Origin of the sequence: Sphingobacterium sp. UBA5670 (assembly GCF_002420705.1) — a bacterium.
In the GTDB taxonomy this organism is placed as follows: Bacteria; Bacteroidota; Bacteroidia; order Sphingobacteriales; family Sphingobacteriaceae; genus Sphingobacterium.
This window is the reverse complement of record NZ_DIIM01000023.1, coordinates 28,349-74,005: the sequence shown is the minus strand read 5'-3', so window position 1 is coordinate 74,005 and position 45,657 is coordinate 28,349. Positions and strand designations below refer to the sequence as shown.

Annotated in this window: 43 protein-coding genes and 2 pseudogenes; 27 read left to right on the top strand and 18 right to left on the bottom strand. The window is 37.3% G+C overall.

What is annotated here, in order from left to right:
* A partial coding sequence (locus B3C94_RS21250) for a helix-turn-helix domain-containing protein (protein WP_293907525.1) occupies positions 1-469 on the top strand: 469 nt, incomplete at its 5' end.
* Between the two features lie 168 nt (positions 470-637).
* Here the strand turns inward: B3C94_RS21250 and B3C94_RS21245 are convergent.
* From B3C94_RS21245 to B3C94_RS21235, 3 genes are all read right to left on the bottom strand, one after another.
* Positions 638-1,417 (bottom strand): toxin-antitoxin system YwqK family antitoxin, encoded by a 780-nt coding sequence (locus B3C94_RS21245; protein WP_293907523.1) that lies wholly within the window; start codon positions 1,415-1,417, stop codon positions 638-640.
* Between the two features lie 316 nt (positions 1,418-1,733).
* The gene (locus B3C94_RS21240) at positions 1,734-2,264 is read right to left on the bottom strand and encodes a DUF4468 domain-containing protein (protein WP_293907521.1); all 531 of its coding nucleotides are present in this window, start codon (positions 2,262-2,264) and stop codon (positions 1,734-1,736) included.
* Between the two features lie 320 nt (positions 2,265-2,584).
* Positions 2,585-3,271, bottom strand: coding sequence for a 2'-5' RNA ligase family protein (locus B3C94_RS21235; protein ID WP_293907519.1), 687 nt, complete (start codon positions 3,269-3,271; stop codon positions 2,585-2,587).
* Positions 3,272-3,529: 258 nt separating this feature from the next.
* On the opposite strand from B3C94_RS21235, the gene B3C94_RS21230 reads away from it, so the two are divergent.
* Together B3C94_RS21230 and B3C94_RS21225 are read left to right on the top strand one after the other, a co-directional pair.
* Positions 3,530-4,339 carry a helix-turn-helix domain-containing protein gene (locus B3C94_RS21230; protein ID WP_293907517.1) on the top strand — a complete coding sequence of 270 codons (810 nt, stop codon included), beginning with the start codon at positions 3,530-3,532 and terminating at the stop codon, positions 4,337-4,339.
* A 103-nt stretch (positions 4,340-4,442) separates the two neighbouring features.
* A pseudogene (locus tag B3C94_RS21225) lies at positions 4,443-5,150 on the top strand (SDR family NAD(P)-dependent oxidoreductase); the annotation flags it as partial.
* A 198-nt stretch (positions 5,151-5,348) separates the two neighbouring features.
* Here B3C94_RS21225 and B3C94_RS21220 read toward each other — a convergent pair.
* The 4 genes and pseudogenes from B3C94_RS21220 to B3C94_RS21210 form a co-directional block, all read right to left on the bottom strand.
* Positions 5,349-5,894 (bottom strand): putative glycolipid-binding domain-containing protein, encoded by a 546-nt coding sequence (locus B3C94_RS21220; RefSeq protein WP_293907515.1) that lies wholly within the window; start codon positions 5,892-5,894, stop codon positions 5,349-5,351.
* Between the two features lie 316 nt (positions 5,895-6,210).
* On the bottom strand, positions 6,211-6,498 hold the full coding sequence (locus tag B3C94_RS21215) for a hypothetical protein (protein ID WP_293907513.1): 288 nt from the start codon (positions 6,496-6,498) through the stop codon (positions 6,211-6,213).
* A 75-nt stretch (positions 6,499-6,573) separates the two neighbouring features.
* Positions 6,574-6,879 (bottom strand): annotated as a pseudogene (locus B3C94_RS23565) (helix-turn-helix domain-containing protein).
* Positions 6,876-7,355 carry an AraC family ligand binding domain-containing protein gene (locus B3C94_RS21210; protein ID WP_349679149.1) on the bottom strand — a complete coding sequence of 160 codons (480 nt, stop codon included), beginning with the start codon at positions 7,353-7,355 and terminating at the stop codon, positions 6,876-6,878. Before B3C94_RS21210 ends, B3C94_RS23565 begins: the two are co-directional and overlap by 4 nt.
* Positions 7,356-7,630: 275 nt before the next feature.
* Here B3C94_RS21210 and B3C94_RS21205 point away from each other — a divergent pair, with 275 nt between their 5' ends.
* From B3C94_RS21205 to B3C94_RS21190, 4 genes are all read left to right on the top strand, one after another.
* Complete coding sequence (locus B3C94_RS21205) at positions 7,631-8,227, top strand: Crp/Fnr family transcriptional regulator (protein ID WP_293907511.1); 597 nt, start codon at positions 7,631-7,633, stop codon at positions 8,225-8,227.
* A gap of 177 nt (positions 8,228-8,404) precedes the next feature.
* Positions 8,405-8,998 (top strand): hypothetical protein, encoded by a 594-nt coding sequence (locus tag B3C94_RS21200; RefSeq protein ID WP_293907509.1) that lies wholly within the window; start codon positions 8,405-8,407, stop codon positions 8,996-8,998.
* A gap of 119 nt (positions 8,999-9,117) precedes the next feature.
* The gene (locus tag B3C94_RS21195; protein WP_293907507.1) at positions 9,118-9,483 is read left to right on the top strand and encodes a hypothetical protein; all 366 of its coding nucleotides are present in this window, start codon (positions 9,118-9,120) and stop codon (positions 9,481-9,483) included.
* 586 nt (positions 9,484-10,069) lie between these two features.
* Positions 10,070-11,287: a transglutaminase-like domain-containing protein gene (locus B3C94_RS21190; RefSeq protein ID WP_293907505.1), complete on the top strand. Its 1,218-nt coding sequence runs from the start codon at positions 10,070-10,072 to the stop codon at positions 11,285-11,287.
* Between the two features lie 245 nt (positions 11,288-11,532).
* On the opposite strand, the gene B3C94_RS21185 is transcribed toward B3C94_RS21190, so the two are convergent.
* The 3 genes from B3C94_RS21185 to B3C94_RS21175 all read right to left on the bottom strand — a co-directional run bounded on the left by B3C94_RS21185 (position 11,533) and on the right by B3C94_RS21175 (position 14,269).
* Positions 11,533-12,675, bottom strand: coding sequence for a hypothetical protein (locus tag B3C94_RS21185; RefSeq protein WP_293907503.1), 1,143 nt, complete (start codon positions 12,673-12,675; stop codon positions 11,533-11,535).
* A 99-nt stretch (positions 12,676-12,774) separates the two neighbouring features.
* Positions 12,775-13,212: a toxin-antitoxin system YwqK family antitoxin gene (locus B3C94_RS21180; protein ID WP_293907501.1), complete on the bottom strand. Its 438-nt coding sequence runs from the start codon at positions 13,210-13,212 to the stop codon at positions 12,775-12,777.
* A gap of 376 nt (positions 13,213-13,588) precedes the next feature.
* On the bottom strand, positions 13,589-14,269 hold the full coding sequence (locus tag B3C94_RS21175) for a DUF421 domain-containing protein (RefSeq protein WP_293907499.1): 681 nt from the start codon (positions 14,267-14,269) through the stop codon (positions 13,589-13,591).
* Between the two features lie 450 nt (positions 14,270-14,719).
* On the opposite strand from B3C94_RS21175, the gene B3C94_RS21170 reads away from it, so the two are divergent.
* The 3 genes from B3C94_RS21170 to rsgA all read left to right on the top strand — a co-directional run bounded on the left by B3C94_RS21170 (position 14,720) and on the right by rsgA (position 17,815).
* Entirely contained in the window at positions 14,720-15,181 is a 462-nt protein-coding gene (locus B3C94_RS21170) for a VOC family protein (RefSeq protein ID WP_293907497.1), read from the top strand.
* A gap of 796 nt (positions 15,182-15,977) precedes the next feature.
* On the top strand, positions 15,978-16,760 hold the full coding sequence (locus tag B3C94_RS21165) for a class I SAM-dependent methyltransferase (protein WP_293907495.1): 783 nt from the start codon (positions 15,978-15,980) through the stop codon (positions 16,758-16,760).
* Positions 16,757-17,815: a ribosome small subunit-dependent GTPase A gene (rsgA, locus tag B3C94_RS21160; RefSeq protein WP_293907493.1), complete on the top strand. Its 1,059-nt coding sequence runs from the start codon at positions 16,757-16,759 to the stop codon at positions 17,813-17,815. Before B3C94_RS21165 ends, rsgA begins: the two co-directional genes overlap by 4 nt.
* A gap of 348 nt (positions 17,816-18,163) precedes the next feature.
* On the opposite strand, the gene B3C94_RS21155 is transcribed toward rsgA, so the two are convergent.
* The 5 genes from B3C94_RS21155 to B3C94_RS21135 all read right to left on the bottom strand — a co-directional run bounded on the left by B3C94_RS21155 (position 18,164) and on the right by B3C94_RS21135 (position 21,701).
* Positions 18,164-18,589: a DinB family protein gene (locus B3C94_RS21155; protein WP_293907491.1), complete on the bottom strand. Its 426-nt coding sequence runs from the start codon at positions 18,587-18,589 to the stop codon at positions 18,164-18,166.
* Between the two features lie 8 nt (positions 18,590-18,597).
* Complete coding sequence (locus B3C94_RS21150) at positions 18,598-18,972, bottom strand: DUF4406 domain-containing protein (RefSeq protein WP_293907489.1); 375 nt, start codon at positions 18,970-18,972, stop codon at positions 18,598-18,600.
* Between the two features lie 60 nt (positions 18,973-19,032).
* Positions 19,033-19,620 (bottom strand): Crp/Fnr family transcriptional regulator, encoded by a 588-nt coding sequence (locus B3C94_RS21145; protein ID WP_293907487.1) that lies wholly within the window; start codon positions 19,618-19,620, stop codon positions 19,033-19,035.
* Between the two features lie 213 nt (positions 19,621-19,833).
* Complete coding sequence (locus B3C94_RS21140) at positions 19,834-20,751, bottom strand: helix-turn-helix domain-containing protein (protein WP_293907485.1); 918 nt, start codon at positions 20,749-20,751, stop codon at positions 19,834-19,836.
* 47 nt (positions 20,752-20,798) lie between these two features.
* Complete coding sequence (locus tag B3C94_RS21135) at positions 20,799-21,701, bottom strand: SDR family oxidoreductase (RefSeq protein WP_293907483.1); 903 nt, start codon at positions 21,699-21,701, stop codon at positions 20,799-20,801.
* A gap of 297 nt (positions 21,702-21,998) precedes the next feature.
* On the opposite strand from B3C94_RS21135, the gene B3C94_RS21130 reads away from it, so the two are divergent.
* The 3 genes from B3C94_RS21130 to B3C94_RS21120 all read left to right on the top strand — a co-directional run bounded on the left by B3C94_RS21130 (position 21,999) and on the right by B3C94_RS21120 (position 27,219).
* The gene (locus B3C94_RS21130) at positions 21,999-22,970 is read left to right on the top strand and encodes an aldo/keto reductase (protein WP_293907481.1); all 972 of its coding nucleotides are present in this window, start codon (positions 21,999-22,001) and stop codon (positions 22,968-22,970) included.
* On the top strand, positions 22,971-23,777 hold the full coding sequence (locus B3C94_RS21125) for a helix-turn-helix domain-containing protein (protein WP_293907479.1): 807 nt from the start codon (positions 22,971-22,973) through the stop codon (positions 23,775-23,777).
* A 478-nt stretch (positions 23,778-24,255) separates the two neighbouring features.
* Positions 24,256-27,219, top strand: coding sequence for a response regulator (locus B3C94_RS21120; RefSeq protein WP_293907477.1), 2,964 nt, complete (start codon positions 24,256-24,258; stop codon positions 27,217-27,219).
* A 144-nt stretch (positions 27,220-27,363) separates the two neighbouring features.
* Here B3C94_RS21120 and B3C94_RS21115 read toward each other — a convergent pair whose 3' ends face one another.
* Positions 27,364-29,058, bottom strand: a complete 1,695-nt coding sequence (locus tag B3C94_RS21115) for a hypothetical protein (protein ID WP_293907475.1) — start codon at positions 29,056-29,058, stop codon at positions 27,364-27,366.
* 528 nt (positions 29,059-29,586) lie between these two features.
* Here B3C94_RS21115 and B3C94_RS21110 point away from each other — a divergent pair.
* The 9 genes from B3C94_RS21110 (at position 29,587) to B3C94_RS21070 (ending at position 39,438) form a co-directional block, all read left to right on the top strand.
* Positions 29,587-30,459, top strand: a complete 873-nt coding sequence (locus tag B3C94_RS21110; protein ID WP_293907473.1) for a hypothetical protein — start codon at positions 29,587-29,589, stop codon at positions 30,457-30,459.
* Between the two features lie 52 nt (positions 30,460-30,511).
* Positions 30,512-32,890, top strand: a complete 2,379-nt coding sequence (locus B3C94_RS21105) for a hypothetical protein (protein ID WP_293907471.1) — start codon at positions 30,512-30,514, stop codon at positions 32,888-32,890.
* 590 nt (positions 32,891-33,480) lie between these two features.
* Entirely contained in the window at positions 33,481-34,317 is an 837-nt protein-coding gene (locus B3C94_RS21100; RefSeq protein WP_293907469.1) for a DUF3347 domain-containing protein, read from the top strand.
* A 177-nt stretch (positions 34,318-34,494) separates the two neighbouring features.
* Complete coding sequence (locus B3C94_RS21095; RefSeq protein WP_293907467.1) at positions 34,495-35,427, top strand: TIGR01777 family oxidoreductase; 933 nt, start codon at positions 34,495-34,497, stop codon at positions 35,425-35,427.
* A 58-nt stretch (positions 35,428-35,485) separates the two neighbouring features.
* Entirely contained in the window at positions 35,486-36,346 is an 861-nt protein-coding gene (locus B3C94_RS21090; RefSeq protein ID WP_293907465.1) for a fumarylacetoacetate hydrolase family protein, read from the top strand.
* 201 nt (positions 36,347-36,547) lie between these two features.
* Positions 36,548-37,567 (top strand): methionine ABC transporter ATP-binding protein, encoded by a 1,020-nt coding sequence (locus B3C94_RS21085; RefSeq protein ID WP_293907463.1) that lies wholly within the window; start codon positions 36,548-36,550, stop codon positions 37,565-37,567.
* Positions 37,560-38,213 (top strand): methionine ABC transporter permease MetI, encoded by a 654-nt coding sequence (gene metI, locus B3C94_RS21080; RefSeq protein WP_293907461.1) that lies wholly within the window; start codon positions 37,560-37,562, stop codon positions 38,211-38,213. Before B3C94_RS21085 ends, metI begins: the two co-directional genes overlap by 8 nt.
* Before the next feature lie 15 nt (positions 38,214-38,228).
* Positions 38,229-39,041: a methionine ABC transporter substrate-binding lipoprotein MetQ gene (metQ, locus tag B3C94_RS21075; RefSeq protein ID WP_293907459.1), complete on the top strand. Its 813-nt coding sequence runs from the start codon at positions 38,229-38,231 to the stop codon at positions 39,039-39,041.
* A gap of 16 nt (positions 39,042-39,057) precedes the next feature.
* Positions 39,058-39,438: a YchJ family protein gene (locus B3C94_RS21070; RefSeq protein WP_293907457.1), complete on the top strand. Its 381-nt coding sequence runs from the start codon at positions 39,058-39,060 to the stop codon at positions 39,436-39,438.
* A 238-nt stretch (positions 39,439-39,676) separates the two neighbouring features.
* On the opposite strand, the gene B3C94_RS21065 is transcribed toward B3C94_RS21070, so the two are convergent.
* Both B3C94_RS21065 and B3C94_RS21060 read right to left on the bottom strand, forming a co-directional pair.
* On the bottom strand, positions 39,677-41,113 hold the full coding sequence (locus B3C94_RS21065) for a dicarboxylate/amino acid:cation symporter (RefSeq protein ID WP_293907455.1): 1,437 nt from the start codon (positions 41,111-41,113) through the stop codon (positions 39,677-39,679).
* A 175-nt stretch (positions 41,114-41,288) separates the two neighbouring features.
* On the bottom strand, positions 41,289-41,639 hold the full coding sequence (locus B3C94_RS21060; RefSeq protein ID WP_293907453.1) for a 4Fe-4S dicluster domain-containing protein: 351 nt from the start codon (positions 41,637-41,639) through the stop codon (positions 41,289-41,291).
* A 156-nt stretch (positions 41,640-41,795) separates the two neighbouring features.
* Between B3C94_RS21060 and B3C94_RS21055 the strand changes: the two genes are divergently transcribed.
* The 5 genes from B3C94_RS21055 to dnaJ all read left to right on the top strand — a co-directional run bounded on the left by B3C94_RS21055 (position 41,796) and on the right by dnaJ (position 45,622).
* Complete coding sequence (locus B3C94_RS21055) at positions 41,796-42,809, top strand: acyl-CoA reductase (RefSeq protein ID WP_293907451.1); 1,014 nt, start codon at positions 41,796-41,798, stop codon at positions 42,807-42,809.
* Positions 42,810-42,864: 55 nt separating this feature from the next.
* Complete coding sequence (locus B3C94_RS21050; protein ID WP_046672891.1) at positions 42,865-43,068, top strand: hypothetical protein; 204 nt, start codon at positions 42,865-42,867, stop codon at positions 43,066-43,068.
* 5 nt (positions 43,069-43,073) lie between these two features.
* Positions 43,074-43,754, top strand: coding sequence for a cell division ATP-binding protein FtsE (locus tag B3C94_RS21045; protein ID WP_293907448.1), 681 nt, complete (start codon positions 43,074-43,076; stop codon positions 43,752-43,754).
* Positions 43,755-43,905: 151 nt separating this feature from the next.
* On the top strand, positions 43,906-44,457 hold the full coding sequence (locus B3C94_RS21040) for a nucleotide exchange factor GrpE (RefSeq protein ID WP_293907446.1): 552 nt from the start codon (positions 43,906-43,908) through the stop codon (positions 44,455-44,457).
* Positions 44,458-44,467: 10 nt separating this feature from the next.
* The gene (gene dnaJ / locus B3C94_RS21035; RefSeq protein ID WP_293907444.1) at positions 44,468-45,622 is read left to right on the top strand and encodes a molecular chaperone DnaJ; all 1,155 of its coding nucleotides are present in this window, start codon (positions 44,468-44,470) and stop codon (positions 45,620-45,622) included.
* The last annotated feature ends 35 nt before the right edge of the window (positions 45,623-45,657 follow it).

Genomic DNA, 45,657 nt, shown 5'->3' with positions numbered 1-45,657 from the left:
ACTTCTGGCAGAAATGCTCTCCTTTAGCGAGAAATGGCAAGGTGACTATTTTAAAGGTTCATGGGAATTTGAATTTTTACTAACGCTTAAAGGCGTATTATCAAAGGAAAATCTCAAAAAATTCTCCATTCAACTTCCTACAACAGACGATCAAAGGCTCAATGTTCTTATTGATAATTTTAGATATAGGTTAAATGAAGATCTAAACTTAAATACTGTTGCCCGCCAATCGGGAATGAGCGTGAGAAGCCTGACCAGATTATTTCAAACTAAACTGCACATCACTTTTGTTCAATACTTAAAAATGCTTCGCATTATCAGGGCGATGGAATTGATTAAAGATACAGATTTGAATATGACAGAGATAGCCTATGAAATTGGGTATTCGAATATATCGGCATTTAGTAACAATTTTCATCAACTGACCAATATGAGACCAACCCAATTTAAAGAAATGTCAGGGGGATAATGTTTTCATATTATTTGACTCCACTTCTTCGGTTTGGATTCAGAATGTCTTTAAATAACCTTCCAAAATAGGATAAATTATACAAGGCGTCCAGCCCTCCGGTGCAAGCACAAGTTTTTCCACGGTCTTATTTGAAGTAAATTTTGCTGTACCATTCGACTGCGCGTTCTAGTATTTTTCTATTTTTATTAAATGACCTTTTTCATCATAAAACTTCCAATCCCCCGTTTCCTTTCCATCCGTATAGATTTCGGTTTTTATCAACGTTCCCTGTTCATTATAAAATTTCCATTCACCATTATATCTTTTGTAATTATTATAGATCTCTAAATGTTCCAATTTGCCATTTTGGTAATAATAATTCCATTCGCCAATTTTCATTCCTGCTTCATAACTGCCAATGCTTTCCAATTGTCCATTTTCGTAATACTCTTTCCATTCGCCAGTTTGACGCCCGTCTTCGTCATATTGTGCTATTCCTCTACTGGTTCCGTCTTTATGATACAATTTCCATGAACCAATACTACTTCCATTTTTAATAACTCCTAGCGAGGACAACTGACCATTATCAAAATAATAGTGCCAAGAACCTGTTTTTTCGCCATTTTCATAATTCCCATTATTTGCCAATTGTCCATTCTCATGATATTCTTTCCATTCTCCAGTCATTTTTCCATTTTCATTGAAAGATACACTACCCCTTAATTTTCCATTTTTCCAATACCACTTGCTTTCACCAATTTTCTTTCCACTTTTATATGTGCTGACCGTTGACAACTTGCCATTGTCAAAATAGATGTGTGCTTCGCCAGTCAACTGCCCATTTTTATCTAAATAATATATTTCCTTAACCTGACCGTTGTCAAAAAGCGTTTTATGCTCCGTGGATTGTCCTTTACAATAAAAAAAAATGTGTAAAATAACGAGTAGAAATAATAGTTTTTTCATAAGTGCGCTCATAATTTTATATAAAAATACTGCCGGCTATCTGATGAAGCAAGGATAGTTTATTATTCGTGAAGCGATATTTATTATCCGCAATAATATTACTACTATGCGCGAAACGATGTCTGTGCGGTATGCCTAGCGGTGCTTTCCATCGGGACGATCTGGATATCCCCCAACGTGTAAATCGGATAAGAACAATTCATTCTGTAGAGCGTTTGGGTTTTTATTCATTTAAAGCCTATCTTAGCACTATCCTGAATCTGCAGGTATGGGTATGTTTTGAGTATAATTACAAAATCATTTTGACAGATAAGATTTACCAATTTTCGATGTTGGCGGATTTATCAAGAATGGATTTGATCAGATCATTAAAATATGTGTTTACGTACTGATGATTTTTCTCTCCTTTAGGTTCACTATTGCCCTTGAAATAAAATTTTTTCACGTTCATTTTATTCCAAGTACCGTTGTAATTCATAATTTGAGCACTAAAAGTTGGACTATTGATTCGTATCTTTCCATCTTTAAACAAAAACGTTAAGGTATAATCCACATCATAATAAGCCTTCGAGAAACCAGAGGTTTTAAGTCCCTTATTTTTGTAACCTGCTAAAGTAATAGCTTGCCCAGGAATCAAAGTCAAGCCATCTTTGGGATTGGAATACAAACTATTTATCGACTTAAGTACATTATCGTATAGCTCCTGCTGTTTGGCTCCTGGAACTTCCACAACAGCATAATCCTGGTTTTCTTCAGATATGAAACCGGTTGGCCCAAGGGTAAAATACTGGGAGAACGCTGAGTTTGCGAACAAAAGCATAAATATCGCGGTTACTATAATTTTCATATTTAATTATTTTAAGCACAGTTAAATAAATCAATAAATTTTTCAATTGAAGTGATTATTGCTATCACGACTTGGTTGCAATTTACACCTTTCTGTAGTGAAACACAAGATCATGGTTGATGGTTTGAAATTTCTGCAAACAAGCACTATATCATCCGACAGGATCGCGAAGTAGATCTTTTTTTACTGCTAGGATATTCTATATATTTTAGAAACAGTTCATTTTTCGGATATGATATAACTGAATCCATATCTTTTATTGCTTTGCCGATAAAATGATCTTTCAAGTGGCAGAATTTGACCGAACTCATTGTCATCATTTATAAATGAAAGCTATGAAGTGTTTTGACAATGTTGCTAGTTTGATACCAATCGTTGTATACCAATTCAAGGGACTGTACTTTCATTTCGCCAAATCCAGCTGTCCTGTAATCTCGTAAGAGATTTCCAAACTTGTACGGACAATGTAATTCCTTTCTAAAACGTACGGAAGTCATATGCGCAGTAGTCAGTCTGTACCTCGAATCTATGCTCTGTTGCAAATCTGTGGACTGGAAATTATTCCTTATGCGGTTGCGTAACATATCAAGCCCATCGCCTAACGGAAAACCTTGGATCATCACAGCCTCTCGGGAGGCTGTGACGCCTTTAAATTGCAGTCTGAATTCAGGTATCTTTTTAAGGCTTTGAAAAATAATCTGCTCATAATCAAACACACGTACCTGACTCAGGTCAAAACCTTCGTAACACGAAATGATTGAAAGTGCCGTCACATGTAAATCTGAGATGGGTTGGTAATACTGCTCTCCTTCAATATTCAACATTTCTTCCTGAAATGTCCTCACCCGAGCTTTGACCTCATCACTTGGTCTTATCAATAAGGTCAGACCACGACGTCTGTCTCTATCATTATTTATCTGCCGATCTATTTCTATCTCTCCCTTACTAATCTGTCTAATGGACCGATCGAACAAATTATCATAAAGCTTTGCGAGTTCTATAGACATTTTACCTAAACTACTGTTAACTAATTACGATTTCATGTAAAAGTACTGATATTTTTAGCGTTAAAATATTGTTATTCCATTTTTTAACAATAATGCTGCACTTTTCGATAAGACCGTCAAATGTATCTAATTGGATCGGTGACCTTCTCAGCCAAATAAATTGAGCTTTTTTGACTAGCAACAATCTAATTTGGGATGTAATTTTGTAGTATAAAATTGAATTACTGAAAGCTGAAAACATAAAGTAAAACTGGATCGATGAATAAAATAATAGAAACCGAAAATATATCTTCACCTATTTTCAGATATAATAAGTACGATAATATCCTCGAAGGTGAAACATTTGTTACCGATCATATTTTTGCCCTTTTGATTTCAGGAAATCAGGATGTGTGGATCGGCGGTAAAAAGTGGAGTTTTAAAGCTGGTGATTTTCGCTTTTTCAGGAGAAATCAGCTGACTAAGTACATGAAGTCTTCTTCTTCTGAAGGATTTAAATCAATAATAATACAGATTGATCAGCGGACACTCAAAAATATGAGCAGCGAATACCGGTTAATAGCGGATGGCCCCTATCTCGGAGGCGAAGCTCAACTGCTCATGCAGAGCTCCTATCTAACAAGCTATTTTGGCTCTCTCCTTCCCTATCTAGATAGTCAAGAAGCGTATGATAGCTATATTCTATCCCTAAAAGAAAGAGAGCTGTTATTTCTAGTTCTAAAGACCAATCCAAAGCTTAAAAATGTACTTTTTGATTTTAGTGAGCCAGGAAAAATAGATATTGAGGCATTCATGAACAGTCATTACAGGTATAATATCGGTCTCGACCGATTTGCCTTTATGACGGGCAGAAGTCTTTCGGGCTTTAAAAGAGATTTTGGAAAATGTTTTGGGACATCACCCGGAAAATGGCTGCTCAAAAAAAGGTTGACCGAGGCCAATTACCTGCTCCAAAACCAGCATGTCAGACCATCGGACATCTATCTTGATCTTGGTTTTCAGGATCTTTCGCATTTTTCAAAATCGTACAAAAACGAATTCGGGATTTCACCCACATCGGCAACATAAAAAAATAAAATTTAATGGATTTAAAATTAAAAGGAAAACGAGCACTTGTCACCGGATCAACATCCGGATTGGGTGAGTCGATCGTGAAGATGTTGCAGCAGAAGGGGCTGAGGTTATCTTACATGGCAGAAATATTGAGCGCGCCAAATGCGTAGCTGACTATATCAACCTCAATAACGGCAAAGCAACTATTGCCATCGGTGACCTGACTTCCGATGAAGGAGCAGATGCAGTGATAAAGGAGGCTCTTAAAAACGGTAAAATCGACATTCTCGTCAATAATGCGGGATTCTATAAACATACTTCCTGGACAGGAACTAGCGCTGAGGACTGGCTGGAGGTTTACAATGCAAATGTAGTATCTTATGTAAGAATGATCCAGCGTGTTCTACCTCAGATGAAAGAGCTTGGCTGGGGAAGGCCCATACACATCGGTGGTGGATTGGGTATACAACCGATCAGGGAGCAGCCCTATTATAATGCAACGCTGGCAGCACGTCATAACTTGTCGGTATCCTTAGCGAGAGAGCTAAAAGAAACGGGTATCACCTCCAACGTAGTTTCTCCCGGAGCAATTATGAATGAAAGCGTGGAAGAGTGGTTAAATAGCGCGGCGAAGCAAAAAAGCTGGGGTTCTAGCTTCGATGAGATAGAAAAAAATGCAGTAAAGGATACTGTTCCCAATGATGCCGGAAGGTTCGGCCGTCCGGAAGAGATTGCTGCCGCAGTTTGTTATCTGGCAAGTCCTTACGCAGATTATGTTAGCGGGGCACTGCTCAGGGTTGATGGAGGTACAGTAAAGGGTATATAAATACTGAGCAGAAATCTAATAGAAAATCTTATCGATCTTGATAAGATTTTCTATTAGGAGGAAATACTTATACTTCATATGAGCTGGATTTTGGTCCTGATAAACATCAGTTTTCAGCAAAGATCAAACAGTTCAAAGACTGAATTATAGCCAAGATTGTCTATATTTTGCATCAAAATTGGTGTTAAAACTGTATGGCTATGCCACTAGCTCAAAAAACCCCGGATAGGTCTTTACCATGCCATTTCGGTCGATCAGTATCGATGATGTAAAGCCTGTTTCCATGTTTTGGTAATGGTAGCATTCTTTTGATAGTTTCGTATATTTCTGTTTAGCGGGTTTGATTTCGTCATTCAAAACATCGATGTAAATGACTTCGATCAGCTGTGTTTGGTCAACATGAAGCTCAAGTCCCTTTATCGGCAAGGTATTTGTCAATGGCGTAACGGCAATATCAATATATTTGAAACCTTCAAAAGCGGGTACGATCTGTCCGTTGATCAGCCAGTCTGATCCGGTCTTTTTCCCATCCATCTGTTTCCGCTTTCCTTCCATCTCGCAGCTTACCTCAAACTCCTGAACATTCCAATGATTGTCGGTACTGATCAGATAGTTGATGATATAGGTACTATTTGCGTGATTACCTACTACTTCAGAAGTTATTTTGAAACCGTTCTCTACAGTATCAACTTTGCAATGCTCCCAGGATTTGTTGATCAACCCTCTCCATAATAACGTTTTCATATATGCCAAAATTATTCAAACCTGCCATCTTTAAACAGATCAGCTCTTTGTTGTGATGCTCATGTAACAGCATCCCGCACATAAAAGTTTCAATTATTTGTATTTTTTCAATTTACATGAAGGGATATGAATCCAAGGTATATGAAGTTTTAACCAATATTGACCGCTACAATAAAACACCTGCCCTTCCTTCTAAAACTTCCACTGCAATGGTCTCATCATCGACAATAAAGAGCTTCAATTTGACAACCTTGCTTTGCAAGCTGAATCCGCAAATTCTTTCTTAAAACCTATCATTAGGAAAATTTAAGAATATTTAGGAAACTTCATAAATCTTCACATTGGGATTACCAATTATGTAAGGCTTTAAAGATGTAATAAAATCGGAAGTACAGAATTTACTCAAAAAGTAACACTGCGCATCTTCCCTACTTTTAAAACCCTGAAGGATTCGCAAATCATCAATATGGATCAATAGTTCATCGGATAATGCGCCGTTAACTGTTTTCAAAAATGGTTCTTTGTATAAATTGTAAACTGCCGTTACTCCTGCTCTATCTAATCCTTGAATTGTAAGTATTATATCTAAATATACTTTTGCCATAACTTTTTCGTTTTTAACAAAGTACCTTAAAAGGGATGTTTTAAACAATGTCCATACAGAAAACAAATGGTATTTTTAGGAAACAGACTTCTTAAATTCCGAAGGAGATAAACTTGTGTATTTTTTAAAGTATTTGACAAAATATGAAGGATCCTCAAAACCTAATCGATAGCCAACCTATTTCACGTTTAGTTCTGAATATAACAAAAGGCGCTGTGCTTCCAAGATAATCCGCTCATGAAGCATTTGCGAAGGCGTCTTGTTAATTTGATTTTGGGTCAAATCAGACAAGCTCCTAGAAGACAAATGTAGAAGCTTTGCGTATTCCGCTACACTAAAGCTCTTTTTATAATTTGCATCAATCAAATTGATGAACCTCATAAATACCATTCTCTTCTCATCAAATATTGTGGCTCCGATACTTTTTCAAAATGTTTTTTTCTACGCTGTACCTGGATAAGGAAGGATTTCAAATAATTTCTTAATATTATCTCTTTTCCAAATAATTCCTCACTTTCCAATTCTCCTTTCATTTGTAAGACATACTGATCTAAAAGAGTATCAATTCCTGCCCCTATACAACATGATGGCTGCTGAAATGGGTTATTAAACAAACTGCAGTTCAACATAAAATCCAAAGGCCTTTCATCCTGGATTAAAAAAAGATGGTTAAAGTGCAATAAAACACCTTCATAGTGTTCTTGATCATCAAAATAATGTACCTGATTAGGAGCAATGAAAAACATAGCATTGTCCAAGACATCATAAGTCTTAAAGTCTACATAATGTTTCCCATTTCCCGTTTTAAACCAAATTTTTTGAAAAAAACTATGGATATGAGGTTTAATAGATGGCATCGGTTGTCGATGACAACACGAGCCGCTATTCGAATTGGTCGTGGTATACTAAATTAATAGGTTTACAGATATAAACTTCTAAAATATTACAAACTGTAAGGTAAGGTATAAGATTTAAAGAATGGGATAAAGGAAAACTTTACAGCGGATTTCTTTGTTCAAGACCTGCAAATAAACTGAATCTTTTACGAAAGAAGAAAAATCAATTTTAGCTATTTAAAATATACGTTATATTTATTTGAAAGTAATATCATCATGTAACCCCGCTAAAACAAATGACAGAAACAGAAAAATATCTTGCTGACTTTAAAGCAGCTGTTACAAGCGTGTATCCTATTTCGGATAAGGCATTTAATTTGTTGGCTGAACCTGTCTACATTAAGAAGTTTAACAAAAATGAAGTTTTACTAAAGGAAGGGCGTGTCGCCAATGATATTTTCTTTGTTTGTAAAGGTGCATTAAACTCTTATTTTATTGATGAAAAAGGAGCTATCTGGAATAAATGGATTTATTTGGAGAGGGATTTTGCGAGCACAAGATTTTCGGCTATCATAAAAACGCCCAACGATTTTAAACTGCAAGCTATTGAAAACACTACTGTGGTATGTATACCTTATCATCAAACAAGAGCAGCTATTAATCAAAATGATGAACTAAAAAACCTTTACATTGCCTATTTGGAGAAAAAATGGATAGTCATTAATGAAGAAAGAGAAATTTCTTTACTGACCGAAAGTGCCACCACAAGATATCTAAAATTGCTGGAAGCACATCCGGGAATTGACATGAGAATTCCACTACAATATATTGCTTCGCACCTGAGCATTACCCCAACACAGCTGAGCAGAATACGTAAAGGGCTGACCAAATAAAAAAATCATTACGCTCAACCTATGTAGAGCGCATTCTCGAAATCACGCTTTATTTTTGCTTATTATCAAACAATAATAAAGCATACGATTAAAAAATCTCTTTGCAATAGAACACATAGTACTATTAATTGAAGAGTTGAATAAGAGAACTTTATAATTAAAAATCGAAATTAAATTATGCAAACAATTTCCAAAGCACTAAAAATATTACTAACCGCACTTATTCTTTCCAATATTGTACTGATGGCTTGTGTGGTTTACTTTTTGAACTACAAGCACAGCTTAACTGCGGAAAGAATAGATATCAAAGACAGGTCGGGGAAAAATCGTGTCGTTATTGCAAACACAGATAACATTCCGCAACCTATTATCAATGGGAAGACGTATAAAAGAGCTTACGCTCCCGCAGGTCTGATTTTCTTTGATAAAAATGGCGACGAAAGAGGTGGTTTGGCAATTACTGATAATGAAGAGACTAACCTGAATGCACTGGCATTTGATTATCAGAATGCCGATGCAATTGGTATCTTGGCACAAGATAATAAACACGACAATTATTTCAGGGCTGGTCTATTGATTAATGATAAAGATCTATCCCGTAAGCCGGGGCATAATATTAACCGGATAAACCTACTAACCGAGAATGGGAATGCTTCTTTGGTGATGAAAGATAAGAATGAAATACCAAGAATTATTTTAAAGGTGGACAGTCTAGGTAACCCTTCTATCGAAATGTTTGACGATAATGGAAAAATGAAATGGAATCAATAAGCTATAATCTCACCAATTGCATGAGCTAAAAAATTACTGACACATTAGTCTTTATCAAATTTTATGAGTTACTTAGTATGTCATAAATTAGCACTATAGTTTAGTAAATAATTTCGATTATGTATAAATTACTTTTCATCATTTTTCTTACAGTCTCTTGTCTTAATAGTAGTTCAGCACATTACCCTATTAACTCTCTAACTAAAATACAAAACACTTATTCTTATGCGTATATACGGGTGGAAGGAAAATTCCTTTCAAAAAAACTAAAAGTTAAAGTTGACCTAGGAGATTCAGATGAACAGATCGCGGAAGGTGAAAAGCTTTCAGAAATATTGACCAATAAAAAATCCTATGCTGCGATACTTAACTATATGTCGAAGATTGGATATGAATTAATAAATTCATTCGATTTAACTGATAACTATAATGGATCTGGAGGCACCTCTGGCATTATTTACGTTATGAAGAAAGCTGAGGAATAATCGCTATGGTTCATGAACCAGTATATTATATTTAAAAATTGTCTCAGTTATTAATAAATAGACCTTAAATGAATTGGTCATATGTTTTTAAACATTGGGGAAACACTTTGCTGCTGGGTGCCATTCTTTTTATTATAAGCTTCAATCTAAAGCGACTAAGATTTTTAAAGTCTGCTTTACTGATCTCCTGTTCAATGTCATCTGAATTAACAAAATAGCCAGTATTAAACTGGCTATTGATTTGTTTATAAAGTTGATTTACCTTACCCTACGGATACGGTTTAGAATATGAAGAAGGAGTTCTAGATTGCCTCCGCGGGGAATTCCGTATTTTATTCTGGGAAATCTGAAGTTGAAACTTGGCAGACAGCCCTTTCTCCTTGCATATATTCCAGGTCATAATGGGAATCATGCACAAAAACGGATTGAAAAGGGATTTCGCTCTCAGGTGTAATATTTCATATCTCATAACTGTCTTAAAGAAAAATCTATCGTAAACAATCGTATGATAGAGTTTTCAGATTCAAATAAGACAACTGAAATTACTAGAGAAATAAAATTATTTACTTTTAAACCATAACCTCCAATGAAACTATTATTTAACCTTATTTTGTTGATATTCCTGACGTCAAATGTATTTGCTCAAACAAATTCGGCGACATGGAATAAGTTCCTTACAGACATTAATCAATTAGAAAAGGAGTATAAAACCTTTTATTCAGCAAAGGATTATCAAAAAGCCGCAACGGTGTTAAATACCATTACGGCCAAAATGGACAGCTTGCAGTTATCTGAAAATGAAAAGCAGGAATTTCAAACTACCATCAAGGAGATCAATGCCAATGTATCCTACAGCCTTGCTTGCCTACAATCATTACTTAATAAAAAAAAGCAGGCTGTTACAAGTTTTGAAAAGGCCATTTTCTGGGGATACACCGACTATCGTAACGCACTAAATGACACTGATTTAGATAATATCCGTAAGGAAAATAAATTTGAAAAAGCATTAAAACAACTGAAGCAATATGATAAATTAACTCTGTTGCAGCAGTCAGGAGGATATGTTTCAGAAAGCAATGCCGATTTACCTGTATTTAACTACCAGTCAGCAAGTAATCATAATTTGGCAGCGGTGAAAAATTTTTTCAAACTGGACTCAATAGCTGGTAATGGCGATGAAATTTCTAAAATCCGTAATATATTGTTTTTTGTTTCAAATAATATTAAATATGACGGCAGCAATTGGGCATTATGCGAATTTGACGCGATTGATTTTTACAACTATCACAAGGCGACAGGAAAAGGTATCAACTGTCGGCATAAAGCGATGACGCTAAATGAAATGTATCTCGCAATGGGATTTAAATCGCGTTTTGTTACATGCATGCCAAAAGACGATAAAGATACTGACTGCCATGTGATCAATAGTGTTTATTCGGAAACTTTAAAAAAATGGCTGTGGATGGATCCTTCCCATGGTACATTTGTTATGGACGAAAAGAACAATTTACTGAGCATCGAAGAAGTCAGGGAGCATTTAAAAAACAATCAGTTTCTTAAGCTGAATGATGAGTCCAAAGTAAGTAAACTTTGGTACCTGGATTATTATATGGCAAAAAATTTATATTGGATTCAATGCACGAATAAAAGTGAGTTTAACACAGAGAGCAGATATAGACCTGCCCCCCCTGATCTACAGTACATTTCTTTAATTCCAGGCGGATTCGACAAAAGCAGTAATAAATATTTAAAAAACAACGTTATTACACATGATCCTGCTTACTTTTGGAAATCCCCCCAATAAATACAGCACATTAAAAATAGTAGATTTCCAAACTATCAAATTTCAAATTAGTAGGTGAAACAATAGCAATCAAATCCTCGAAATAAACTTTACTTCATTTTACCACGATTTCTTGGAACAATCTGATATACAGAAATAATCTATTGATGGTACTGTCAGATCTAATCTCAATTTTTATCGTTAAGATAATGGAAATATAAATAAAAATGGAGTTTACAAAATTATTTATGCTGATCTATGCAAAGCTATCTCATAAACATTCCAGAGAGCAACATGTTCTCGTTAAAATTCAGGGTTACTGTATAAGATGACGTTTTGATTTCAATATAATTGGCAAAATCCACCGGATGATAAGTTATTTTAAGCTTATCTAACAACTTTAACACTTCCTCAAATTGTAAGCCTGGTTTTAAGTTATTTTCAAATGAGATGTTGACCTTTCTAAGGTCGTTGATGGCGTAACCATTGATGATGTTTTCCTTTTGGTTATCCGGATAACTTTTGCTTACAGCAAAATAAAGGTTGACATCATGATAGGTATTTTGATAATAGATCTCGTTGGTTGTTCCGGTAGTTCCATCAATTTCTGTCATTCGTTCAAAAAAACGACTATTTGTAGGAGATTTCGTAAATTCCTCTTCAGTTGTTCTTCCAACAATTAAATTGTTTATATTCCAGTTTTTATCAATATTCAGTGTGGGTTTATCTTTAACATCTTCTGGTTTGGTCGCATTTTTTAGCAATTCCGCCATATATTTTTCATTATTGCATCCGCCAAAATCAATTAAACCATTCATAATATCCCAATAACACGTTTTAGACAGGTTTGTGTTGTTCAGAATGATTAACCTATTATAGTCAGGTGCATATAAAATAAATTTGTTCTGTGACTTTATATTCCAGTACAAACCATTGTCGGTATTTGGATTTTTTGTCCCTTTACCATATTTTTCCACTAGTTTCTTTAAAATACTGGCTTTTAGCTCTTGCGTTTTGAGCTCAACTCTTACGCCATATATTTTACTATCAGCATCGTATCTTTTTAAAGATTCTTCTAAGTCACTGGCGGTTTCGGTTTGTTTGAGATCAATATGTCCGCCGCCAAGGCGTGTAATACTATCTGTTTTCAGTATTTCCGAATTGATTTGAAAAATAATCCGCTGCCCTGCTAAATCAATTCCATCGAAACTATACCTTTGTGATTTTTCAACCTCCAGCAGCAGACTGAAGGGATACTCTACAGTCTCCACACCAATTAATAATCGATCATCAAAGTTACTGATTTCTTCAATCGGCTCATTTAACTTCAAGCCTGCTAAATCTATTTTTTCTTGACTTCTGCAAGAAATAAAAAAAGGTAAAATAGCTAATAAGGATAATTTCTTCATGGTTCTTATTCTTTTTTGATAACAGGTAGTCTTTTAATTGGCAGGCTTCATATGCCAAATGTTTAAATTTTCTAATTACTTGCCTTTACAGCTTTAACATTACTTTTCATTAGATCTTTCCCATCTTAATCTCCGATCCCCAAAAGGTTCTGTTTTCCCTTTTTTATAAATAACCCGTTTGCGAATTGTTCCATCTTCTTTATAGTAAAGCCATTCCCCCTCCTTGAGGTTGTTTTGATATGTGCCCTTTTCTGCCAGCCTCTTATTTCTGTAAACTTTTGCCTCGCCATTTTTAAAGCCACCTATAAATGGCTCATAATTGGTCTGGTACCAATTAAATTTTATTGCATAATTCCCGTTTAAAGGCTCGCCAGTTTCCTTCAAACAGATTTTCTCAGTAACATCATCGTATGCGGTTTCCTCAAGTTCAATATTGATCCATGTTTGTGCGGAACAATTGCTCATTGGAATTAAAAAGAAAAATAAAAAAATAATGCCGGTAAGCATGTTCCTCAAAACAGATAACTGTAAAATCAAAATGGATGGTAATATTACTTTATTCATTTGTCACGATGCTAAAATGTTGACATTATCGTTTTAGATTTCCGCTTCATTTATCAATCAAATTTAACTTTAAATTTTATAGAAAATTGGATGGATTACGATTCGCCGGCAATAAATAACGATTCGTGGCTATTTGCCTTTTTTTCGAAAAATATTTAAACTCTTAATATCTTTTTTAGGGCTATGACCACTCCCCGACTATCATTGGTCCCACCGCGATAGAGACTTGAAATCATTATGCTGCTGCTCAATCTTACGATTTTCTATTCAAAGATTGGCTTCGAATAAAAACTGCCGAACAGTATCATCCTATGATTTGTTTAAATAATAATACATGGTATTATTTCTTCTAAACTCTTCTTGAATTTAGGGCTTTGCTCCATTGTGTTTTATTGCATCTTGGACATGCCTGGGAATCATTCTCAAAACTAAATACAACATGGCCGCAATACATGCATGCAAATGGCCCTTCAGCACTGAATACATCAACCATTTTGAAAGATGATGGGAATAATGGTAGCCCATATCTCACATCATTATCAGCATAAAATAAAACGCTTAATGTTCCATCGACTTCTAGAATCCCTTCCTTAACCTGTCCCAGATGTTCGACATTTAAATTTCTCAATTCAGAAAAAAATTCCATACGTGAGAAGGTATTATCATTTTCATGTTTTATATCAAATACTCCATCCTTTACTACAGGTAAAACCTTACCTTCCAATAAATGGGCAATGTTTTCTGATCGGGAGGCGATCCAGGTTATCAACTTATAAACGAAGATTACACATATAAAGACAACAATGGCATGGAAAATCGGTATTTCTTCTTGAAACATTGGATCTCCCGCAGCTGAGCCCAAACTGATTATAATCGCAACCTCAAAAAGAGTTAACTGCCGAACTCCCCTCCTACCCGAGAGCCTTAGAATTATCAATATTAGAAGAAACATTATTATTGTTCTCGCGCCGATTTCAACAAGAAAGGAGCTTTCCACTCCCTCTGCAAATATTTTTTGTATATCAATCATAACCTTTTAAAAAAACTTATTGCGGCCTCCGCATAATTAATTCTAAAACATTCCTCCGATTGCAATAGTTCACCACTCAGCAAAAACAACATAAATAAGGTATCAATTGGAAAATTTGCTGACTTCCGTTTTCTTTAGTTTTCATCGATTAATTCTTGTATTTGCCTGATAAATTTATCGGAGGAATAATTACCAAATCCGGCGGATAAAGTCTGATTTTGTCCTTCTTATCATTCAATTAATCATGGATATATTAACCGTTCATTATTTTTGATGGCATGACACAATTTATAAGCATTGTATTATTTCTTATCCTATGCGAAGTCGATCGAATAATAAATTTATTAGATTTGCAAGACTGCAGATGATAAAAATTCAGATTGGATGAAATAAAGGACCATCAATTGCAGGGCATACTAAAAGTAGATAAATAACCAAAATATAACAGCTATGCAAAAGATAATTCCAAACCTTTGGTTTGACAAAAATGCGCAGGAAGCCGCAGCGTATTACTTGTCGGTTTTCAAAGATGGCAAGATCATCAATACTACTTATTATCCGAATTCAGAAAGCGAAGGGTTGGCTGATTTCCAGAGAGATTTTGCTGGAAAAGTGCTTACCGTTGAGTTCGAGATTATGGGGATGCGTTTTATCGGGATCAATGCGGGACCCGAATTCAAATTTAACGAAGCCATATCGTTAATGATCCCCTGCAAAGACCAGGCTGAGATAGACTACTATTGGGAAACCCTAACATCAGGTGGCGGTCAAGAAAGCGTGTGTGGCTGGCTGAAAGACAAATATGGATTAAGCTGGCAGGTTGCTCCTGAAAATTGGGAGGAACTCAACAAAAGACCAGGCGCATTCAAAAAAATGATGGGAATGAAAAAAATCATTATTGATGATTTCTAAAAACGAAGTACCAGAGGACTCTTAACTCGTGCTAATTGTTTATTGATGAGACCTGAGGTAAAATACACGACGTATTTCCTCGTAATTGCCATCTTTTTCTACAAGCTTATAAGAATAATAAACGCTATGCACTTGCCGCTTTGCATTGTTATTCGCTTTCCATTTACATCATAGTAGACTTCCACCCCGCAATCCCTTTTGATTACTTTGCTTTGCGAAAGCAAACAAAGCAAAAATGTGCATATTAGCTCATGAATAAAATAACAGTAACTGTTGCCCCAGAAAACGATTACAAAGAGGAAGGCAACAGCCACCGACCATTGAAGAAATTTCCCAATTGATTCCTCAAGACTTTATTTAAATTTAAACACTAATAATAACAATAAATTTTTAAGATTATTTCGTTGCAGTTCTCTATTATTCTTAAAATAAAAATGAGGTATTCAAGAATATCCATGCCCCTCAATTTAAAATCCGTGGATAGAAAATTACGATTCGCTGAACAGTAGTAAATTCATGGCACTTTAATTCCATCCTTCCAGTAAACTCAAACCAAATTGTTTCATCAATAATAGTATTTCTGCTAACAAAAAGTTTTAGCTACCTTTGCAGTATGACAACAACATATAAATCGGATTTGGTTTAATAAACAATCTGTAGATCCTTTACAGATTGTCCTTTCGTTTGCTTTCGAATAATTCGCTTCGAGAGCTATCTTTCTATTTTATTTTTTTAATCAGCATACGTTAGTAGAAGTACTACTGCGCTTTTCATGTATGCTATATACATTACAATAATGGGTAACGAAAGCATTAAAACTATCCATGAATTCGATTTAAATTTAATCTGTGAATTCTTTTTAAATACTGAAAGACAGGGACCCGGCAACTCAGAGGTAACCCTTAAAGCACTGAGCTTTATAGACAATCTTACTGACGATTCTTTAATCGCTGACATTGGTTGCGGAACCGGTGGTCAAACTATGGTATTGGCGGAACACACGCCAGGATACATCACGTGTTTCGATATTTTTCCAGCATTTATTGACCGGCTCAACAAAAATGCGACAAAGCTAAATTTGCAAGACAAGGTAAAAGGTATTGTTCGTTCAATGGATAATCTACCCTTCCAGAATGATGCGTTAGACCTGATATGGTGTGAAGGAGCAATTTATAATATCGGCTTTGAAAGAGGGCTCACCGAATGGCGTAAGTTTTTAAAAACTGGAGGATATATCGCCGTTACAGAAAGTTCTTGGCTCACCGAAAAACGTCCCTCAGAAATAGAGCAATACTGTTTACCACATTTTCCTGAAATGGATACCATTGCAGGTAAAATAATGCGAATACAAAAAGCGGGATATTTACCCGTCGCTACCTTTGTTTTGCCATCAGTTTGTTGGACTGATCATTATTTCACCCCAATGGTAAACGCGCAGAAAATGTTTCTTGAAAAGTATGCAGGAAATAAAACGGCCGAAGAATTTGTTGCCCTTCAACATTTTGATGCGGAAATGTATTCCAAATACAAAGAGTTCTACGGTTATGTGTTCTTCATCGCAAAAAAAATTGAACAATGATTAATTTAGATATTTACGGTTGGGACGATAAACTAAACCAACTAAAACAGAAATCAACACATAAAACTTTACATCATGGGCGGATCGCTGTTGTTCACCGTACCTGTTTTGATGTTATTTTCGAAAACGGGTTACTTCAATGTGAGTTGACGGGAAATATGATGTTTAGCAGATCTGACTCTGAATTACCTTGTGTGGGTGATTGGGTTATTTTTCAACCATTCGAAGAAAACAAAGGAATTATTGTGGACATATTACCACGCGAACGCACCTTGTACAGAAAGAAAAACGGAACAATAGCTGATAAGCAAGCGATTGCTTCGTATGTGGATAAAGCATTTATTGTACAGAGCCTTGATGATAATTTCAATGTCCGCAGAGCGGAACGTTTCATCGCTCAGATATTGGAGGAGAATATTAATCCGGCCTTAATTCTCAATAAAGCCGATATTATTTTCGACAGATCAAAAATAGAAGAGCAGATAAAACATTTATCTTGCAGGATACCTGTATTTTTTACCAGTACTCACGATCATCAGACTATTATTTTACTTCGGGAATCTATACTAGAAGGAGAAACTGTTGTGTTTGTTGGTTCTTCTGGCGTTGGTAAAAGTTCTTTGGTAAATGCACTTTGCGAAGAACCCTTACTGCGTACGTCCGATGTAAGTATGTCCACGGGAAAAGGACGTCATACTTCAACTCGTCGCGAAATGGTATTAATGAAAAACGCTGGTGTATTAATTGATACTCCGGGGGTTCGTGAATTTGGCTTAACGATTGATGATGCGGACTCTTTGGCCGAAATGTTGGATATTTCCGACTTGGCAAAATCCTGTCGTTTCAAGGATTGCGAGCATACGGGAGAACCTGATTGTGCGGTATTAAAAGCCGTAGACAATGGAGTTCTAGCTCTAGATGTTTATGAAAGCTACCTGAAACTGCAAAGGGAAGCCTGGCACTTTTCTGCTACTGAGCATGAAAGGCGCAAAAGGGAGAAATCCTTTTCAAAGCTTGTGACTCAAGTAAAAAAAATAAAGGAATCTCATAATTAAATTGAAATTTGTTCGGCATTCTATTCACAGAATGCCAACAAATTTCAATCAGGATATGCCAATCGTTCTACTCCGTCCTAAACATTAAACACAATCACTTTATCCTTTTCATACTTTTTGAAAAGCATGTAGAATCTGATTTTTTTCCTGATCCTAATTTACGTATCTTATATACTCAATATTTATGATTGCTAAATGGAAGAATTCACGAAATTAAGCAGCAATTAAAAAAGCTTATTGGCAAAATTCAGCCTAAAAAGGAATTTTACGAGTTTGAAAGCTTATTCGGCAACCAAGGCACCTTTATTTTCGTCTCAATCAGTATAACTTAACCATAACATTTCATCATCAGATCAATATTTGCCCCCTATGATGCTGCAGGTGCGATACATAATCATTCATTAAGAATTCGAGGCTATGGTCATTACAAGTTCTCTGCGTTAGATTTTTATTGGTTATTTGCTTGAACAAAAATAGCAGCTGCTTGTTTATTGAACTCCATAAATCACATAACTGTAATTTTTCCGAATATTGATAGCTGCCCGATTTACAATATTCAACTTGATCATAGTATATTTTAGGATTTTCTTCAAATTGCGCTCTGATAAATCTCGAATAATTAACGAAAGCACTATCTATTAAGTGCCCGAGAATCTCTTTTTTGCTCCATCTAAAAGGATCCACTTTTACATCAAAATCTTCCTCGCTTATTTGCATTACCTGCTCAGGAAAAGCATGAATGATATGCTCAAATTCTTCCAAAACTAAATTCATAACAACTTTTATTTAATAGTTAGAGACTTCCCCACAGCAGGAATTTCATCGATGTGATAATATATTATCAATCCTCTTTCTTTAGCTATCTTAACGTCCTGGTCTGCGCCCTTGGATTCACCTTTAATCCGCAAAACAGCATCACATTTTTCCAGTATCCGATGGGCTATTGGATACTGTATCCTCTCCCATTGTTCATCTCCAATTTTCTGTGATCCAGCCAGCTTAATTAAAGGAAGTGCAAGCCACTCCCCGACTATCGGGACATGGCCTTTATTAAAAATTTCTAAGGCGAACTCTTCCAATTTTTCTAAATTGTTCTTGATTAATGTCGGTTCATCGTTGGTCCCACCTCGATATGGACCTGAAATCATTATAAGCATCGTTATATTTATTTGTATACAAATGCGAATTAACAACCTATTCGTCGAAAAAAAAATAATCTACTTTAAGCCTTTTCTTTTATTATGCTTAATCATACTCAAAAATTCGGGCGTAATTCCCAAATAAGAAGCTATTTGCTTTTGCTTAACGTTTTTTGCCACGTCCGGATATTTGCCAACGAATATTTCATAGCGCGCTTCCGCTGGCAATGAAAGGTTTTGAATGACACGCAGCTGTTCTCTTATGTATGCATTTTGCATCAAAATCCGAAAGAACTTTTCAAATTGCGGTATAGCCGCATACAAATAATCTAAATCACTCTTTTTTAATTGATAGATTATGCTATTTTCAATAGCCTCAATGGTTAGCATAGCCGGTTTTTGATTGATAAAACAGTACATGTCAGTTACCCACCAATCGCTAACAGCAAACATAATAGTAGCTTCTTTACCGGATTCATCCAGATAGAATGCACGCAATGCCCCGGACTCAACGAAATAGATATTTTCACACAATTGTCCTTGGCTTAATATAGTATTTTTTCGGGGTATCTGTATTTTCTTTAACCGGGATAAAAATATCGTGAATTCCGTCTCATTCAAGGTGATATGTTTACTGATGTTTTCTTGGATTATATAATGATTCATACTGCTTTACCTGAAAATATTATGTGTTTTCACCCATAAAATTACGGCAATAAACTATAATATATGAAATGAGAACTTATTTATTCTCAACGAGAATAAATCAAATCATTCACTTTTTCACATAAACTTTTGAATGTTTTTTTTTATTGCTCCAGCATTATCTGAAGTTGGCCTTCATCATGATCAATACATTAAGACAAAAAAATGTTATGATCAGTTAAAAGATCTACGAAATTCCGTAGGGGAAATATTGGTTTTAGCCTTGAAAAGCTTATTAAATGATTGGGAATGTTCAAACCCCAGCTCATAAGCGATCTCGCTAATGCTAAGTTCAGTTGTAGAAAGTTTCTCTTTGGCTTTTTCAATTACTTTCTCGTGGATGATCTGCTGGGTAGTTTGTCCCGTCAGCGATTTGAGCATCCCCCGCATATACTGTGTCGACATATTTAGTTTCTCCGAGAGCAACTGTACCGTAGGTACCCCATACTGTATGATATCTTTTTCTTCAAAATAGCCGTTAAGAAATATCTCAAGCTTTTCTAAAAATTGATGACTGGCTTTCTTACGTGTGATAAACTGGCGCTGATAAAAACGCTGGGAATAATTAAACAGGGTCTCCAATTGGGAGATAATTATATTTTGGCTGAACTGATCAATATTGCTGTGATATTCCTGCTGGATGTTTTCAATGATCAACTGCATTTTAAGTTCCTCGTCTTCTGATAGAAACAGGGCTTCATTCACAGAATAATCGAAAAACTCATATCTTTTGACCGATGCTGCCAGTGGCGTATTCCAGAGAAAATCCGGATGGATCATGAGCATCCACCCGGAAGGATTTTTTCCATGCTCTTCTCGTATTACACTTAACACCTGATGCGGTGCCATGCAGAACATCACGCCTTCGTCGAAATCATAATCTTTCTGCCCGTACCTATACTTGTGGTCCATATTCCGTTTTACGGAAATCATATAAAAGTCGAACAACAGGCTTTGTTTTCCAATTACGGACGGTACTTTCATATCTTCAAAATTGATCACGCTGATCAGCGGATGCTTTGGTGCCGGCAATCCCCGAAGCTTATGAAACTCGGAAATGGTCTTTAGTCGTATCGGTTTGTTATCGGACATGGTTTTAAAGATTTTTGTGTTTTTGTCGATTATAATAAAAATACAAATTATTGAAGATCAGAAAAGTAATAGGAACCTTTTAAATCTTCCAGTAGTATAGGATGAGCAGGGTTCCAGTCCAGCGATTCCCTTGTCTGCGCACTCGAACTTTGGTTGTCAAGTTTTGCAAAATGTGTAAACCAGGAAAAGTGTTGTTCAGCCTCTTCTGGATTCAGCGAAACCAGTGGAATGTTGAGGCGTTCGGCAATTTCATTTGCCACTGTTTTAAGCTGAATTCCTTCTTCGGCCACAGCATGATATCTGGTTCCTTTTTCAAACGGTTTTTCAAGAGCCAAGCGGTAAAGTCTTGCTGCATCAAAACGGTGAACAGCCGGCCAGTGGTTATTCCCATTTCCAATGAAGGCCGATACACCTTTTTCCTTTGCAATACTAATGAAGAGTGGTACAAATCCAATTTTATCCCCCTCTCCGTGCACGGAAGGAGATAATCTGATCACTGCAACATTTACGCCTTTAGCAGCCTGATCGTCTGCGGCATTTTCAGTAGCAATCCTTGGATGCGGGTAGTTAATAATGCGGTCTGTCTCCATTGTAATTCCATCTTTTGAAAACAGCGCGGTTCCGGATGTAATGAGAAAAGGTTTTTCAGTTCCAGCCAGAGCATCTCCGAGCGCTCCGATTACTTCACTGTCTAAGGTACACATTTCCTGAAAACGACTAAAATCGTGAACAAACCCTAAATGGATAACAGCATCAGAAAGTCTGGCACCTGACTTTAAGCTTTCAAAATCTGTCAGGTTGCCATGGTGAGCCTGTGCACCCGCCTTAACTAACTTCTTTGCAGATTCTTCTGATCTTGCCAGTCCTAGAACCTCATGACCTGCTTCTAATAATTCCTGTACTACAGCTGTTCCAACAAAACCTGTAGCTCCTGTAATAAATACTTTCATATCTTAAATTTTTTATGAAGCAAAGTTCAGACATGGCGAATTCACAAATGTAGCCAAAAGTGACGATGTTGTAGCCAGAATAAATCCATACTTTGAAATTTCTATCAATATATAGCATTCCGACCAGGCATCTCAATTTGTTGACCGGACATTTTGATAATAGTAGCTGTCGGGGTAAATCCAATCACTGTTCGATTTACCAATATATGAACTATAGAGACAAGTAAATTGAACCATAGAAGAAAGCAATGTAGTTATTAAATCAAGACCTTTGTATAGTAACATTAAATAAATCAAATGTCAGAAATCACTAAAATTCAATTGGGTAAAAACGGCCCCAAGGTTTCCAGGCTTGGTCTGGGGTGCATGCGGATGTCATCAATATGGGGCGGCCCAACACCCGATGAAACCGAAAGCATTGAAACGATCCATCAAGCTTTGGACAACGGAATAAACTTCCTGAATACCGGAGATTTTTATGGTGCAGGCCATAACGAAATGCTTGTTGGGAAAGCCATTAAAGGAAGACGGGATGATGCTTTCATCAGTGTCAAATTCGGCGCTATCTTCCACAATGGCCAATGGATTGGCTTAGATCTCCGTCCTTTAGCGATCAAGAATTTTGTTAACTATTCGTTGACCCGCTTGGGCATTGAAACTATCGACTTATATCAACCTTGTAGAATGGATGGTAGCGTGCCAATAGAAGACATCATCGGAACAATTGCAGGCCTGATAGATGAAGGAAAAGTACGTCATATCGGCGTATCGGAAATCACCGCCGATCAACTCCGTATAGCCAATAGCGTTTATCCCATCAGTGCACTGGAAATCGGTTATTCTTTGGCTGACCGCCAGATCGAAAAGGAGCTGTTGCCAACGGTTAAAGAGTTAGGAATTGGTGTTGTGGCATTTGCCAATACTGCCGAAGGCCTGTTAAACGGTGACCTGCAAGCTCCAATTCCTGCAGATGACCATCGAAATCACTTTTCCCGTTTTCAGGGTAATAACCTGATCCATAATCTTGAAAAAGTGGAAGTATTAAAAAAAATAGCTCAACTTAAAAATGTTAGCCCTACACAAATTGCGATTGCTTGGGTAAAAGAACAAGGTGACAATATCATGCCATTGGTAAGCATGAGCCGCAGATCAAGGCTACCCGAAAATATCGCTGCAATGGAAATTGTATTTACTCCAGAGGAGATGAATATTTTAAACACTACATTTGCAATAGGTGCTATCAAAGGTGGTACTTACTTACAAAGATAAATGGAAAGTCCAGCAGAAATACTTCCCGGCGTTATATTCTATTCTTACCTTTCATCTCAAAGGAAAGAGAAAGCATGCGTCTGGAACCACCATACCCTGGTATTACAGGTCTCGGGCCAGATGATTCTCGAAACCGCTGAGCAGAATATAAACATTTCTGCCGGAGAAGTATTGCTAATTCACAAAAATCAGCTGGGAACATTGACTAAAACCCCTGGATCAAGTGGCCATTATGAAACGATTGTCATATCACTACAAGAAGATCTGATGCGTCAGATAGCACTGGAGGAAAAAATGGAATCCCCGAGAAAGTACACGGGCCTTCCGAACCTATGCCTCCCCAATAATGCGTTTATCAAAGGATATTTCCAGTCAGTCATTCCCTATGCGCGAAGCGCAGGGCATGAAATGACTAACGAGATGGGACTTTTGAAGGTAAAAGAGGGGGTCAAGTTGATACTATTAGCTGTCCCAACACTGCGTAACTTTTTGTTTGATTTCTCAGAGCCTCATAAGATAAATCTAGAAAAATTTATGCTTAATAATTTTCATTTCAATATCCCTATCGAGAAGTTTGCACAGCTTACAGGGAGAAGCCTTTCAGGCTATAAAAGAGATTTTCAGAAGATCTTCAACATGCCGCCACGGAAGTGGTTACAAGATAAAAGGCTGAATGAAGCATGGCATTTAATTGAAAGAAAAAACAAAAAACCATCAGCTATCTATCTCGATCTTGGGTTTGAGACTTTGTCCCATTTTTCTAACGCCTTTAAGAAGAAATTTGGCAAAGCGCCGACTGTAGGTTGATAAGGCTTAGAACAACCATCTCCCGATTATGGTCTGTCATCTATCTGTTAGATGACAAGTTAAAAAAGTTAGTAAAAATATTCAGAAGGAATATCTTTTATGATTTCTATGTTTACTATATCTTTTTTAAGACCCGTAAATCAGGTTTTTAAGAAATTTATGAGGCGGCCGTAGGATTGTCATTTCTAATTACACTCATTTAAGCTTCACTTGGTTTATATTGCAGTTTGAAGAGTTTTAAAGCGAAAGAAGAACCTAGAAAAAAGCACACAATGTTCTTAATACGCCAACCTTACCTGATTATCTAAAAGCTTTGGCATCATATACAGAAGATATCCAAGGTATTATGTAAACAAAAGAAATCCTAAATTTTATTGCTTACTTACCGCTTTTACCACGTATGATTTAAAAAGTGTTAAATAAGAAGTGTGGCATAATTATTTACTTTTTTAGTATCTTAACAGTAAACTACCAGCCAATGCCAAAAAAAATTATAAGAAATCTTCAGATAGGCTTAATGCTCTCTTTATTACTGCTGATTGCGGGTTCTATCGCATCTTATATTAGCATACACAAGCAAATGGAAAGCAGGCAAAGCCTCCTAAAAACGAAGGAATCCATCAGTTTAATAAAAGATATTTTAAACACACTACTAAATGCCGAAACAGGCAATCGGGGTTATCAGCTTACCGGCCGGGAGAACTTTCTTGAACCGTTGGATAGAAGCAGGAAGGAATATCCGCTGCTTGTTTCTAACATAGATAGGTTTAATCTTAAAGATAAACGCCAGAGTGACATCTTTCATGAATTGCTGCATACTTCAGACATACTGATGAAAGAATATGTTTTGCTGGTTGATAATCGTAAAAAGGGATTATTAGTGACGCCAGAAGAACTTGTGCAAAACAAGATGGCCATGGATAAATGTCGTATGTTGGTTCAGGAATTTGTAAGACACGAAGAAGTTCAGCTTGCCCTGAAAAATGAAGATCTAAATAACTCCTCCACACGGACCGTTTTATTCATTCTCATTTCTGCGGTTGCAGCCATTGGTGTCACCATTTTCGTTTATATCCATATAAAATCTGACATTCTACGCCGTGATAAGTTAGAAAAGGACCTATTTCATACGAAGGAAATGCTTGAGGAAACAAGCGCGGTTGCCCAGGTCGGAGGATGGGAAGCCAATATGAAAAACAGAAAGCTCACCTGGTCCCAAAGTGCAATAGAAATTCACAAAGTTAACGCTAGTTTTCAACCAACTTTTGACAATGTCCTTGGCTTTTATGAAGGAAAAAGCAGAGAGAGAATAAAATATCTATTTAACAGGGCGGTACAACAAGGAATTTCTTTTGATGAAGAGCTTCAGCTTCTGCGTAATGACGGCGTTACAATCTGGGTAAGAGTAAAAGGAATTCCAGAATTTGAAAATGAAATTTGCAGCAGGATTTTTGGAATTATTCAGGACATCGATGCCTTCAAAAAAATGTTTCTGGAAGTTGCCCAAAAGGAAGCTATGATGCAGTCCTTTGCTACTGATGTTCCCATTCCTTTGGCGATGTTTGACAAAGCCCTGAACTACGTTGCTGTAAGTAGCAGATGGAGAGATGAATTTAGTATGAATCATGTAGATCTTATTGGCAATAATCTATTCACAATATCTCCCCATATTCCCGAAGAAAGAAAAAAGATTTACAGGGATGCACTTTTGGGAAAGACGTACATCGACGGGGATTTTGCGTTAAAGGTGGAAGGAAAAGAGGAAATTCAGCATTTCGATCTAAAAATCGGACCTTGGTATCTTACAAAAGATGAAGTTGGAGGTATAATTATTTCAATACAGAATATTACAGACGCCGTAAAGATAAATGAAGAGCTGAAAAATGCGAAAGAAATTGCAGATATAGCCAGCAAGGCAAAATCCGAATTTCTGGCCAATATGAGTCACGAGATCCGCACCCCTTTGAACGGAGTTATTGGTTTTTCAGACCTTCTTCTCAGGACACCGCTGAATGAAACACAGACACAATACCTAAATTATATCAACGAATCGGGGGAAAACCTGCTTAGCATTATCAATGATATACTGGATTTTTCTAAAATAGAATCCGGGAAAATGGAGCTTTTGATTGAAAAAAGTGATGTTTACGATATGTTAAGCCAAGTCATAAATGTGATTCTTTATCAATCGCAGAAAAAAAACATTGAACTTCTTCTCAACGTTGAGCCGGGCCTCCCAAAAATACTTTTCATTGATGAAGCTAGATTAAAACAGATCTTAATCAATCTTCTGGGGAATGCTGTGAAGTTCACCGAAGAGGGAGAGATCGAGCTAAAAGTAGAGAAATTACGCATGGATGATCACACGATTGCTCTGCGTTTCTCCGTAAGAGATACAGGAATCGGCATTCCTGCTGAGAAACAGAAATATATTTTTGACGCCTTCACCCAGGAAAACAGTTCAATAAGCAAACGATATGGCGGCACAGGTCTCGGACTAACCATCTCAAACAATATCTTGGGATATATGGGAAGTCATCTGTCGCTGATCAGCGAAATGGACAAAGGTTCTGTATTTTTCTTTGATCTTGAGATTCCTTATGAAATGCCTGAATTGAGAGAAGCGGATGAAACGTCTATTAATACGGCCTTAGTGGTAGACGATAATGAAACCAACAGGATCATTCTTGAACACATGCTTTCCTTTAAAAATATCAAATCCACGTTGGCTTCCAACGGGATGGAAGCCCTAGATATCATGTTGAAAGGTGGGCACTTTGATGTGATCCTTGTGGATTACCACATGCCTATCATGTCAGGCTTGGAAACAAGAAATAAAATAAAAGGCCTGTTAAATCAGCGAAAGGAGATTGCGCCATTTATAGTACTTTCTTCTTCTTCGGAAGAACTGGATATACTGAGTTCTGTTCGGAAAATAGAAAATACACATTTATTGTTGAAGCCAATAAAATCACATGATCTATACAAAACCCTTAAAAAGGTAGAGCGAAGTACTGTAATAGAAACTATTCAGGATCGGCCCGGGAAAGATTCGGAAGCATTTGCACGGGAATTAGATGTGCTTTTAGTGGATGATAACCCAGTGAATATGGTCTTAAATAATAGGATAATGAAGTCTCTGGCGCCTAATATAAATCTAACTGAAGCCACAAATGGTTTACAGGCGTTGGAAGAATGCAGGAAAAAGCAGTTTTCCCTTATTATTATGGATGTACAGATGCCGATAATGAGTGGCATTGAGGCAACACAAAATATTAGGAAGCTACTTGAATATCAACATATACCTATCATAGGCGTTACAGCTGGAAATGTATTGGGAGAAAAAGAAAAATGCCTTGAATCCGGAATGAATGACTTTCTTCCCAAACCTATACGTCGCGCTGACCTTCTTGAAGTTCTTAAAAAATATATTAGTGTTTAGTACTTATGAAAAAGGGCTACTTTCGCTGCTGTCCGATTGAATACTAATAGATGGGGTATTGAAAATAACCATTTGATCGAGAATTTAAGTGAAACTGTTATTTAAAAATTTGATATTGATAAAATCGCATGGTATAAGTTTATATTAAATCGTCTTACATATCAGTAGATATTTTGCCAGATTAACAATAATTTTTTCATTGGTGGCGGCTGATAAGCCCTTAAATTCTGCTGTAAGGGTTCTTTTCTTTTTTTCCAATACTTGTTCTCGTCTATTCATCTCGTTTTTGAATTTTCTTAGGTTGTCCCCTGCTGCATGAAAAAGTCTGAGTTCGAGATAGACGGGGTCTTCAGACAATTTGGCAAAAAAATCATCAAGCTCCTCTTCCTCATGGATCAAAACGTTTAGCGACCATTTTAGCATATCACTATCCATTAAATCAAAATAGCCTGGTTGATTAGCAAATTGGTTCATATCAATCTTTAACAGCGTTAATAAGTCTTTCTCTTCATATGCTCTGTCCGTTTGACGAACAATATTACGCTTGCCCAACGATTCCTCATTAGCAGCAAGATTATGCGCAAAATAATTCGATAACCGTTTATAAAGTTTTACTAATAAGCTTGGTTTTTCTGTCGTGTTAAAGCCTGAAGATGATTTTGTATAAAGATCCAAATCGTCCATAATTTGTTCAGCAAGCAACTTCCTTTCACAAGAACCATTATCTTTCGAGAGTTTCCTGTATTTTGGTGACAATAGGGTTGAAAGTTGCTCCATCATTTCCTCTTGATCAAGTTCTTTTACCAATCTAGATTCTCCAGACCAGTTGGTATAGAAAAGCACATCTAATGGATGTGCTGGAGTTAGTTCGAAAGAAAGCTCGCAAGCTTTTACTATAGCTTGTTTCAGTACCTGTTTATTTTCAGAATCACAGGCGTCATATTTAGACGCGATAAAATAGGCGAATGTAATATAAGTATCCGCTAAATTTATCTTCGCTTCTGCCCACGATCCGCTGGATTGATCTTGCAATACCTTATGAAGTTCTAATTCAGCGTCACGCTTTTTCTTTTTATTTTTAACTACAGAATAAAGTGCTTTTGCCTTCATCAACAAATCGTTCTCCTCAATTCCATCCAAGCTCCTGAGTTTATTCGACACCTCTCCCTCGCCGACTATTTGTTTTCCTTTTTTCTTACTTGGGGATACTGTCAACTCAACATGTTTCCCCAAGCATAATAAAAGCATACTCTCGCAGAGAGCATTAAAGCGTTCCAAAACAGGTTCATCGTGAGCGATCTCGGCAAGTATAGCTAAAATAGATTCTTTCACATCCCCTGTAACAATTATAGAAGGGCAAGCAAAATAACCATCGGATTTTGATGATGCTTTCGTCAGCAATTCGTCAATAATAGGTGTATTCCGCAGATGGCTCAAGTGTTCTGGCCGGATAAACAGATCTAAGCATATGTGCTCCCCGGGCTCCAGCTGTAATTCAATTTTCTCATCTGCCAACCACATTAAAAAATTCGATTTCAAGGTTCTGGTTGAGGCAGCTTTCTTTCCCACTAAACTAGTATAGCCTGCTTCTCCCCAACGTAAGCTCAGGCAAATTGCCCTTTCCGAAACACGAGAGATGCAAGTAGCGATTTCGCTGATATTGTATCGTCGATAGGATAATATTCTTCCGCTTCCTATTGCCTGCATCGCATCCATTTCCGAACTTTCAGTGATTATACCCGTTTCCAAAAGTATAATCTTATCATTGGGTTTAAGATCCTGAAATTGAAAATCTAACGGAGCAAGATGCTTTAAGCTTACATTGTGTTCAAATATCATAATATTACTTTTTTAAAACAGTTATTTTAGGCCATCTAACAGCAGCTGATTGCAAGGGAATACCAGCTTAGGTTAATACTTTCGCTAATGTGCCGATCAATACATCATTGTTAATGAATCAAAATTAGTGATATATATCTGTATACTAATTATAACAAAAGATTGACGGGAATAACCGCAAGAGAGTTTATTTCTTAAGAAATTAATAATGAAACAAGAAGTGAAATGCTCATTTACAACAAAAAAATTAAACAAATAGTCGGTGAAATGAACTTTACTGACTATTACTTTTTCCACTTATTTTAGATCCAGTAAAGGGATGTCATCGAGTGAGTTTCTAATTTATAATAAAGAACTGGGTATCCAGGCAAGAAAAAATATAAATCGGGATAAAGCATTCAGTTCACATAATATCTAGAATAATGACTTAAGCACACTAAAAGAGATCCAACAAAAAATACCTGAAACCAGTGATAAGGCTAATCAGCAAATTCGTTTATTTTTGCGGGAAACAACAAACAATGGAAAATGAGAAAATTAATTGGCTGTTATCTGATACTCCTGACGCTTAGCCCCCTCCATTCAGCAGCACAGGAAAATGTAAGATTTGACGATAATTTCAACTTATGGAATATACAAAAAGGCCAGCAGGCAACTGTTTTTGCCAACAAAGCCTATATTCGTGCTCAACCTAACCTTAAAGCCACCATTATAGACTCCTTATCTCTTGGAAATACAGTTACTATCAATAGCGGCCCACTCAAAGGAAATACCATAAAAAATTTCTATGCCCCTTGGCATGAGATAAGTTATTCCGATGGCAAGGTTAAAAAAACTGGGTTTATTTGGCTTGGGCTATTGGCACTGGGAAAGCAAATCGCTACAGACGGCTCACAATATATATATGGTTTCGAACGTTTTTTGAAAGGTACCAATGAGCAGGAATCGGATCACTTCTCAATTGTAGTAAAACTACTGGATTCAAATGGGAATTTGCAGGCAGAAAAGTCATTTCTTTTCGCCTATTCTGAACAAACATTTTCTCAAAGCAAATTGCTGCCGGCAATGGGACTTCAAAATGTAAAACAAATCATTCGCATAGAATTTCGAGGCGAAGCCTGTGGGATTCCTTCCGAATACAACTACGTTGCCTGGACAGGACAGCAACTTGTTAGTCTTCCAAGCCGATATTCCGTGAGTGATGCAGGTGTTTTCTATTACGATGAAAAGATTCTTTTCCCTTCAGAACATGGAAAAAATAGTCAGATTATCTATAAATACATTGAAGAAGGAGATGTTATCGATGATAATGCAGAAAATCCAAATTTCAAGGTTAGCAAAAAGAAAGAAGAATTTCAATGGAACGGTACTAGTTTTGAAAAGCTGCCAATGGCCAACTAGTGCTTTCCATCAATTTTAACATATTGTACGATTAAAAAATAAGAATTGACAAATGAACGAGAAAAATATATATGATTTGTTCTATAGTGGACAATTAGATTTATTTATCATTGAAGGGGAAAATCAACTGAAACAAAACGACCAAGACGTTACGTTATGGACACATCTCGCAATCGCCTATCACGATCAGGTATTTTATGATGGCCACGAAGCGATTTTCGATATCATTCAAGAAAAAATGATTCCCTATTTTCAGAATGCATTGTCAATTGAACCGGAAAATGAAACGACCCTATATCATATCCTGAACTACATACTTGATAACCAAATAGCGTTAGCGCAAATTGGCCGTCCAAAACGACATATCACAGAAACGAATAAAGCTCAATTCATCGACTACGCGAAAAAACTAATCGCCTCCCCCAATATGGGCGGATATGGCCACAATTATCTGGTCAACATCTATGAAGGTCTTCAAGATGATACTTCGATGCTACCTGCTTTAGAGGCGGGAATCAATTTCGTAAAAGAAGCGTTTAAAGATGAGCGCGAAACATTGGATCATAATTTTTCCATCTTTTGGATAAAAAAAATATACCTGCTGGACCGTGCTAAACAGATCAATGAAACCAATGTATCAAGTTTGATTGAAGCAGATTTCAAACATTTCATCAGCAGCAACGAAATGAATTACGTGGATCTCGCTGAAATTGCATATGAAAACAAAGCGATCGACTTGGCCCTTAGAATTCTACTTAAACTTATCAAAGGAGAAAACTCTGCCGTGCATATTCACCAAGAACTTGTCAAATGGCATGCACGGTTTGAAGAGTTGATTGCTGAAGGCTATGAAAACCCTGAAGTTTTCTACTATCAGCTCATTATTGAGCGGAATTATTCAGAAGAAATCGGAATCCCATTTGATTTCTACTATTTGCATGCACTCAAATTGATCGATGAATATCCGGACTCTTATGCTGGTTATCATTTTGCGGCTGCCTATCTCTATGATGAGGAGCAATATACTGCTGCAATTCCATACCTCCAAATGGTAGGCGAAAAGCAATGGAATGCCACATCGTGGCGACGTTTGGTCGAATGTAGCTATAAAACCAATGCTGTAGTTTATGATCAGATTCCTCTTTTCAGGGATCTTCCACGGGAGTGCTATAATGAAGCTGTTATCCTCTCCGATTTTGTTCATTCTTTGGAGAATTTGAACGCAGCTGACCAATCGGCACTTCAAGCGCTAGTCCTCGGCCTATACCGGCAGGCTTATGATGCATTTAATAATTACTTTGAAAAAGATCAATATGAAAGTGACTATTTTGGTGGCAGCCACAACAGGGCCATGAATTGCAATAATTTAGCATTGGCTTATAAAGAAGCCGGCGACTTGGAATCCTGTTACATTATTGCTACCGAAGGGTTAAACTATTCAAACTTTGAAGAGCTTCACTTCACACGAGCCGATGCCCTGTCTGCATTCGAAGACTATGTGCGGCTGGAGGATGTGCTGCAGCAGTACTTTGATGCCTATCAAATTTCATTGGAAGCCACCCTTGAACAGTCAGAATTTGCAGCAGAAGAAGATCAGGAAGATGAAAATAACGAACCAGTTATCTTTCCTCCCTGCTACCGTATGCTTATGCATCAAATCGATGTCGAATACCACTTGCAGCGTTCAGCGGATATTCATTCCAGAGCTCAGCAATTATTGGAGTTTATCTATCGATTCTATATTGACAACCCTAATTTAGATGATTATCATTATCGTGATTTCGAAGCCACAAAGAATGCTATCGAAAATATAGTTTATTACATGATCGAACAGGATCACTTGGAGCAACGTATCTCCTATTACCAAGACATGGCGCAGAAATACCCACATGAAGCACAGCCTCAATATGTACTGATGCAACTGCACAATGATCAGAGTAACTATAAAGCCATGAACACTGCTGCCTATAAATACCTTAAAAATAAAAGGGAATTTATCATCGATAGCTTCGACAAAGCAAAGACACTCTACTTAATCATCAAAAGTCATTATTATATCAAGGAATTTGATGCGGGCATAGACACCTTCCAAACCTATGACAATTGGGTACAATCCATTATGGAGCCAAATGATTATGTGCTTTGGTTAAAATTCGGGATTCAACTTTTGGCTGAAAACGGCGCTATCAACGAACTAAATAAATACATCAGCATTTTTAATAGCATTTACACTCAATATGACTGGGGTTATGATGACGATGTCGAATCGGTCAGGTTGGCGGAGGCCCTTGCAAATTATAAAACCGCAAATCTAAGAAAAGCACACAGTCTGCTGGATGAAGTCCTTGCCTACTCGGATCACTCTCCCCTTGCTGACGAATACAAACGTACATGGAAAAAACCAGGCTTCTTTTCTGGCTTTAAATTTTAAAAGTTCAATGGGTTTCTAAGCGATGAAAGACACCCCATGCTTCATTCCCTATTAGCTGGTTTTCGGAAGACCTCCTAATAGGGAATAAATAAAAAGCGATGGATACGACAAAAAACCTTAAAATACAGAACATTTAATTCGCAAAAAAACTATATTTGGATAGATATGGCAATTAGGCGACTTATATTGATCTTTTTAACCCTCGGCTTTTTAATGAGTACGTCTACCACTTTCGCTTGCCATAAGCAGGATAGCTCTAGATGTGACACTCGGCAGAAGACAGCTGATCACAAAAATGAAGATTGCTGCGCGAAATCTAAGTCCACTAAGGAGGCCTTCTGTAAACGCCATAAACAAAGTAAAAATTGCAATTGCCCATGTGCTTACGGCTACACCATTTTGGCGATTTACAATCCGCCGGAGCCAAACCCTAGGATTTGTACCATTGCAATCAAAAAAAACTATACATCAATAGTGCCCGCATTTGTTTCAGGTGGATATTACTGTCCCTGGGTTCCTCCAAAGATAAGCTGATTGAATACCTATCATTTTTGATTACTTATTTTTATTTATTCTTCCATTTCAATAATATGAAAATCCATCATTATATCATAACAGGGATACTTGTGCTCTCCTCTTTAACAAACCATGCACAAGATAACAATACGACAAACAGCAATGTCAAAATTGCAGGGAACTGCGGTATGTGCAAAAAAACAATAGAAAACGCCGGGACCTCTGCCTATGCTAAAGTAGATTGGAACGAAGACAATCAGACAGCAACGATATCGTATGATACAGAGAAAACTTCCTTGGACGCTGTCCTGAAAAATATTGCGGAAGCAGGCTATGATAATGAAAAATACCTGGCCTCCGAAGAAGCTTACGCGAAACTCCATGCTTGTTGCCAATACGAAAGGAATTTAGTTCCTTCGGCTTCAGATACACCTAAAGATGCAGAAAGCCAATCAGTAATTCCAACTGATGACAACAGCGACGGAACTAACTTTCAGCAGATCTATGATCAATACTTTTTGCTTAAAAATGCGCTAGTTGCAGCTGATAGCAAACAAGCAGCGGGATTAGCAAATCATCTTTCTGATGAAATCGGCAAAGTAAAAATCGCTAATCTAACAGAAATGGAACAAGGCGTCTGGAAAACAAAAATGACATCGCTTAAAGCTGCCGCGAAGAATCTACAAGACGCAAAGGACGTCCTTAAGCGGCGAGAAGCCTTCGCTGTGTTGTCGGAAGAAATTTATAGTTTGTCCAAAAGCTCTAAGCCTCCGTTTTCCATTTATTATCAAAAGTGCCCCATGTTTAATAAAGGTAAAGGTGGCACTTGGTTAAGTCGTGATAAAGAGATCAAAAATCCTTATTATGGTGCACAGATGCTGACATGCGGCAGTACTATCCAGACACTTTAAAGGATATTTTCACTTATTCCCATCTGATAAAGGTTTATCTTGCAAGAAGATAAACCTTTTTTTTGTAATTATGCTCGCGATAATCAACTTTATTAAACCAAAATGGTATATTTAATATCAATGAAAATAGACTGGCTCAGATGACAAGATGAGTTTATTAAAAGCAAGATTCAATTCATGGAAAAAGTGATTATTACAGGCGGTGCTGGAGCCATAGGTGTTCATTTGACAAGACTATTGGTTACCAATTTCTATGAAGTTATTATTTTTACCAGAAACCCCAAATCCCATCCCGCACAATCCAATGTCCGCTACGTACATTGGGATCCCAACAAACAAATAATTGATACCAAGTCAATTCAGGAAGCCGATTATATCATCAATCTAGCGGGTGCCAATCTTAACGCAGAACGTTGGACAAAGTCCTATCAACAGGAAATTATCGCCAGCCGGGTAGAAAGCGGACAGCTACTCTACCAAAGCCTAAAACAAGTACCAAATCAGGTAAAAGCCGTACTATCGGCCTCCGCTATAGGCTGGTATGGAGCAGACGATCAGTACCAAAAAAGACCTTTTGAAGAAGCCGACCCGCAGGGTGGAAATTTCCTGTCCTGGGTATGTAATCTTTGGGAAGGAAGTGTCAAACCTATTGAGACCTTAGGAAAAAGGCTAGTTGTCTTCCGTTTTGGCATCGTGTTAAGCAATGATCAGGGTTTACTAAAAGAAATCAGTCGTTTCTTACCTTTTCGTTCGATTCCGATTTTAGGTTCCGGCAAACAGATGCTCAGTTGGATCCATATCGATGACCTCTGCCGCATGCTCCTATTCGGTCTGCAGAATAATAATGTAGCCGGGATTTATAATGCATGCTCCTCCGAGCCCCTTTCCCTTTCTGAGTTTAGCAGAAGAATAGCCAAACATAAATACGGGCCATTCTACATTCCCCTACCCGTTCCCTCATTTTTGATTAAACTGTTGCTCGGAAAGAAAGGCCAAGAAATGGTTCTCAGTGGGACCTGGGTGAGTAACAAAAAGATTGTGAATGAAAAATTCCCTTTCAGATATCCACTTTTGGACAATAATTGTATAGATAATTTACATATTGATTAATTGTTAATTCGCGTTAATTTCTGCCCATTTTGGGACAAAATCCGTATATTTGCGGCTTATGAAGATTTTTAGATATGGCGCAAAGGGCTCCGAAAAAGCGGGAGTCATTTTAAACGAAAAGAAATATGATGTTTCAGAAGGAAATTTTCAATATAACCGCGATTTCTTTGCGGATATTGCAAACTTAGAAAAACTTCAAGCATATATAATTGAAAAAGGCGACACGCTTAAAGAGATAGCTGACGACGAGCGTATCGGTACACCATTGGAAGCCCCTTCCAAAATCCTTTGTGTAGGGCTTAATTTCGATGATCACGTCAAAGAAACCAAATTACAACAAGCTTCAGAGCCTATTGTCTTTATGAAATCTGTATCTGCGTTCAATGGCCCTTTTGATGGAATTACCCTTCCGAAGTTCTCTGTAAAATCTGATTGGGAGACCGAATTTGCCATTGTAATTGGAAAAAAAGCTTCTTATGTTACTGAAGAAGAAGCTTTGGACCATGTGTTTGGCTATGTGCTGCACAATGACGTGACAGAACGTGAATTTCAGATCGAGCGTGGCGGAACCTGGGATAAAGGTAAAGGATGCGATACGTTCGCTCCTATTGGTCCGTTTATAGCAACCAAAGATGAAATCAGTGATATTGATAATTTGAAAATATGGCTTAAACTTAATGGTGAAATCATGCAAGATGGCAATACAAGTGATTTTATCTATCGTGTGCCCAAATTGATTTCTTATTTAAGTCACTTTATGAGTTTACTTCCAGGCGATATCATTTCCACAGGATCACCTGCGGGATCTGGAATGGGAAAATCCCCACAAAGATTCCTGAAAGATGGCGATGTCATCGAATATGGCATCGATGGACTGGGATCTGCAAGACAAGTGATTTCAGCTTATCAAGCGTTATAAAAACATATATTTGGGTTCTTTCATTCTTTTTCAAGCTGAAAGAACCCATTTCATATCCACTTACACACAAAGAAACATCTACACTGCCTTTGCCATACGTTAATTTAATTTATTTCATTTTATTTTATCCCCGGCATTTGTGTACATTTATAGCAACATCATCCGTTTGTCAAAATATATAGCTAAATCCCCATAGGGTCAATGATTCAACTAAACAACATATCCAAATCATTTGAGGTGAAAGCCGCACGCATTGATGCTTTAAAAGACATCTCGTTGTCGATTGCGAAAGGTGAGATTTTTGGTGTAATAGGTGCGTCTGGAGCCGGAAAAAGTACACTGATCCGTTGTGTCAATCTTCTAGAAAGACCAGACCATGGTCAAGTAATTATTGAAGAGGATGACTTGATGTCCCTCTCGCCGAAAGACTTGATGATGAAGAGAAGAAAGATCGGTATGATTTTCCAACACTTCAACTTATTGTCATCACGAACAGTCTATGCAAACATATCCTTTCCACTCGAGCTCGAAGGGAAATCAAAAGAATTTATCAGTCAAAAAGTATCGGAATTATTGCGTCTGGTCGGATTGGAAGATAAGGCTAATGTGTATCCGGCTAACCTTTCCGGGGGGCAAAAACAACGCGTTGCCATCGCTCGCGCACTAGCCAATGATCCTTATATTCTACTTTGCGATGAGGCGACAAGTGCTTTAGATCCAGCGACAACAAAATCCATTCTTAAGCTGCTAAAAAAAATCAATAAGCAACTTGAGCTGACCATATTGCTGATTACTCACGAGATGGATGTTATTAAAAGTATTTGTGATCAGGTTGCTGTATTGGACCATGGAAAATTGATCGAAGCTGGTCCAGTAGAAGCAATATTTGCTAATCCGCAGGAAGCAACAACCAAAGACTTTATTCAATCTTCACTTGAAGTAGACATTCCGATAAGTTTTCAGGAGCGGTTGAAAAATGCAGGGAATCCACTGGTAGAGATCTATTTAACGTCGAACGAAGAATCCATCCCGTTTATTCAGTACTTAGAACAACAATATCAAGTCAAAACAAATATCATTACTGCACAAATAGACTATATTGGCGAAATGAAATTTGGAGTTATATTGGCTGAACTATCTGGCGAAAAAGAAAATATAACGCAGAGTCTATCTTTCTTAATGGAAAAGCATTCACAAACAAAAATATTAGGCTATGTCTGATCAGGTATTTAATCTTCTGCTATCGGGGACTTTAGAAACCCTGACCATGACGTTCCTGTCTGGTTTCTTTGGTTTTTTGCTAGGTCTCCCACTCGGGATATACCTGTTCTTAACCCGAAAACATCAACTGCTGGAAAACAAAGCCATGCACCAACTTGTTTCTTTAATAGTTAATGTGTTTCGGTCTATCCCGTTTATTATACTCATTGTATGGATGATTCCATTTACGCGTAATATCGTCGGGACATCAATAGGTATGTCTGCAGCATTGGTTCCTTTGAGTATAGGTGCGGCCCCATTTATTGCAAGGCTCGTGGAAAATAGTCTTTTGGAAATTCCAAATGGCCTAATCGAAGCCTCAAGGGCAATGGGAGCAAATGCTCAACAGGTGATTTTTAAAGTATTACTTCCTGAGGCTCTCCCGTCGCTAGTAAATAATGCAACAATTACACTGATCACACTAGTTGGATACTCTGCAATGGGTGGCGCGGTAGGTGCTGGTGGACTGGGACAGATTGGTTATCAATATGGTTATGTCGGATACGACACTTTTATCATGAATTCTGTTCTAATTTTATTAATTTTAATCGTATTCCTATTACAATATACAGGGGATTACATTTCAAAGAAAGTAAACCATCGTTAACATAAATTATATCATATGAAAAAATTGAACTATGCATTTGCAATCTTAGCTTTCAGTCTCGTATCGATTGTGGCATGCAATAACAGGGAAAAGAAAGAGAATATCCTTAAAGTCGGTGTTGTGAGCGGCCCCGAAAAGGAACTAGCAGAAACGGCTAAGAAAGTTGCAAAAGAAAAGTTCAATCTCGATGTGGAGTTAGTAGCCTTCAACGACTACGTTGTACCCAATGAAGCCCTAAATCAAGGTGATATCGATGTAAACGTATTCCAGCATCAGCCTTACTTACAAGAGCAGTCCAAACAACGCGGCTTCACCAAACTAACCATTGTCGGAAACACATTTGTATTTCCTATCGTTGCCTATTCAAAGAAAATCAAAACCATCACCGAATTACAGCCCGGAGCCACTATTGCCATCCCAAATGACCCTACCAATGGAGGGCGCTCGCTTTTGCTTCTGCAACGGGAAGGAATTATCGGTTTAAAAGAAAATGTTGGTATCCAGCCTAAAGTAACAGATATTGTAAGCAACCCTAAACAGGTTAAAATCATTGAGATGGAAGCGCCACAGTTACCTCGTGTTCTGGATGATCCTCAAGTTACACTTGCAATCATCAATAACAGTTTCGCATCTCAAGCTGGATTGGATCCCGAAAAACAAGGTTTGTTCACAGAGGACAAAGAATCTCCTTACGTCAATCTAATCGTTGCCCGTTCTGATAATAAAAACGATGAGAAAGTCCAACAGTTTATTCAAGCATATCAGTCACCAGAAGTAGAAGCTACCGCAAAAAAGGTCTTCAAAAATGGGGCAATTAAGGGCTGGTAAAAATTAGCACAAACAAGTGATAGAATCAGGTCGATTATGCCCTTGTGGCTCTGGCAATACTTATAGCGAATGCTGTCAGCAAATACATCTTTCTCATGTTAATGCGACCACAGCGGAGGCCCTGATGCGCGCACGCTACAGTGCCTTTGTTGTTCAGCACATCGATTTTCTGTACAACACTTTTCATCCATCAACAAGAAGGTTTCAAAATAAACAGGCTATTGGACAATGGGCGCAAGAAAATAAATGGATGCAACTTTCCATTCTAAAATCTACTGCTCACACTGTCGAGTTTGAAGCACATTACCTGAACCCCCAGATGGAAGTTCAGATTCACCATGAAAAATCCACGTTCAAAAAACTAGGTGACTTGTGGTACTATGTAGATGGACGATGATATAAAATTTATAGCCTGCAAGCGATGAAAAACAGCCAAGCAGTTATATCAACCGCTTGCAGGTATTTTTTTTTCCAGCACTTTAATATCCTTCGTCTCTGGCCGAAAGTCTTTGCAATAATCCCACACAAATAATACCAACAGGACTACCAATACCTACAGTATAATAAAAAAGCAGTTTTAACCTTAGTTAAAACTGCTTTGCAAGCACTGAACACTATTCGTCAGCTTATATGTTCTAGATCAATCCCTCCGTATCTTCACGGTAAGGAGCCTCTTCATCAAATTCTCCTTCCCATTTAGCAACAACTACTGTAGCAAGACAGTTTCCTATAACGTTGACTGAGGTACGTGCCATATCCATCAATTCATCAATACCCAAAATTGCTGCAATGACAAATGTCGGTAAACCGAACTGATCGGCTGTAGCTATCAGAATAATTAATGAGGCCCTTGGAACCGCTGCCACGCCTTTGGATGTGATCATCAAGGTAAAAGCGATCATCAATTGGTGTCCAAATGACAGATGTATTCCTGCTGCTTGAGCCACAAAGATTGCGGCCAATGATAGATAAAGGGATGTACCATCCAAATTAAAGCTATATCCTGTAGGAATGACAAATGAAACAATCTTACGGGGAACGCCAAATTTCTCCATTGCGCTCATTGCTTTTGGCAACGCAGCATCTGAGCTTGTCGTAGCAAATGCAATCGAAACAGGTTCTTTAATCGCATTGATAAAACGTTTCACTGGTATTTTTAAATAAAGTGCCACCGGAAGGAGCACCAGACATAAAAAGCAAACTAAAGCAAAATATAAGGTCGCTAATAGCATGAAAAGATTCTTGAGAATATCGACACCAAGATGTCCTACGGTGTAAGCCATCGCAGCCCCCACTCCAATTGGAGCAAAGTACATAATAATGTTGGTAAACTTAAACATCGTCTCAGACATACTCTCGGTAAAATCCACCAAAGGCTTACGTTTTTTCTCATCCACCATTGCCAATCCAATTCCGAACAAAATTGAAAATACAACAATTTGCAAAACTTGGTTATCGGCTACAGACTTGACGATATTTTCCGGAAATAAGTCCCTTATAAAAGAAGTAAACTTATATACAGGATGGACATGGTCGGGAAGTGTTTTAAGGATATGCTCATCCATGCTTTCTTTCGGTGCCGGAAGCTCTTCATGCGGCATATGAGCAACATCCACACCTACCCCTGCCCGAGTCAGGTTTATAGCTCCCAAACCGATAAAAATAGCACAAGTTGTAGCACAAAAGAAGTAAAGCATCGATTTCCACGCCATACGTCCTACCTGCTTCAAATCAGAATGCCCTGCAATTCCATAAACAAGTGTAGCAAAAAGAATCGGTCCAACAATAGTCTTTACCAATTTGATAAATCCTTTACTTAAAGGCTGCAGGGAAATTGCTAGATTTGGAAAATCCAAACCAACAAATATCCCCATAATCATACAGGTCAGAATCCAGGTAGTCAAATTTTTCTTAAAGAGCGCATTTACAACCAAAACGGTAGCAACTATCCAACGGACAGCCATTAGAAATTCATGCGAAAAGCCTACAACATCAAATTCGTATAATACAGCAATGATACAAGCTAATGTAACTGTGATCAGGGTAATCAACCCTATTTTGGTTTTTAACATTTAAAAGATTTTAATGGTCAAAAGAACAAAAATAAAAAAATCCTATGCTTTTGCAAATATTATTATTCCAAACGGCTAAGTTTCGCAACAAAATATCGATTTCGTCAAAATACAAAAACACAAAAAAGGCAGGAAAATTTCTTATCCTGCCTTATATTTTAACGGAACACTAAATTTATTCCGCGTGTAACCAAGCTTTTTTCGCTAAGAGCTCATCGTTAGATTCACGCACATCTTCATCATCCACACAACAATCAACAGGGCAAACTGCCGCACATTGAGGTTCATCGTGAAAACCTACACATTCTGTACATTTATCTGAAACAATATAATAGACTTCATTAGAGATTGCTTCCTGAGACTCATTGGCATCTAAGGTAACACCGTCGCCAAAATCAATAATCCCATCTAAAGCCGTCCCATCTGAAAATTTCCAAGTTACACCAGCATCGTATATTGCATTATTTGGGCATTCCGGTTCGCAAGCACCACAGTTAATGCATTCGTCTGTAATTTTAATCGCCATTTATAACCTCACAATTATGATAAATAAACTATTTTTGCATTATCAATATGAAACAAAGTCTGATTGAACAATAAGGCTAGTTGATTCACGTTGATTAATGTTAACAGCACAAATATAATACAAATTTGTGTATTCATCTTTTAAAATTTTAATATTTTGACAAAGCAACAACGAATAAGTGCGTTTGTAAAATTAGGCGAGCAGCTACAACAGCGACCTGAAGATATGATTCAAATCATTCAATTCGCTCAACATAAAAACCCATGGTACACCCCACAAAATGTTGAACGCGCGATTCATGCGATTGCTGCCAATTTGACAACAGAAAAGCTAACTCAATGGTTGGCTCCTTATCCAGATCTTAGTTCGACGAAAACTGTAGGTTTAATCCTTGCCGGCAATATTCCTTTGGTTGGATTCCATGATATTCTCTGTGTTTTGATCAGCGGCTTTAAAGCCAAAATTAAAATCTCATCAGACGATGCTGGACTGACCACCTATGTTCTCAATCTGCTTAAACAAATCGAGCCTTCCTTTCTGGATGCTTTTGATATTGTAGAAAAACTCAAAGATTTCGATTTGGTTATTGCAACAGGCTCTAATAATACTTCTCGTTATTTTGATTACTATTTTGGTACTAAGCCTCATATTATTCGTCGTAACAGAAATAGCATTGCAGTCATTGGTGGACAAGAATCTCCAGGCCAACTGAACGCCCTTGGGCATGACATCTTTGATTATTTCGGTCTGGGCTGTCGCTCCGTATCAAAACTATTCATTCCAAAAGATTATCCCATCGCGCAATTTTTTGAGGGTATTGCTGCATTTAACACCATTACCGAGCATTTCAAATACAACAACAATTACGATTACAACAAATCCATCTATCTGATCAATGGTGATAAGCATTTTGATAATGGATTTTTATTGCTCAAAGAAGATGAACGCACTGCTTCTCCCCTTGCTGTCGTCTATTACCAAACCTACGAAACACAGGCTGAAGTCGAAAACAAGCTCAAACAAGAGTATGAAAATATCCAATGCATTGTATCAGAAATTTCGTTAAATGTAGAATCGCCGGTATTTCCTTTTGGAGAAAGTCAATGCCCAGCATTAAATGATTTTGCCGATGGAGTCAATACGCTGGATTTCCTATTTGCAAACCAGTAAGCTCCCTTTAAATTCGTATTAAAAAAATTGCATTAAAAATACTAACTTTGAAATTATGTATATCATTAAAGTAAAAGGCGTCGCCAAAATCCCTGATTATGTACAATTAAGAGATGATGCCTTCACCTTGCTGGCATATTTTAGAGTCGACCGACCAGATAAATCACTTGATAAGATCGGATTAGGGGAAAAGGCAGAATATATCATGCAACTGGTTAGAGAAATGCCTTTTGGGCAAATTAAAAAATTAGAATTTTAGCTTCCATGATTGAGAATAAAGTTATTACATTAAAAAACGTTGATATCTTCCAACAAAAGCATTTGGTATTGTCAAATGTCAATTTAAACATTGGCAAAGGAGAGTTTATTTATCTTATCGGGCAGTCCGGCAGTGGAAAAAGTAGTTTATTAAAAATCATTTACGGCGATTTATACATTGGCAATGGCGAAGGTATGATCGCGGGCTTTGACCTAAAAAAGCTGCACGAGAATGACGTTCCTTACCTGCGAAGAAAATTGGGTATCGTTTTCCAGGACTTTCATCTGTTGTCAGACAGAAGTATTGAGAAAAACCTGGAATTTGCACTTAAAGCAACAGGTTGGAAAGATAAAAAAATGATTGATAGCCGCATATTGGATGTATTGGAAAAAGTAGGACTTCGCTCCAAACTTAAGAAAATGCCGCATGAACTTTCTGGAGGTGAACAACAACGGATCGTAATCGCTCGTGCATTATTAAACAACCCCGAAATTATTTTGGCAGATGAGCCTACCGGTAACTTAGATCCGGCCACATCAGAAGAAATTGTTCTGTTACTGCGTGACATTGCCAATTCGGGAACAGCTATTTTAATGGCAACCCACGACTATACTATTATCCGTAATATGCCATCTCGTATCATAAAAACCGGCGATGGAATATTACAGGACAATGTCAGTATCTAGTAGGAAAACTGACACATAATAGAGAGATTCCGACAAATTGTTAGGCTTTTTTAATAAAATCTGACAAGCTGTCGGAATTTTATTGTTTGGCAAAAACTTTGACAAACGAAGCATAGAGTAAATTTTTGAATCTAATTTTAGCATTGAAGATATGAATGAGCAAGATAATTATTATGATGAAGGTCAAGATCCAGTAGAAACAAATTCTTCTGAACAACAGGAACAGCCTGCGGATAATATCGCAGAAGAACTGTCTACTGAGGAGAAATTGGCTGCAGAATTGGCAGAGGCAAAAGATAAATACATTCGTCTTTCTGCTGAATTTGACAATTATAGAAAACGTACAAGCAAAGAACGTGTTGAATTGATTCAATCAGCTGGAAAAGATGTCATCGGTAAGTTATTACCTACACTAGATGATTTCGATAGAGCGTTAACAGCCATGGAATCTGCTGCGGATGTTGAATCTGTAAAAACAGGGATGGACATTGTTAACAACAAATTCAGACAAACATTGTCGCAATTGGGTTTAAAGGAAATGGAAGTTAAAGGCCAAGAATTCGATCCTGAGTTGCAAGAAGCTATTACAGCAATTCCTGCACCAACTGCAGAATTAAAAAATAAGGTCGTGGACGTGATCGAAAAAGGATACTACTTAGGTGACAAAGTTATCCGTCACGCAAAAGTGGTTATAGGTCAATAATATTAAGACGATGTCAAAAAGAGATTATTACGATATACTTGGTGTTGCGCGTTCAGCGGACGAGAAGGAGATTAAATCAGCCTATCGCAAGTTAGCGATAAAATATCACCCGGATAAAAATCCTGGTGATCATGAAGCTGAAGAACAATTTAAGGAAGCTGCTGAGGCATACGATATCTTGAGCAATCCACAAAAACGTCAACGTTATGACCAATTTGGCCATGCCGGTAATTCTGCTAGTGGCGGCTATGGCGGTGGCGGCGGTATGAATATGGAAGATATATTCAGCCAATTTGGTGATATCTTTGGTGGAGGACATCCATTTGAAAGCTTCTTTGGTGGTGGCGGTGGCCAACGTGGCGGCCGTCGTGTAGCCCGTGGAAGTAACTTACGCATAAAAGTTAAATTAACGCTGGAAGAAATTGCCAAAGGCGTTGAGAAAAAAGTAAAGGTCAACAAACAAGTTGTCTGTCATAGCTGTGATGGATCTGGTGCTAAAGATAAATCTTCTTTCCATACCTGTAAAACTTGTGGTGGATCTGGATCTGTTAGAAGAGTGACGAATACCATCTTAGGACAAATGCAAACAACAAGCACCTGTCCTACTTGTAACGGTGAAGGTGTTGAAATCACAGCAAAATGTACAACTTGTAGAGGTGAAGGGCTAGAACGTGGTGAGGAAACAATCGCGATCAATATTCCTGCTGGAGTGAGTGAAGGTATGCAACTTTCCATGAGTGGAAAAGGAAATGCTGCTCCGCGTGGTGGAGTCCCAGGAGATTTAATTATCCTAATTGAAGAAGTTCCACACGAAAGCTTAAAACGTGATGGGCTGAATGTAATCTATGATCTATACATTAATTTCGTAGATGCTACCTTAGGCACTAGCGTAGAAGTTCCTACTATAGATGGCAAAGCGAAGATCAAAATTGAGCCTGGTACACAAGGTGGTAAAATTTTACGTTTAAAGGGAAAAGGTATTCCTGAAGTAAACTCTTATCACAAAGGAGACCAACTTGTATATGTAAATATCTGGACGCCGAAAGCCGTGTCCAATGAAGAAAAAGAATTATTGAACAAACTCAAAGAATCACCAAACTTTAAACCTCAACCGGGTAAAAGTGAAAAATCATTCTTCGAGCGAATCAAAGAATATTTCGATTAAAATCTGAAATTTCAGATACAAAAAAAAGCCATTTG

Bases quoted from the DNA above. Each gene is read 5' to 3' on its own strand.
- B3C94_RS21245 (WP_293907523.1), bottom strand. From the start codon at position 1,417: ATGAAAAAACTATTATTTCTACTCGTTATTTTACACATTTTTTTTTAT.
- B3C94_RS21240 (WP_293907521.1), bottom strand. From the start codon at position 2,264: ATGAAAATTATAGTAACCGCGATATTTATGCTTTTGTTCGCAAACTCA.
- B3C94_RS21235 (WP_293907519.1), bottom strand. From the start codon at position 3,271: ATGTCTATAGAACTCGCAAAGCTTTATGATAATTTGTTCGATCGGTCC.
- B3C94_RS21230 (WP_293907517.1), top strand. From the start codon at position 3,530: ATGAATAAAATAATAGAAACCGAAAATATATCTTCACCTATTTTCAGA.
- B3C94_RS21220 (WP_293907515.1), bottom strand. From the start codon at position 5,894: ATGAAAACGTTATTATGGAGAGGGTTGATCAACAAATCCTGGGAGCAT.
- B3C94_RS21215 (WP_293907513.1), bottom strand. From the start codon at position 6,498: ATGGCAAAAGTATATTTAGATATAATACTTACAATTCAAGGATTAGAT.
- B3C94_RS21210 (WP_349679149.1), bottom strand. From the start codon at position 7,355: ATGCCATCTATTAAACCTCATATCCATAGTTTTTTTCAAAAAATTTGG.
- B3C94_RS21205 (WP_293907511.1), top strand. From the start codon at position 7,631: ATGACAGAAACAGAAAAATATCTTGCTGACTTTAAAGCAGCTGTTACA.
- B3C94_RS21200 (WP_293907509.1), top strand. From the start codon at position 8,405: ATGCAAACAATTTCCAAAGCACTAAAAATATTACTAACCGCACTTATT.
- B3C94_RS21195 (WP_293907507.1), top strand. From the start codon at position 9,118: ATGTATAAATTACTTTTCATCATTTTTCTTACAGTCTCTTGTCTTAAT.
- B3C94_RS21190 (WP_293907505.1), top strand. From the start codon at position 10,070: ATGAAACTATTATTTAACCTTATTTTGTTGATATTCCTGACGTCAAAT.
- B3C94_RS21185 (WP_293907503.1), bottom strand. From the start codon at position 12,675: ATGAAGAAATTATCCTTATTAGCTATTTTACCTTTTTTTATTTCTTGC.
- B3C94_RS21175 (WP_293907499.1), bottom strand. From the start codon at position 14,269: ATGATTGATATACAAAAAATATTTGCAGAGGGAGTGGAAAGCTCCTTT.
- B3C94_RS21170 (WP_293907497.1), top strand. From the start codon at position 14,720: ATGCAAAAGATAATTCCAAACCTTTGGTTTGACAAAAATGCGCAGGAA.
- B3C94_RS21165 (WP_293907495.1), top strand. From the start codon at position 15,978: ATGGGTAACGAAAGCATTAAAACTATCCATGAATTCGATTTAAATTTA.
- rsgA (WP_293907493.1), top strand. From the start codon at position 16,757: ATGATTAATTTAGATATTTACGGTTGGGACGATAAACTAAACCAACTA.
- B3C94_RS21155 (WP_293907491.1), bottom strand. From the start codon at position 18,589: ATGAATTTAGTTTTGGAAGAATTTGAGCATATCATTCATGCTTTTCCT.
- B3C94_RS21150 (WP_293907489.1), bottom strand. From the start codon at position 18,972: ATGCTTATAATGATTTCAGGTCCATATCGAGGTGGGACCAACGATGAA.
- B3C94_RS21145 (WP_293907487.1), bottom strand. From the start codon at position 19,620: ATGAATCATTATATAATCCAAGAAAACATCAGTAAACATATCACCTTG.
- B3C94_RS21140 (WP_293907485.1), bottom strand. From the start codon at position 20,751: ATGTCCGATAACAAACCGATACGACTAAAGACCATTTCCGAGTTTCAT.
- B3C94_RS21135 (WP_293907483.1), bottom strand. From the start codon at position 21,701: ATGAAAGTATTTATTACAGGAGCTACAGGTTTTGTTGGAACAGCTGTA.
- B3C94_RS21130 (WP_293907481.1), top strand. From the start codon at position 21,999: ATGTCAGAAATCACTAAAATTCAATTGGGTAAAAACGGCCCCAAGGTT.
- B3C94_RS21125 (WP_293907479.1), top strand. From the start codon at position 22,971: ATGGAAAGTCCAGCAGAAATACTTCCCGGCGTTATATTCTATTCTTAC.
- B3C94_RS21120 (WP_293907477.1), top strand. From the start codon at position 24,256: ATGCCAAAAAAAATTATAAGAAATCTTCAGATAGGCTTAATGCTCTCT.
- B3C94_RS21115 (WP_293907475.1), bottom strand. From the start codon at position 29,058: ATGATATTTGAACACAATGTAAGCTTAAAGCATCTTGCTCCGTTAGAT.
- B3C94_RS21110 (WP_293907473.1), top strand. From the start codon at position 29,587: ATGAGAAAATTAATTGGCTGTTATCTGATACTCCTGACGCTTAGCCCC.
- B3C94_RS21105 (WP_293907471.1), top strand. From the start codon at position 30,512: ATGAACGAGAAAAATATATATGATTTGTTCTATAGTGGACAATTAGAT.
- B3C94_RS21100 (WP_293907469.1), top strand. From the start codon at position 33,481: ATGAAAATCCATCATTATATCATAACAGGGATACTTGTGCTCTCCTCT.
- B3C94_RS21095 (WP_293907467.1), top strand. From the start codon at position 34,495: ATGGAAAAAGTGATTATTACAGGCGGTGCTGGAGCCATAGGTGTTCAT.
- B3C94_RS21090 (WP_293907465.1), top strand. From the start codon at position 35,486: ATGAAGATTTTTAGATATGGCGCAAAGGGCTCCGAAAAAGCGGGAGTC.
- B3C94_RS21085 (WP_293907463.1), top strand. From the start codon at position 36,548: ATGATTCAACTAAACAACATATCCAAATCATTTGAGGTGAAAGCCGCA.
- metI (WP_293907461.1), top strand. From the start codon at position 37,560: ATGTCTGATCAGGTATTTAATCTTCTGCTATCGGGGACTTTAGAAACC.
- metQ (WP_293907459.1), top strand. From the start codon at position 38,229: ATGAAAAAATTGAACTATGCATTTGCAATCTTAGCTTTCAGTCTCGTA.
- B3C94_RS21065 (WP_293907455.1), bottom strand. From the start codon at position 41,113: ATGTTAAAAACCAAAATAGGGTTGATTACCCTGATCACAGTTACATTA.
- B3C94_RS21060 (WP_293907453.1), bottom strand. From the start codon at position 41,639: ATGGCGATTAAAATTACAGACGAATGCATTAACTGTGGTGCTTGCGAA.
- B3C94_RS21050 (WP_046672891.1), top strand. From the start codon at position 42,865: ATGTATATCATTAAAGTAAAAGGCGTCGCCAAAATCCCTGATTATGTA.
- B3C94_RS21045 (WP_293907448.1), top strand. From the start codon at position 43,074: ATGATTGAGAATAAAGTTATTACATTAAAAAACGTTGATATCTTCCAA.
- B3C94_RS21040 (WP_293907446.1), top strand. From the start codon at position 43,906: ATGAATGAGCAAGATAATTATTATGATGAAGGTCAAGATCCAGTAGAA.
- dnaJ (WP_293907444.1), top strand. From the start codon at position 44,468: ATGTCAAAAAGAGATTATTACGATATACTTGGTGTTGCGCGTTCAGCG.